60 protein-coding genes and 1 tRNA gene (1 of these 61 cut by a window edge) are annotated in these 56,479 nt (G+C 55.5%); 30 read left to right on the top strand and 31 right to left on the bottom strand.

Translation table 11 applies throughout. The annotated features are described in order from the left end of the window. Positions 1-355: hypothetical protein (locus WCK51_09635; protein MEI7577144.1), on the bottom strand; the 355-nt coding region annotated here is incomplete at its 3' end. Between WCK51_09635 and WCK51_09640 the strand changes: the two genes are divergently transcribed. Both WCK51_09640 and WCK51_09645 read left to right on the top strand, forming a co-directional pair. Continuing rightward, complete coding sequence (locus WCK51_09640; GenBank protein ID MEI7577145.1) at positions 324-1,076, top strand: YHYH protein; 753 nt, start codon at positions 324-326, stop codon at positions 1,074-1,076. The genes WCK51_09635 and WCK51_09640 overlap by 32 nt on opposite strands. A gap of 3 nt (positions 1,077-1,079) precedes the next feature. Next, positions 1,080-2,144 carry a HupE/UreJ family protein gene (locus WCK51_09645; protein ID MEI7577146.1) on the top strand — a complete coding sequence of 355 codons (1,065 nt, stop codon included), beginning with the start codon at positions 1,080-1,082 and terminating at the stop codon, positions 2,142-2,144. Positions 2,145-2,156: 12 nt separating this feature from the next. Here the strand turns inward: WCK51_09645 and WCK51_09650 are convergent, their stop codons facing one another. The 7 genes from WCK51_09650 to WCK51_09680 all read right to left on the bottom strand — a co-directional run bounded on the left by WCK51_09650 (position 2,157) and on the right by WCK51_09680 (position 5,122). Then, the gene (locus tag WCK51_09650; GenBank protein ID MEI7577147.1) at positions 2,157-2,534 is read right to left on the bottom strand and encodes a hypothetical protein; all 378 of its coding nucleotides are present in this window, start codon (positions 2,532-2,534) and stop codon (positions 2,157-2,159) included. A 54-nt stretch (positions 2,535-2,588) separates the two neighbouring features. Continuing rightward, a complete protein-coding gene (locus WCK51_09655; GenBank protein MEI7577148.1) occupies positions 2,589-3,113 on the bottom strand; it encodes a hypothetical protein in 525 nt (174 codons plus the stop codon). 339 nt (positions 3,114-3,452) lie between these two features. Beyond that, positions 3,453-3,746 carry a hypothetical protein gene (locus WCK51_09660; GenBank protein ID MEI7577149.1) on the bottom strand — a complete coding sequence of 98 codons (294 nt, stop codon included), beginning with the start codon at positions 3,744-3,746 and terminating at the stop codon, positions 3,453-3,455. Between the two features lie 289 nt (positions 3,747-4,035). Next, on the bottom strand, positions 4,036-4,239 hold the full coding sequence (locus WCK51_09665; GenBank protein MEI7577150.1) for a hypothetical protein: 204 nt from the start codon (positions 4,237-4,239) through the stop codon (positions 4,036-4,038). Between the two features lie 121 nt (positions 4,240-4,360). Next, positions 4,361-4,660, bottom strand: coding sequence for a hypothetical protein (locus tag WCK51_09670; GenBank protein MEI7577151.1), 300 nt, complete (start codon positions 4,658-4,660; stop codon positions 4,361-4,363). A 7-nt stretch (positions 4,661-4,667) separates the two neighbouring features. Next, entirely contained in the window at positions 4,668-5,015 is a 348-nt protein-coding gene (locus tag WCK51_09675) for a zinc ribbon domain-containing protein (protein ID MEI7577152.1), read from the bottom strand. Further along, positions 4,964-5,122: a hypothetical protein gene (locus WCK51_09680; GenBank protein MEI7577153.1), complete on the bottom strand. Its 159-nt coding sequence runs from the start codon at positions 5,120-5,122 to the stop codon at positions 4,964-4,966. The genes WCK51_09675 and WCK51_09680 overlap by 52 nt, the downstream gene beginning before the upstream one ends. 323 nt (positions 5,123-5,445) lie before the next feature. Here WCK51_09680 and WCK51_09685 point away from each other — a divergent pair, with 323 nt between their 5' ends. Continuing rightward, complete coding sequence (locus WCK51_09685) at positions 5,446-7,053, top strand: acyl-CoA dehydrogenase family protein (GenBank protein MEI7577154.1); 1,608 nt, start codon at positions 5,446-5,448, stop codon at positions 7,051-7,053. 3 nt (positions 7,054-7,056) lie between these two features. Here WCK51_09685 and WCK51_09690 read toward each other — a convergent pair whose 3' ends face one another. Further along, positions 7,057-7,827 (bottom strand): PEP-CTERM sorting domain-containing protein, encoded by a 771-nt coding sequence (locus WCK51_09690; GenBank protein ID MEI7577155.1) that lies wholly within the window; start codon positions 7,825-7,827, stop codon positions 7,057-7,059. Between the two features lie 261 nt (positions 7,828-8,088). Between WCK51_09690 and WCK51_09695 the strand changes: the two genes are divergently transcribed. Continuing rightward, entirely contained in the window at positions 8,089-8,547 is a 459-nt protein-coding gene (locus WCK51_09695) for a hypothetical protein (GenBank protein ID MEI7577156.1), read from the top strand. Here WCK51_09695 and WCK51_09700 read toward each other — a convergent pair. Continuing rightward, complete coding sequence (locus tag WCK51_09700) at positions 8,544-9,455, bottom strand: glycosyl hydrolase (protein ID MEI7577157.1); 912 nt, start codon at positions 9,453-9,455, stop codon at positions 8,544-8,546. The genes WCK51_09695 and WCK51_09700 overlap by 4 nt on opposite strands. A 113-nt stretch (positions 9,456-9,568) precedes the next feature. Here WCK51_09700 and WCK51_09705 point away from each other — a divergent pair, with 113 nt between their 5' ends. From WCK51_09705 to WCK51_09720, 4 genes are read left to right on the top strand one after another with little or no spacing between them, the layout of a single operon-like run. After that, positions 9,569-9,988, top strand: coding sequence for a hypothetical protein (locus WCK51_09705; protein MEI7577158.1), 420 nt, complete (start codon positions 9,569-9,571; stop codon positions 9,986-9,988). A gap of 40 nt (positions 9,989-10,028) precedes the next feature. Further along, positions 10,029-11,282 (top strand): hypothetical protein, encoded by a 1,254-nt coding sequence (locus WCK51_09710; GenBank protein ID MEI7577159.1) that lies wholly within the window; start codon positions 10,029-10,031, stop codon positions 11,280-11,282. Continuing rightward, complete coding sequence (locus tag WCK51_09715; protein MEI7577160.1) at positions 11,282-12,838, top strand: tetratricopeptide repeat protein; 1,557 nt, start codon at positions 11,282-11,284, stop codon at positions 12,836-12,838. Before WCK51_09710 ends, WCK51_09715 begins: the two co-directional genes overlap by 1 nt. After that, complete coding sequence (locus WCK51_09720) at positions 12,765-13,382, top strand: flagellar brake protein (GenBank protein ID MEI7577161.1); 618 nt, start codon at positions 12,765-12,767, stop codon at positions 13,380-13,382. Before WCK51_09715 ends, WCK51_09720 begins: the two co-directional genes overlap by 74 nt. A gap of 322 nt (positions 13,383-13,704) precedes the next feature. On the opposite strand, the gene WCK51_09725 is transcribed toward WCK51_09720, so the two are convergent. After that, positions 13,705-13,947 carry a DUF433 domain-containing protein gene (locus tag WCK51_09725; GenBank protein ID MEI7577162.1) on the bottom strand — a complete coding sequence of 81 codons (243 nt, stop codon included), beginning with the start codon at positions 13,945-13,947 and terminating at the stop codon, positions 13,705-13,707. A 110-nt stretch (positions 13,948-14,057) separates the two neighbouring features. On the opposite strand from WCK51_09725, the gene nuoG reads away from it, so the two are divergent. From nuoG to WCK51_09745, 4 genes are all read left to right on the top strand, one after another. Next, a complete protein-coding gene (gene nuoG, locus WCK51_09730; protein ID MEI7577163.1) occupies positions 14,058-15,992 on the top strand; it encodes an NADH-quinone oxidoreductase subunit NuoG in 1,935 nt (644 codons plus the stop codon). Continuing rightward, entirely contained in the window at positions 15,992-16,462 is a 471-nt protein-coding gene (locus WCK51_09735) for a hypothetical protein (GenBank protein ID MEI7577164.1), read from the top strand. Before nuoG ends, WCK51_09735 begins: the two co-directional genes overlap by 1 nt. 278 nt (positions 16,463-16,740) lie before the next feature. Next, positions 16,741-19,266, top strand: a complete 2,526-nt coding sequence (locus WCK51_09740; GenBank protein ID MEI7577165.1) for a hypothetical protein — start codon at positions 16,741-16,743, stop codon at positions 19,264-19,266. A 19-nt stretch (positions 19,267-19,285) separates the two neighbouring features. Continuing rightward, positions 19,286-19,501: a DUF1289 domain-containing protein gene (locus tag WCK51_09745; protein ID MEI7577166.1), complete on the top strand. Its 216-nt coding sequence runs from the start codon at positions 19,286-19,288 to the stop codon at positions 19,499-19,501. Here the strand turns inward: WCK51_09745 and WCK51_09750 are convergent. Beyond that, a complete protein-coding gene (locus WCK51_09750) occupies positions 19,488-20,525 on the bottom strand; it encodes a copper amine oxidase N-terminal domain-containing protein (protein MEI7577167.1) in 1,038 nt (345 codons plus the stop codon). The two genes, WCK51_09745 and WCK51_09750, sit on opposite strands and share 14 nt — an antisense overlap. 117 nt (positions 20,526-20,642) lie before the next feature. Here WCK51_09750 and WCK51_09755 point away from each other — a divergent pair, with 117 nt between their 5' ends. Continuing rightward, positions 20,643-20,792: a lmo0937 family membrane protein gene (locus WCK51_09755; GenBank protein MEI7577168.1), complete on the top strand. Its 150-nt coding sequence runs from the start codon at positions 20,643-20,645 to the stop codon at positions 20,790-20,792. A 68-nt stretch (positions 20,793-20,860) separates the two neighbouring features. Here the strand turns inward: WCK51_09755 and WCK51_09760 are convergent, their stop codons facing one another. Beyond that, positions 20,861-21,274 carry a hypothetical protein gene (locus WCK51_09760; protein MEI7577169.1) on the bottom strand — a complete coding sequence of 138 codons (414 nt, stop codon included), beginning with the start codon at positions 21,272-21,274 and terminating at the stop codon, positions 20,861-20,863. Between the two features lie 451 nt (positions 21,275-21,725). Continuing rightward, on the bottom strand, positions 21,726-22,136 hold the full coding sequence (locus tag WCK51_09765; GenBank protein ID MEI7577170.1) for a BON domain-containing protein: 411 nt from the start codon (positions 22,134-22,136) through the stop codon (positions 21,726-21,728). A gap of 379 nt (positions 22,137-22,515) precedes the next feature. On the opposite strand from WCK51_09765, the gene WCK51_09770 reads away from it, so the two are divergent. Together WCK51_09770 and WCK51_09775 are read left to right on the top strand one after the other, a co-directional pair. After that, positions 22,516-23,148: a hypothetical protein gene (locus tag WCK51_09770; GenBank protein MEI7577171.1), complete on the top strand. Its 633-nt coding sequence runs from the start codon at positions 22,516-22,518 to the stop codon at positions 23,146-23,148. Between the two features lie 84 nt (positions 23,149-23,232). Continuing rightward, positions 23,233-23,976 carry a nitrilase-related carbon-nitrogen hydrolase gene (locus tag WCK51_09775; GenBank protein ID MEI7577172.1) on the top strand — a complete coding sequence of 248 codons (744 nt, stop codon included), beginning with the start codon at positions 23,233-23,235 and terminating at the stop codon, positions 23,974-23,976. On the opposite strand, the gene WCK51_09780 is transcribed toward WCK51_09775, so the two are convergent. Further along, positions 23,966-25,591: a hypothetical protein gene (locus WCK51_09780; GenBank protein MEI7577173.1), complete on the bottom strand. Its 1,626-nt coding sequence runs from the start codon at positions 25,589-25,591 to the stop codon at positions 23,966-23,968. The two genes, WCK51_09775 and WCK51_09780, sit on opposite strands and share 11 nt — an antisense overlap. Before the next feature lie 183 nt (positions 25,592-25,774). Here WCK51_09780 and rplS point away from each other — a divergent pair, with 183 nt between their 5' ends. Both rplS and lepB read left to right on the top strand, forming a co-directional pair. Continuing rightward, complete coding sequence (rplS, locus tag WCK51_09785; protein MEI7577174.1) at positions 25,775-26,125, top strand: 50S ribosomal protein L19; 351 nt, start codon at positions 25,775-25,777, stop codon at positions 26,123-26,125. A 3-nt stretch (positions 26,126-26,128) separates the two neighbouring features. After that, positions 26,129-27,109, top strand: a complete 981-nt coding sequence (gene lepB, locus WCK51_09790; protein MEI7577175.1) for a signal peptidase I — start codon at positions 26,129-26,131, stop codon at positions 27,107-27,109. A 59-nt stretch (positions 27,110-27,168) separates the two neighbouring features. Here lepB and WCK51_09795 read toward each other — a convergent pair. From WCK51_09795 to WCK51_09810, 4 genes are all read right to left on the bottom strand, one after another. Continuing rightward, positions 27,169-27,244: transfer RNA gene (locus WCK51_09795), tRNA-Ile, on the bottom strand. Between the two features lie 59 nt (positions 27,245-27,303). Next, the gene (locus WCK51_09800) at positions 27,304-28,035 is read right to left on the bottom strand and encodes an ABC transporter ATP-binding protein (protein MEI7577176.1); all 732 of its coding nucleotides are present in this window, start codon (positions 28,033-28,035) and stop codon (positions 27,304-27,306) included. After that, positions 28,032-28,889, bottom strand: coding sequence for an ABC transporter permease (locus WCK51_09805; protein MEI7577177.1), 858 nt, complete (start codon positions 28,887-28,889; stop codon positions 28,032-28,034). Before WCK51_09805 ends, WCK51_09800 begins: the two co-directional genes overlap by 4 nt. Then, positions 28,886-29,212 (bottom strand): hypothetical protein, encoded by a 327-nt coding sequence (locus WCK51_09810; GenBank protein ID MEI7577178.1) that lies wholly within the window; start codon positions 29,210-29,212, stop codon positions 28,886-28,888. The genes WCK51_09805 and WCK51_09810 overlap by 4 nt, the downstream gene beginning before the upstream one ends. Positions 29,213-29,231: 19 nt before the next feature. On the opposite strand from WCK51_09810, the gene rbsK reads away from it, so the two are divergent. Further along, entirely contained in the window at positions 29,232-30,152 is a 921-nt protein-coding gene (gene rbsK, locus WCK51_09815; protein MEI7577179.1) for a ribokinase, read from the top strand. Beyond that, positions 30,149-30,670: a hypothetical protein gene (locus WCK51_09820; GenBank protein ID MEI7577180.1), complete on the top strand. Its 522-nt coding sequence runs from the start codon at positions 30,149-30,151 to the stop codon at positions 30,668-30,670. The genes rbsK and WCK51_09820 overlap by 4 nt, the downstream gene beginning before the upstream one ends. Here WCK51_09820 and WCK51_09825 read toward each other — a convergent pair. The 8 genes from WCK51_09825 to WCK51_09860 are packed head-to-tail and all read right to left on the bottom strand — an operon-like array spanning position 30,649 to position 39,215. Continuing rightward, positions 30,649-31,437 carry a sugar phosphate isomerase/epimerase family protein gene (locus tag WCK51_09825; protein MEI7577181.1) on the bottom strand — a complete coding sequence of 263 codons (789 nt, stop codon included), beginning with the start codon at positions 31,435-31,437 and terminating at the stop codon, positions 30,649-30,651. The genes WCK51_09820 and WCK51_09825 overlap by 22 nt on opposite strands. A gap of 55 nt (positions 31,438-31,492) precedes the next feature. Beyond that, complete coding sequence (locus tag WCK51_09830; GenBank protein MEI7577182.1) at positions 31,493-32,932, bottom strand: NADH-quinone oxidoreductase subunit N; 1,440 nt, start codon at positions 32,930-32,932, stop codon at positions 31,493-31,495. Beyond that, complete coding sequence (locus WCK51_09835; protein MEI7577183.1) at positions 32,932-33,435, bottom strand: hypothetical protein; 504 nt, start codon at positions 33,433-33,435, stop codon at positions 32,932-32,934. The genes WCK51_09830 and WCK51_09835 overlap by 1 nt, the downstream gene beginning before the upstream one ends. Before the next feature lie 2 nt (positions 33,436-33,437). Then, entirely contained in the window at positions 33,438-35,012 is a 1,575-nt protein-coding gene (locus WCK51_09840; protein MEI7577184.1) for an NADH-quinone oxidoreductase subunit M, read from the bottom strand. After that, positions 35,012-37,030 carry an NADH-quinone oxidoreductase subunit L gene (nuoL, locus tag WCK51_09845; protein ID MEI7577185.1) on the bottom strand — a complete coding sequence of 673 codons (2,019 nt, stop codon included), beginning with the start codon at positions 37,028-37,030 and terminating at the stop codon, positions 35,012-35,014. The genes WCK51_09840 and nuoL overlap by 1 nt, the downstream gene beginning before the upstream one ends. Positions 37,031-37,048: 18 nt before the next feature. Continuing rightward, positions 37,049-37,381: an NADH-quinone oxidoreductase subunit NuoK gene (nuoK, locus tag WCK51_09850; protein ID MEI7577186.1), complete on the bottom strand. Its 333-nt coding sequence runs from the start codon at positions 37,379-37,381 to the stop codon at positions 37,049-37,051. After that, positions 37,378-37,890, bottom strand: a complete 513-nt coding sequence (locus tag WCK51_09855) for an NADH-quinone oxidoreductase subunit J (protein ID MEI7577187.1) — start codon at positions 37,888-37,890, stop codon at positions 37,378-37,380. Before WCK51_09855 ends, nuoK begins: the two co-directional genes overlap by 4 nt. After that, entirely contained in the window at positions 37,887-39,215 is a 1,329-nt protein-coding gene (locus tag WCK51_09860) for a complex I subunit 1 family protein (GenBank protein ID MEI7577188.1), read from the bottom strand. The genes WCK51_09855 and WCK51_09860 overlap by 4 nt, the downstream gene beginning before the upstream one ends. An 89-nt stretch (positions 39,216-39,304) precedes the next feature. Here WCK51_09860 and WCK51_09865 point away from each other — a divergent pair, with 89 nt between their 5' ends. From WCK51_09865 to WCK51_09890, 6 genes are all read left to right on the top strand, one after another. Then, positions 39,305-39,784, top strand: coding sequence for a hypothetical protein (locus WCK51_09865; protein MEI7577189.1), 480 nt, complete (start codon positions 39,305-39,307; stop codon positions 39,782-39,784). Then, complete coding sequence (locus tag WCK51_09870) at positions 39,784-40,917, top strand: glutathionylspermidine synthase family protein (GenBank protein MEI7577190.1); 1,134 nt, start codon at positions 39,784-39,786, stop codon at positions 40,915-40,917. Before WCK51_09865 ends, WCK51_09870 begins: the two co-directional genes overlap by 1 nt. 85 nt (positions 40,918-41,002) lie before the next feature. After that, the gene (locus WCK51_09875) at positions 41,003-41,827 is read left to right on the top strand and encodes a PEP-CTERM sorting domain-containing protein (GenBank protein MEI7577191.1); all 825 of its coding nucleotides are present in this window, start codon (positions 41,003-41,005) and stop codon (positions 41,825-41,827) included. A 35-nt stretch (positions 41,828-41,862) separates the two neighbouring features. Further along, positions 41,863-42,747 (top strand): ChaN family lipoprotein, encoded by an 885-nt coding sequence (locus WCK51_09880; protein MEI7577192.1) that lies wholly within the window; start codon positions 41,863-41,865, stop codon positions 42,745-42,747. A 22-nt stretch (positions 42,748-42,769) separates the two neighbouring features. After that, the gene (gene leuS, locus WCK51_09885) at positions 42,770-45,463 is read left to right on the top strand and encodes a leucine--tRNA ligase (protein MEI7577193.1); all 2,694 of its coding nucleotides are present in this window, start codon (positions 42,770-42,772) and stop codon (positions 45,461-45,463) included. Then, positions 45,460-46,197, top strand: coding sequence for a hypothetical protein (locus tag WCK51_09890; protein MEI7577194.1), 738 nt, complete (start codon positions 45,460-45,462; stop codon positions 46,195-46,197). Before leuS ends, WCK51_09890 begins: the two co-directional genes overlap by 4 nt. 84 nt (positions 46,198-46,281) lie before the next feature. Here WCK51_09890 and WCK51_09895 read toward each other — a convergent pair whose 3' ends face one another. After that, positions 46,282-48,561: a hypothetical protein gene (locus tag WCK51_09895; GenBank protein ID MEI7577195.1), complete on the bottom strand. Its 2,280-nt coding sequence runs from the start codon at positions 48,559-48,561 to the stop codon at positions 46,282-46,284. 64 nt (positions 48,562-48,625) lie between these two features. On the opposite strand from WCK51_09895, the gene WCK51_09900 reads away from it, so the two are divergent. From WCK51_09900 to mscL, 5 genes are all read left to right on the top strand, one after another. Further along, positions 48,626-49,528: an RluA family pseudouridine synthase gene (locus tag WCK51_09900; GenBank protein MEI7577196.1), complete on the top strand. Its 903-nt coding sequence runs from the start codon at positions 48,626-48,628 to the stop codon at positions 49,526-49,528. 7 nt (positions 49,529-49,535) lie between these two features. Next, positions 49,536-50,897, top strand: coding sequence for an apolipoprotein N-acyltransferase (lnt, locus tag WCK51_09905; GenBank protein MEI7577197.1), 1,362 nt, complete (start codon positions 49,536-49,538; stop codon positions 50,895-50,897). Positions 50,898-50,981: 84 nt separating this feature from the next. Next, the gene (locus WCK51_09910) at positions 50,982-51,464 is read left to right on the top strand and encodes a hypothetical protein (GenBank protein MEI7577198.1); all 483 of its coding nucleotides are present in this window, start codon (positions 50,982-50,984) and stop codon (positions 51,462-51,464) included. Between the two features lie 83 nt (positions 51,465-51,547). Continuing rightward, entirely contained in the window at positions 51,548-53,092 is a 1,545-nt protein-coding gene (locus WCK51_09915) for a carboxyl transferase domain-containing protein (protein MEI7577199.1), read from the top strand. Positions 53,093-53,158: 66 nt separating this feature from the next. Further along, a complete protein-coding gene (gene mscL, locus WCK51_09920) occupies positions 53,159-53,575 on the top strand; it encodes a large conductance mechanosensitive channel protein MscL (protein ID MEI7577200.1) in 417 nt (138 codons plus the stop codon). Positions 53,576-53,645: 70 nt separating this feature from the next. Here the strand turns inward: mscL and WCK51_09925 are convergent, their stop codons facing one another. From WCK51_09925 to WCK51_09935, 3 genes are all read right to left on the bottom strand, one after another. Next, the gene (locus WCK51_09925; protein ID MEI7577201.1) at positions 53,646-54,632 is read right to left on the bottom strand and encodes an acetyl-CoA carboxylase carboxyltransferase subunit alpha; all 987 of its coding nucleotides are present in this window, start codon (positions 54,630-54,632) and stop codon (positions 53,646-53,648) included. Further along, on the bottom strand, positions 54,632-55,471 hold the full coding sequence (gene accD / locus WCK51_09930; GenBank protein ID MEI7577202.1) for an acetyl-CoA carboxylase, carboxyltransferase subunit beta: 840 nt from the start codon (positions 55,469-55,471) through the stop codon (positions 54,632-54,634). The genes WCK51_09925 and accD overlap by 1 nt, the downstream gene beginning before the upstream one ends. A 92-nt stretch (positions 55,472-55,563) precedes the next feature. Then, positions 55,564-56,479, bottom strand: the 3' portion of a protein-coding gene (locus WCK51_09935; GenBank protein ID MEI7577203.1) for a DUF935 family protein. Its footprint extends 137 nt past the window's final position; only the last 916 of its 1,053 coding nucleotides appear in the window; its start codon lies beyond the right edge, outside the window; the stop codon is at positions 55,564-55,566.

A 56,479-nucleotide genomic window follows, 5' to 3' on the forward strand; every position in this document is an offset into this window, starting at 1 on the left:
GGACAACCGGTTCAACAACGACTGGCACAACAGGAGCAACCGGGTCTACGACGGGCACGACTGGCACAACGGGGACAACCGGTTCAACAACGACTGGCACAACAGGAGCAACCGGGTCTACGACGGGGACGACCGGGACAACCGGCACGACCGGAACGACAGGTACAACCGGAACAACGACAACCGGAGCAACCGGAACTACGACCGGTACCACCGGCACCACCGGTACGACGGGAACGACAGGCACAACCGGAACCACTGGAACTACCGGGACAACAGGCACTTCAGGAACGACCGGATCGACAACGACAACCGGAGGAGCGATGACAGGATCGACCGGGAACACGACTACCATCACCACCGACTCGCTTTATCGCTACATCACGGGCAACGGAATTCCGGGGCACGTCACCGGGGCCTTCCCAAACCCGAACAACCCAAACTCAATCTCGGCGCAGAGCTACAACTGGCGATGCTTCAAATCCCCATCAGCGGCGGGTAGCTACACGGCTGGTGGCCTCGGAAAGAAGGCTGGAACTGCTCGAAACAGCGTGCCGTTTGACCCTTACGCCAACGAGTGGTACCAGAATAACCCGGCGACAGGCTGGCAATACGAACCTAAAGGTGGAGGCGTCAATCTGGGCATCGACTCGAGCAATGCGCACGTCCAGCCTAATGGGGCATACCATTACCATGGGCTGCCCATGGGGCTGCTCAACCTGTTGAGCTACACGACTCAGATGGCGATCGTCGGTTGGGCAGCAGACGGATTTCCGATCTACGGACCTTACTGTTACAGCGTTGCAAACAACTCGTCGAGCGGACTGCGGCAGATGACCTCCAGCTTCCGGCTTAAATCCGGGACCCGGTCGGGCGGCCCGGGAGGAGTCTACGACGGCACATTCGAGCAAGACTGGGAGTACGTAGCGGGACTTGGTGACCTCGACCAGGCAAACGGGCGCACCGGCGTGACACCCGAATTTCCCGGCAGCACCTACTACTATGTTCTCACCAATGCCTATCCCTATATTCCTCGCTACATGCGCGGTACGCCTGACCGTTCGTTTGGATACTGAGACATGCGCTGGATTCTCATCGTCGCAAGCTTGCTCCTCAGTACCCTCTCGCTTGGGCATGACTTGCTCGTCGATACCGTTCGGATTCTCGATTCCGGATCTGAACGGTTCATTTCAGTCGGATTGCATAAATCTGATCCACTAGCGGGGAGAGCAGATTCCGAACTTCGCAAGCGCCTCAAGTTGACCCAAGCCGGAGTCCGGGTCGAAGTAGGCAAGATGGTCACGGTCAACCAAGTTAAGGGCGACATGCTGTACTGGCAAGCACGCTTGGTCGGGACCGGTTCCGGCGAGTACGCGCTGGGTGGTCAACTCCGACCCGAGCTACCAACAATTCTGCTCGTGTTTCGCAATGGACTTCTTGACAAGCAGACCGTCTACCAGCAGCCAACCGCCTCGAAGAAGCCGAGAGAAGAGAGTGGCTTTCTCAGCTTCTTCCGGCTTGGCGTCGACCACCTCTTGGCGGGACCAGACCATATCTTGTTCGTCCTTTCGCTTGTCTTAGTCGCTCGGAGGTTCAAGCAGATTGCCAAGGTTGTGACTGCGTTCACCGTCGCTCACTGTTGCACGCTCGCGTTGGTGGTTCTCAAAGGAGTCACACTCCCTTCCCGCATCGTCGAACCGCTTATCGCTCTAAGCATCGCGGTTGTGGCAATCCAGGCATTTCAGAAAGTGACCTTACGGAAAGGTGGAGGCGATGAGTTTCCTTCGAACCCGCCGGGAAGCTCTGACGAAGAAAAACCTAAAGACTCGCAGGAAGCTGTTTTAAGTCGGACCGAGCGAAACGAGGCTGTTCTCGTGGCTTTTGGCTTCGGTCTGGTTCACGGCTTTGGCTTTGCTGGTGGACTGATGGATCGAGGGTTTGACCAGTCGAACATCTGGTCAGCGCTTCTCAGTTTCAATCTCGGCCTTGAGCTAGCTCAGCTTTCAATCGCGTTACTCAGCTGTGGCGCGATCTGGATATTGTCGAAACGGCCGTCGTTGCAATCCCGCGTCATCCAAATCGCGAGCGGGAGTTTTGCTTTGATCGCCGCCTTCTGGTTTGTCCAACGACTCCTTGGTTCTTAACCCGCTCGGGCGTCAGGGACGGGGCCAAAATGCGTCGGTCCAACGAGCTTCGTCGCCCTTTCGGTAGACCATCGCGCATCCGACCAAAAGTGCGATGAAGCCGAAAGCAGCAAGCAAAGCGCCTAGCGCCATAATCATTCTTCCAACCGATTCCGCAGTGTGCGCCGTGTCGAATTGCTGCCTTGCGGCCAAGAGGCTCGCTGGTTGTTTTGGCTTGACCAATGAGGCTGCACCAATCATCTTTGCCGACGAGATGATAGCTAGCACCAACCCTGCGCCAGACATCAGCATTCCCAGAAGGAACGCCCAGAGACCCCATTTTCGGGTTCGATACCCATCCCGCCACCGTTTCGCAAGTTCGCAAATACAGATCGGCTCATCGGGGTTCACAAACGCCCCAATCTGCCCTCTGCATTGCGGACACCTCGGATTCAACGCTTCACCCTACCCCTTCCGAATGCTGCCCAACAGTATAAGTACGAGCGCCATAATCATCCCGTTACAACCCATGACGGCTCCGCCCAGCCACCAGAGATGCGCCGGATGAAAGCCCTCCGCGCAACTGCCAAAGCTCACAAGCGTCGCACCTATTAGCAGCGCTGTGCCGATCAACATTTGCCGAATTCCGTGCTGAGTTCGGCTCACGACTTCACCGCAGTGAGAGCAGTGGCGTCGACGACGTTCCACTCTTGCCCCACAATTGTCACACACAGAATAGTCCCCGTCGGCCCCTGGGAGAAACGCGTTCTTCGCGTCACTCTGCTCAGCCCGGACCAGGGCAATCAGGCAACCAAACAGTCCCACCGCCCCTAGTGCCATAGACCAACCGGGCCAAGCTGACTTGCCGAATGCGTCAATGAACTCCCAAAACTGACCTCGCCGGGAAGGACTCCAAAGAAGAAACGACAGAAATGTTCCGATCCCGATAAACGAGGAAATGACCATTCCCGCCCAAAGCCATTTCCTCACTTCCTATCGCCCCCGTCCCGTAAGAACGCCCAGTAGACAGCCCACAGCATCAAGCACGTGACGGCGATCCACAGCCAAAGTGACGCCAAGTACGGTGAGACGAAACGCCCAAGCGGATACCAAAGCACGCAGTATCCAAAACACATAAGAGGAGTGACCGACACGAGAAGGACGAGCCCGATAGTGTTCCGGGTGATCTTCCCCGGCTCCCAGCCGCACATTGGGCAGAATCTCGCACCAAGTTTCCAATCCGCACCGCACTTCCCGCACTGTTTAGGTTTATCTGGGCTCACATCACACGACCACTTTTTGCGACGCTGACACTTGCTTGCACAAGCATCAGTCGCGCTTTTCTCCCGACGGCTGCATTACTTTCCAAACTACCCAAGCAAGCCACACCGCTAGGAGAATCCAGGGAAGCGGCTCGATAAAGATCGGAGACACATAGGCCAGAGGACCGCCGATGCAGCAGTAACCAATCGCCATAAACGGAAACACCGCCATCACGGCAAGGAACACCCCAAGTCCAGAGACTTGGTTGGCGACATCCCAGCCGCAGAATTCGCAGATCGTCCGTCCGGGATGCCAGCTTGCCCCGCACTTGGGGCATTCTGATGGTCGTGCCGAACTCATGACCTCGACTTCCTTCGCCAATACTCTAACCCACCGATGATGCCGAGAAACACGAGAGCTCCGGGCCAGAACCACCACTGGGTGAATACCCAGTGCGCCGACCACGCAGAGAACCCTGTTAACCAGCAAGGTGCAAAGCACGCCAACGGACAGACTGCCAGCGCTCCGAGCAGGAAGAAGATAGGAGCAACCGGGTCTTTTGAACTCCAGCCACAAACTGGGCAACAATTCGCCCTCATCTCGAGTCGAGCGTCGCACTTGGGGCAGGGCTTGAACTCAACCTCAATGCTCATGGGTGATTTTTGAGGTCTAGGAACGCCGCGATAAAAACGAAGAACTGGAAAAGAATGAACAAGCCAACACCGGACCAAACCGCAATGAGAAACTCTTCGAGGTGTGCTGGTTGCTGACCGTAGCCCCACAGCATTCCAACTGGAGCGAAGCCGAACAGAAAGGCCCCCGCGTAAACAGCTCGAGTAATGCTAACCCTCATACGTACCTTCTGCTTTGCTTGGCGTGTGAGCGGGAGCTTGCACCGAGAGCAGACACCTTCCTCCTCGGGCAAAGCTATTTGACACCTCGGGCAGACGACCAGCGGATCAAAAATGCTCGACTCACTTCCCATCATCAAACCCCAATCCGATCCACCACTTGACCGCGCCAACGATGCTGAGTGCGACGCCTGCCAACAGAAAGAGTGCGAATGTGTCTCCGGGGATCAACGAAGCCCCCATCGCCGTGCATCCGCCTCCGCAGGCCAGAAAAGCGGTGATCATCATCAAACACCCCTCCAGCCGCATCTTCTTCCCCTTCGCGATCATCTCGGGATTCCGCCAGCCGCAGTGAGCGCAGAACTCCAAACCGTCACCGAGCGTTCGGCGACACTTTGGGCACGATCCACTTGTGTCCAGCATCTTTGATTCAAGACCCCACAAAATAGCTGACTCCCTTGAGCCACTTGACAACTCCAATAAGCCCGAATCCGAACGCGCCACCAACCAGTGGATACCATGCCCAGTAGGCAAGCGGACCGCCTTCAAATGAGTAGCAACTCCCTCCGCAGCTGAGACAAGCAACCAACATCAAGACCAGTCCCTCCAGCCGCAACTTCTTCCCCTTAGCGATCATCTCAGGATTTCGCCAGCCGCAATGTGCGCAGAACTCTGCTCCCTCGGGAAGAGTCCGACGGCATTTCGGGCAAAATCCAAGTTCCAAGCTCACTCGTCCCTCCGAAACCCTCCGCCGCGAGACTCCCACAAGCGGATGCACCCAAGCGCAACAAACACAATGACTAGCCACCAAGCGGTCGGTAAACCCTTTGCGAACAGAATGATGGCCGCTGTGATCGCGGCTACGAGAAAGTTGATTGCAGCCATGGCAAGGCTTGTGTTTCGTTCATGCGTAACCACTCGGTATCCACACTGGAGGCAACTCTTGTCTTGCCGCAAAAGTTCCTTGCCGCAGTTTTCGCACCACCGCTGGTCTTTCCCCACACCCCCATTCTAAACCAAAACTCCCGTCCGCGCGGCGGCGCGGGTCCCGATGGGTGTTGGGTCGGGGAGCGAAGCGAGTCGATCCGGCACCCATCGGGTGGGGTCTGGCATCGGGGCCGCGGCGGGATGTGAACTCTCAACTCCTCACTCCTCACTCCTCACTCCCAACTCCCCACCCAATCCGCCATAATATGAGAGGTACAACGATGTCCGAAACCCTCATCCCCGGCGCCTCTTTTCTCTGCGGAACCCCTGCTCGGTCCTTCACGCCTGAAGACTTTAGCAGCGATGAGAAAATGATGATCGACACCGCCGAGCAGTTCTGCCGCGCGGAAATCATGCCTCATCTGGAGGCGATTGATCATCAAGAGGAGGGTCTGATGCCCAAGCTGATCGCAAAAGCCGGCGAGCTAGGTTTGTGCGGAATCGACTCACCCGAAGCATACGGTGGACTCGGGCTAGGCAAAAACGTCGCCGCGCGAATCCTCGAATTCATGAGCCTCAACGGCTCTATGTCCGTCACCTACGGCATCACCAGCGGAATCAGCCAGGTCGGGCTGTCGCTCTTTGGAACTGAGGAGCAGAAGGCGAAGTTTCTGCCTGCTTTGACGAGTGGCGAGTCCATCGGCGCCTACGCCCTCAGCGAGCCGAATGCTGGCTCTGATGCTCTTTCCGCAACCACAACCGCCGTCCAAAAAGGCGACAAGTGGGTGCTGAACGGCACCAAAATGTGGATCAGTAACGCCAAGTGGGCCGACCAGTTCTTGGTCATGGCGAAGATCAACGGGACCGACTTCTCCGCTTTCATCGTTCCGCGCGATACCCCCGGGCTGACCATCGCCCGCGAAGAACACAAGATGGGGCTCAAGGGGTCATCGACGGCGCGGATCGTGCTTGAGGACGCTGAGATCCCCCTGGATCACCTCCTCTACGAACCGGGCAAAGGACACCATGTCGCCTTCAACGCCCTCAACATCGGTCGCTTCAAACTCTCGTCGATGTCCATCGGCCCTGCCCGAAACGCCATCGAACTCGCCGCTGGCTACGCCCGAGATCGGAAGCAGTTCGGCAAGTCTCTTTCGGAGTTCGGCCTGATCCAGAAGAAGCTCGGCCAAATGGCCGCGCTCTTCTTCGTCGCCGAGTCCATGATCTACCGCACCGGAGCCCTCATCGACGAGGCGTTCGATCTGTACGGCGGAACCATTGACGGCAACCGAAAAGCCGCCGAGGAGTACGCCATCGAGTGCTCGGCCTGCAAGGTCTTCAGCACCGAGGCCGAAGCGTGGATTATCGACGAAGCCCTCCAAATCTTCGGCGGCTACGGCTTCACCGAGGAGTTCCCGATGGCGCGCCACTACCGCGACGCCCGCGTCAGCCGAATCTACGAAGGCACAAACGAGATCAACCGCGTCTTCCTCGCCGACCGCTTCCAGCGCAAGCTCAAGTCCGGCTCCCTGGCTCCGCTCGTCGCGGACTCCTGGATCGCCGACCTCGCGATCAAGGCCCTCCACATGCAGCTCGACGGTCAGATCCAGATTGGCGCGGCTTCCGATCTGATTCTGCTTGCCTTTGCGGAGCAATCCGCAAGACTGCGCGCCCACGGTACCCCCGGCGTCTCGCCGGGCTCCGAAACCCGGCGAGACGCCGGGGATACCCTCTACACCGCCGCCCTCCCGTACCTCAACCTCAAAGCCGCCGAAGCCTGGCAACTCCTCAGCGAGGAGCCGCTGACTTTGCCGAAGGTCGAGAAAATCGACTACGCAACTTTGGCGGACTTGGTCCACCACCACAACGGCCCGGTTCGGTTCAACTAGTTCTTACGCAGTTCGCTTGCGACGGCGCATCAGACCGGCAATTCCTAGGCCGATTGCCGCCATCGAAGCTGGCTCTGGAACAATTTGCATCGCAGGGAATGCTGCACCTAAGTTAGAAGCCGTCGTCGCATTGTACGACGTTGCACTAAGGGCTTGGTACTTCGTACCGTAGCCGGCCGCATTCGGCGGTGAGAACGAATCAAGCACGATACTACTCGTCGAAGTCGAAGGAGTATGACTGAGCATTATGACCAGATCTCCGCCTTTGTAAATGTAAGGAGTCGTAAATTTGATCTCGAATCCCCACGGATTCACAGCTGGAGCGACCGCATTGCCAGGGTAAGCATTTGCCGGAAGCGACAATCCGCCCGTCCTGACAACAACCGGATCCAACATGTTATTCGCAAATGTCGCACTCATAGAACCGACTGCGTTTCTCGCCTGAGCAAATGTCAAAGTCCAATCCGCAAACGAGTCTGCCTGAAACAACGGTGTCGCCTGTGAGGTTGCTCGAAAGTTGATCGCCTTTAGCGGAGTGTTCACCGTGAAATAGCTGAGCTCACTGGCGGCAATCTGAAACTGTACGGTTCGATTTGCCGAAGAGAAAACGTTTGCTGTAGACGATCCACCAGCGGCGGCGAGCGGAGATGAGGTTGCGAATGCTGTCGGAACGGCGGTTTGACCTTGAACTCCAAGAACAAGCCCGACCCCGAGGGTTACGGAGATTGCCACTCGAACACGAGTGATGACATTGATTGATTGATTTCGTTTCATTTTGTCCCAAGCCTACAGAGGCCGCGTCGGCCCCGAAATGATCTCAAACTATTACATCTTGTAATAGTCTCAATTGTAATATATCCCACTTTCTGGAAATCTGGGCTCTCTACTCGTTTTTTTGGCAGAAATTTGGTCGGCTGATTCGAGCATGCTGGATTTGGCACGAGGGAACGCTGTCGAAGAACCGCTGTCTGCTCAAAGTGGGTACCAATCACAAGGGGAAAGCCGGGATCAAAGACGCTTTTTCGTTGCGAAACATTGGAACGAATCGCAGCCAAGCGCGATAGGAACTTCATGAACCGCGACGTTCCCTTCCGCCTTGCTAAACTCCTCCTCGGAGCTGCGTTTGTCGTTTTCGGCCTCAACGGATTCCTCAATTTTCTCCCAGTTCCGCCCATCGAAGGCGAGAATGCCAAGGCGTTCCTTGGCGCCTTGGGCGCAAGCCGATTTATGTCGTTGGTCAAAGGACTCGAAATCATCGGCGGAATCCTGCTCCTCTCTGGTCGCCTCGCCCCGCTCGGACTGCTGATTCTTGGGCCGATCATCGTCGTCATCGCCCTTTTCGACGCGACGATGGACCCCAAAGGGCTCCCCGTTATCGTGGTGCTCGGACTCCTATCGCTCTACATCGCCAGCCGGCACAAAGAGCATTTCGCGCCGTTCTTCAAGCCAAGAGGCGAACATTGCACATTCCACCCCGAGGAACCCAAAGGCTAATCTTGCCACTTCGGCAGATCAGATAGGGTCAGAACCCGCGAGTCTCGATAGACCCGCCGAATCCACTCCTTCGTGTTCCCTTTCTTCTCGTCCTCGATCATATACGCCCAGGTGAGAAAGTACAGCCAAGGCCGCTTTCCAAGCGAGACAGGGTCCGGCAGCTTCCCTTCCTCGCCTAACCCGAGCATCTTTCGGCCCCCAAACCGCGAATTCAGATTCCCCCAAGAAGCCGGATTCTCGTAGTCACAAACCACAAGGTCAACCATCTCATCGCCGGGGTACCAATCCTCCTTCTCTCCGGCATAGCTCGTCCAGGTCCAGACCAGGTTGTGAGCGTCATGAACTTTGGTAATTCGCTCAAACATCAGCCGGTAGAGCTTCTTGCAAGCGTCTCCACCCGATTTGCCCCACCAGAACCACTTCCCTTCTGCCTCGTGTAGCGGCCGCCAGATCACTGGAACTCCGGCCTTATCGAGTCGCTTCAAAGCGACTCCAACCAAGTCGATGTCCCTCACCAAGTTCTTGTAAGAAGCCGAACCAGGTGCCGCCAAAGCCTTCGCAAGATTGAACTTGTCCGTATAAAAATCTCCATCGGCATCGGGCGAAATCCAGTGCCACTGAAACGTCACCAGCCCGCCCCGTTTGTGCCAGGCAATCGCTTTCTCAACATCAAAGTTCCCCTTCTGCGAAGGACAGATCCCGTTAAAGTCGTAACCCATCATCGCGGGCTCTAACCCACCCGTAGCTTCCTTGATGAAGGGTAGGTACTTGTCGTCGCACTGCCCGCTGATAATCCGCCTGCCGTACACCTGATCCAGTAGCCGTTTGAGGCGAAGCGCCGACGGCGACGCCTTCGGATCGCAGAGCGATGTGGTCAGCATTCCAAGACAAGCTATCGCCGTGATCATTTCCTGAATCCTAACAAAAACTGTCGAAAAAGTGGTTGACAAATCGCCTCTGAGATCGCTTATATAGTAAACACTTGTCTACTACTAATTAGTTACCAATTGGGAACTCTACAATGAACAATCACAACGAACCACAATCTCAATCCAGCGGCTATCTCGGGGTTCCGTCCGACGAAGAGCACCCTTTCTTTAGCGATGCAGGTCTTGAGCGCAGAATTGCTTACAGCCGACGTCAAGCACTTCTGCATGCGAACATCATCAACCAAGATCAGAGCAATCCATTCAAAAACGGAGAGCTCCGAAACATCTTGAAAGAGGCAAAGCTCACTCGTCGGCAATACGAGGTCATCAAGCTCCGGGCAAGGGGCCTAACGTTCGAGGAAATTGGAAAGTACTGGAACCGAACGAAGCAAGGTGCCCAGCGGGTTTACCAGCAGGCGGTTAGGAAACTGCAGCGAGCCAGGCGCGTCTATCCGTTCACGGGGCTCAACGAAGTGTATCGCCAGGAGATTCACCGGGGCGGAATCCGATAATCCTGCTGTACAATGGAAGTACAAGCCCTTGGAGTGAACTATGGTTGCCTGCCCAAAATGTGCCCTTAACAACACCATCGACAGCGCGTTCTGCCGAAAGTGCGGCTACGCTCTGCCCCAGGACCTCGTCGCCGAGTCACAACAGAAATTGAAGGAGTTGGTCAATAAGGGAATGACTTCCTTCAATGAAGGCAATACCGAAGAAGCGATGGGAATCGCCGAGCACGCCGTTATGGCAAACCCCGCCTACCCGGAGGGACACGCTTTGAAGGGAATGGTTCACGAACGACGATCCGAGTACGCTCAGGCGCTTGACTGCTTCGAGACCGTCGTTTCGCTCAACCCAGATTCGACAATTGACAAGATCAAGCTCAACCAGCTTCGCAATGCGTTTGCTCAGCGAACTGCCGAGCCAAAGGTTGACCGAAAAGGCGCGCTGATGGCGGCGATGGCGGCTGTTCTGCTCGTTTCTTCGGTTGGCGCAATCACATATCGCGTCGTCAGCAGCTCTAAGGAGACGTCAGGTACTTCAGCTCCGCCTTCTGCGACGCCTCAAGGGAACTTGGTGTCGAATCAGAGCCCAGTGAATCCTGTCAATCCGGGCAACACGATTTCAAACCCTGCACCAAGTACTCCGGGTAACCAGTTGACCGATGATGGTGTGAAACCGCTTGGCGGGGATGAGAGTACAGACAACTCATCAAATCGCGGCGGTCTGCCAAAGCCACGAGATAACGGCTGGCGAACAAATCAGATTGATCCAGTGACTCCTAATGGCCCCATCGGTTCCCGCCCTTCGCGTAACCCGAACAATGGTGGCGGAGCAGGAACTGGGCTGCCTCCGGTCACTGGCAATGGTAACAACGGGGGTGGCAGCGTGCCTTCACCATCAAATCCGCCAAACAAAGGCACCGAAGACACTCCTCCGCCCACGAAGCCGATTACGGATGGAGACAAAGACCCGGGCCAAATCGACATCAAAATTACGAATGCGAAGGGCGCAAGCGGTACTGAGGCGGTCCGCCGTAGCGCAAACGAAATGCTAAAAGGCGGCGACAACGAAAGCGCGGCAAAAGCATTTGAGAGCGCGGCCAAGGCGGGAAGCGGCGGTAAATCTCACCAACGACAAGCCCAAGCTCTGAACGCTTCCGGGAAACGCGCCGAAGCAATTGCGGCATACGAGCGAGCAATCAGTGCTTACGAGAGCGATCTCAAGGCAGGGAAGGGCAACGCGGATGCAAACCAAGCGGGCCTCAACTCATCCAAAGCCGCGCTTCGTGCCCTGAAAAACTAATGCGCCCCCTCGTTGGTCTCCTGATTCTTGTTACCTGCTCGCTTGCAAAGGCACAGGCAGCAACCTGCCTGGTCGCTCAACCGATGCCGCTCGGCGATCAGACGCTTGATTACATCAACACGATGGCGACCGAGCTCGATAGAGTCGGTCAAGTCTCTGCTGTCACCTACTCTCTGAGCGATCCTGTCATCAGGGGGTTGGTAAACGACTCAAAACTCCCTGCTCCATCCACAAAACCCATCCGGGCTGAAGCTCTTGAGGCAGCCAAGGTCATCGGAGCCGTCTACACGCTCTGGCTTGAACCTGCCGAGAACAAGGCTAATCGCAAAACAAGAGGAGTCCACTTAGTCGCAACGCTGTTTAGGAACGGGAAACAGATTTGGACCGACGAGCAAAACCTTGATATTCAAGTTGGTAGCTCAAATGGTGCGCAAGCTTCCGTCCAAGGGATTTGTGTTTCGTTCGTTGAAACCCTCTCTAAAACGACCTTCAAAGACCTTCCCAAGTCAACCAGAATCCGGAGCGACGAACCGAGCAAGGGTCAGGCTCCTATCGTTCCTGATACCTCGGACGATGATGGCGAACTGAACGATTTCGCGGCCGTTCTGGAACGAGTCAAACAGCTTCTCGCGTCTGGGCGCTTGTCAGCCGCCGAGATGTTGCTGCGTGATGCGGTCGACGCCGCTCCTCAGGATGGAAAAAGGCGCCGCGAACTCATCGACTTTCTCCGCTCTAACGGACGCACTGACGAGGCCATCGCCGCCACCGTCGCCAGCGGCAAAGCACTGGGTGACCCCAACCTGACACCACTCGCCGCCCGAATCTTGATTGACGCTGGTCGAACTGGGGATGCCCAGGCGATTTGTAACGAGGCACTGGTTGGGAATCCAAATAGTTCAGGGCTTAGGCTGATTCTCGCCGAGCTTCGACTCCGCGCATCTGCACCCGATCAAGCTCTGAAACATCTGGAGACAGCAATTAAAACCGAGCCTTCGAGCGAAGCCTTCGCACTGCGCTCACTTTGCAGAGCGCTACTGGGTGCCGAAGACGGTTCTCGACTCGATATGGAGAGGGTCCGAAAAGACTCGCCTTCGCTACCGGAAACTCACTACTGGCTTTGGGCGGCGATTTTGGATAGCGCGACGACCGTCGAGGGTCCTGATGTTCGCGCACTATTCCAGAAAGCCGTATTGAACCGTAAGTCTGATGAAGTCGCCGACGAGATTGATGCCCAGGAAAGACTCGCAAAAGCGTGCGTGGCGTTCCTTGGAGATAATCCGGCAAATTTGCGGTATGAGAAGTCCCATGCGAACCGACTATTGGCAATGAACTTGCTCATTCAGTCCATGAGCGAACTCCGCGCATACTGCGCCAAGGGTGATGAGGATAGCCTCTCCGAAGCAAGAATTGACTTCGGCGAGATGCTAAAAGCCCTCGAAAACGCAAAGCTGGAGTTCGCAAAGGAGAGCAAGGATGCAAGAAATGCTGGCACTGATCGGATCGCTAACAATCGTTTTCTTGGTGGGCTACTTGCTCGCCAAGGCATTCGGCCGTAAGTCCGTTCTGGATGCTCGTCAGCGCCGGACTCCCGTCGATAACGCCCGAGTTCGCTTCAAGACTAGCAGTGCCGTTTACCGTTCGCGATTGATCTCTCATGACGACAAGCAGTGGGTCTTCGCAGCTCCCATGCAACGCGACAGCTACATCCCCGTGCCGGTCGGTGAAGAGTGTGTGTGCGAAGTCGTAGCTCGTGGCGGCGTCTTGCTCTTCACATCCAAGGTGATCGCCCGCCAGAGCCAAGAAGGCAGAATCGTCATCGAAGCCCCTGTGAATCCAAAACTCAGGAATCGCCGCGACGACGCCCGACGAATTGACATCCCCATGACGCTGCTCGTCGGAAACCACGGCGGCGAGGTCCTCGATTTATCCACTAACGGAGCCAAAGTCAAACTCTCCGGATTCCAGAAGGAAGGCCAAACTGTAAGAGTCGACCTTCCCGACGGCGAGAGCCGAGCGGGAACCGTCATCGAATCAACCCACGACAGCATCGGTAGCACGGTCCGAATTTCGTTCGATCGCCCAATTCATTTGCCGGATTGAGTTCGCTACTCGATTTCAATTAGCCGACTTGTTTCGAGATTCTCCAGCACGAGTCGTAGCTTTGGGACAAGGGGAATCAAGCAGTCTAGGCGAGTGTCTGGCACCGAAAGCAAGACGACAGAGATGCGGCGGCCAGCAAAGTTTTGCTGAGATTTGAAGCCCTTGTCAACGGTGATCAGAGCCGAGTAGCCTGCATCTTAGCTGGCGGTAAGCAGCTTTCCGTTGGCGAGCTGTGCCCATCCTAGCTTGCCGGCAAAATCGATATCAAATTCCGGGAGATGAGCCAGCAACGGCCGTGAAACACAGTGATCAAGGACAAACTTCATGCCGACTTAGCAAAGCCGTAGTCGGCTGAGATTCGGCTCCGTTCCCAGTCAAGAACCTTCAGAGCTTGTTCTTTCGAGACGTCAGGAAAATGATCAAGAAACACTTCAAGTTTCTCGCCGGCCAAAACGTAGTCAAAAAGACTTTGAGCAAACACTCTAGTTCCGGCGAACCTTACCGCACCGTGTAACGTGTCTGGAGTACTCACAAGCACACCTTCGAGTTCAACCGGGATTTTCATTTCAGTCCTTCGCCGCCTAGCTTACTTATTGTATCGCGTTGCCGCGCCACCACCACTCCTCTAGGTACAATTCAAGCCAACGAAGCCACTAGAGGCTCGTAGAAAACACCATGGCAGCGGCGACCGACATCCAGACCGTCAATATCATCGTCAACGGAATCGAACTTGCGGTTCCGAAAGGCGAACTGGTCGTCGAAGCGGTCAAGCGTCTCGGTCTCGAAATTCCCATCTTCTGCTACCACCCTCGCCTCAAGCCGGTTGGGATGTGCCGAATGTGCTTGGTCGAAACCGGCATGAAGAACCCAGCGGACGGCACCATCCGAATGATGCCCAAGCCCGCCGCCGCCTGCACCCTGCCCGTCAGTGAAGGTCTGGTCATCAACACCGAATCCGACGCCCTCCACAAAGACCGCAAAGGCGTCCTCGAATTCCTCCTTATCAACCACCCGCTCGACTGCCCAATCTGCGACCGTGGGGGCGAGTGCCCACTCCAAAACAACACCCTTTTCTATGGTCCCGCCACCAGCCGATTTATCGAGCAAAAGCGTCACGCCGTCAAAGCCTTCCCTCTCAGCGACTACGTCACCCTCGACCTCGAGCGATGCATCCAGTGCGCCCGCTGCATCCGCTTCACCGAGGAAATCTCCGGCGACAGCCAACTCGCATTCCGATTCCGAGGCAACAAGACACAGCCAATCACCTTCGATGAGACCAAGTTCACCTCAAAGTTCAGCGGAAACGTCATCGAAATCTGCCCGGTCGGAGCCCTAACCAACCGCAAGTACCGCTTCCGAGCTCGCCCGTGGGACCTACAAACTTCTGAGGCCGTCTGCCTCAACTGCAGCAACGGTTGCAACATCTGGTTCGACCATCGCGCTGGTAAAGTCGTCCGAATCAACGCCCGCACCAACGAGTCAATCAACGAAGAGTGGACCTGCGACAAGGGCAAGTTTGGTCACGACTTCTACAACGACGAAAAGCGACTCGAAACCCCGTTCGCCAGAACGAACGACGAGCTACAGAAGGCTGAGTACGCGACCGTCTACGCAAAACTCCTCGAAGCCTTCCAAGGCAACAACGTAGGCATGATCGTTGGCGAAGGCCTCAGCAACGAAACCTACATCACCGCCCAAAGCTTCTTCACTGGCCAGGTCGGAAGCGCGAATATTGACTATCGCCTCTCCGCCAATCAGCACTCCGGGCCGAGCCGAGTCGATAACTCCATCGAGTCACTTGAGCATGCCAAGAACACCCTTGTCTTCGGTACCCACCTTGCCGATGACCTCCCTATAGTCTTCCTCCGCGTCCGCAAGGGATGGTTCAACCGAGGCAACAACGTCATCGTCGCCGTCGACCGACCCGACGAAGTCTCCGACTTCGCCACCCAAACCCTCGTCTACAAGCCCGGCACCGAGGCGATCCTCGCCCAAGCATTTGCAGGAAAAGTCTCGATCGAAGACGCGTCAAACAAAACCGGAATCCCTGCGGCCGAACTCGAGCAAGCCATCACCAAGGCCGCCGGAGCAACCGTCATCACCACGACCCGCCTCATTTCCGAAGCCGCCGAAGCCTTGAAGTCTCTCGAAGGAACCTTCAACGCGTACCCACTCGGCTCCAACGAGCGCGGCGCCCAGCTCGCCCTCGCCACCAACGGACTTACCGCCCTCGATCAACTCAAACGAGCTGCCAACGGCGAGCTCAAAGCCCTTTGGGTCGTCGGGGTTGATCTGTTCTCCGTTGGTCTGCCCCGCGAAGAAGTCATCAAAGCCCTTGAAAATGTCGACTTCCTCGCCGTCCAAGACAGCCGCCGCTCCGAAACCTTCTACTACGCAAGCGTCGCGCTTCCGATGACCCTGCCCGCCGAGCAAGACGGAAGCTACACCAACTGCGAAGGCACCACCCAGTTCATGAAGGCGATCATCCCACCCGTCGGCGAAGCCAAGCCCGCCTGGCGAGTCTTCGAAGAGCTCAGTATCCGCCTCAATCCCCGAATGCCGTTCAGCCAAGCCAGCGAAATCCTCGCCACTGCTCCGGCATTCGCCTAATGAAAACCCCGGAAGAAATCTTCGCAGCTCTCTTTGCAGTCCAACCCCTGCAAGAGAGCTTTCGAGACCTCATCCAGCCCAAATCGGTCAACCCGGCCCTCCACCACGCGGTCAATAGCGCCATCGCCCAAGTCACGGGCGACCCCTGCCTCACCGCCGCGATCTACCTTTACGCCGACGACCTCGACTCCGCCCACATCGAAGCCCAACGTGACGAAGCCGACCCCGAATCGGCCTACTGGCACGGCATCATGCACCGCCGCGAAGGCGATTTCAGCAATGCCAACTATTGGTTCCGCCGCACCAGCACTCTGCGCGCCCAAGTCGGCTCCGACCCCGTCTCCCTCACCGAGCGCGCCGAAATCGCCCACCGCTCGGGCACCATGCCCGAAGACCTCCTCCAAGACATCCGCGAAGAATTCCGAAATCTTGCCCAGATTGGTATTGATCGGCTTTTTGCAGTGCGGTAACTCGTTACCGCTTTAGATTCCAGCCATTCATCGCGGCCGGGAGTTTGAACCTAACTCCACGCCGAGCAAGGCTCGCGCTGTTCAAAAGCGGTAACTCGTTACCGCACTCCAAACCAACCCACTGGGACCGCAGGCGTCTCGCCTGCTACGCGAGCGAAGCGAGGCGTGACTACGACCAAAAGACGACTGAAAGCGAAAGCGCGGCTTGCCCCTCGCACTCCAAAAAAACAACCCCCTTAACCCCAAATCCCCACAGAACCGACTAAAATACCGATACCGTGCTCGCAAAGCCGCAACATCTGCCTCCGTCGGAAACCGTCGAGTACGAACACCCGGCCGAGCCGCGCATGAGCGCGTACGACCCCGAAAAGGCTGCAAGCACCTTCAGCATGAAGCCCGCCCGGTGGATATGGCTCCCAAGCAACCGAACCCTCGCCAACACTCTCGTCTACTTCCGCAAAGAGTTCGACCTGGACGAGATTCCCAAGGAGTCCAAAGGCTGGATCTGCGCCGATAGCCGGTACGTCCTTTACATCAACGGTCAGCGCGTCCAGTTCGGCCCCGCCCCCTTTGACCCCCGCCACCCCGAAGCCGACCCCATCGACCTCGCGCCCTACCTCGTCAAGGGCCGAAACTGCATCGGCGTCCACGTCCTCTTCTACGGCCACGGCGACGGAACCTGGCCCACCGGTAAACCCGGCCTCATCCTCCGCGCCCAAGCCGGACGCGAGGTGATCGCCACCGACCAAACCTGGTCCTGCTCGGTTGACCGCGCCATCAAGCCCGGCGGCCACAAACGCTGGTTCCTCCGCGCCCTCCAAGAAACCGACGACGCCCGCCTCTGGCCCCAAGGCTGGTGCTTCGCGGACTACAAAGAGGACCTCTACTGGTACAAAGCCATGGAGCTCGACGCCTCCCCCGAGCAGTCCCCCGCCATGGCCGGCTACAGCAACTACCTCGAAGACACCTACTTCGAGGACACCTGGCGCTCTAGCCTGACACCGCGCTCGATCCCGATGATGAGCGAGGTTTACGTTCAAGCACGGAAAGTCTACGAGGGCCGGGTCCATTGGAAAGGCAACCCGAACGACTACTGGGACTTCGGTGCCGATGTCATCCACAGAATCACGTCCGTGGAACAAGCCGACCTGACTAAGCCCTATTCTGTCGTGATGCGCTTCGAACTCCCGGAGTGCATGGTCGGCTGGCCGTCGGTCGAGCTGGAAGCCGACGCGGGAGTTATCGTAGAAGTCAGCGTCCAAGAATCCGTTCCCGAAACGGCCACCTGGCAAAACCCCAAGTTCCACGGCTACTGCCGGCACATCAGCTTGAAGGGCGACTACGGCTTCACATCCTACGACTACGAAACCGGTCGGTACATCCAACTCCACATCGATGTCCCGCGAGGGGCAAAATTCGTCATCAAGCGAGTCGGAATGCGCCGACGACGGCTGATTACTGACTACGAGAACAGCACCGTCACGTCCGACGGCGCGCTCAACTTGGTCCTCACCGCCGCCCACAACACCCTCGTCAACTCCTGCCAAGACATCGCCGTAGACGGCATGGCCCGCGAGCGCCAGCAATACAGCGGCGACGGGGGGCACCAGCTCCACGCCGCCCGCCAGGCCCACGGCCTCGCCTCCATCTCCAGCCGCTTCCTTCGCACTTTCGCGCACGGGCAAACCCTGAGCGGAGTCTGGTTCGACTCCTGGCCCGGATACGACCGCTACGCCAGGGTCGGCCAACGCCAAATCGGTGCCACTAACTGGGGTCCGCTTGTTGACCACAGCATCGGCTTCGTTTGCGACCACGTCCACCACTGGCTCCAAACTGGCGACCGCAAGCCGTACGAGGAGAACAAACCGAAGATCCTCAAATTCCTCGGCTACCTCGACACCATCCGCGACGACCACGGCATGCTCCGCGTCCAAGCCCTCGGCAACGAAGCCGTCTGGATCGACCACGAAGCCTACAAAACTCAAGAGCAAAAGCAGCTCGCCTACAACCTGTACGAGGCGTACATGCACTGCCTCCTCGCCATGATCGACGGCCTCGAACCTCGCATCGACCCGTTTCTGGACGCCAACGTCGGTCGCTACTGCCGCGAAGGCAACCTCGTTAACAATCCCCTCGCCAAAACCGGCTACCAAATCGACGACCGCGCCCTCGCCCATTTCATCTGGCTGAACGCGCACACGAACTGGAACCACGTCCACCTTCAAGCCGCCATCAACGCCCTCGTCAACCAGAAATGCACCCACAGCTACCCCGCCAACTCCGTCTGGCGGCACTGGGCGTACGCCCAAGTCGGCCGAGTCGACCTCATCCTCGACGAGCTCCGCACCAAGTGGCGCAAGATGAACAGCATCGACGAATGCAACACCCTCTCCGAGTTCTGGACCGCCCGGCCCAACACCGACGACCTCTACAGCCACTGCGCCGTCTCGCCGACCATCATGATGCACCAGGCCGTCCTCGGCCTTGGCAACTTCCGCAACGGCCAGCTCCGACTCCGACCCCAACTCGCCGACCTCCCCAAGTTCGCCATCAAGAGCGACACACCGAAAGGCGTCATCGAGTTCGGAGCCGAACGAGCTGGCGATACGCATCTGTGCCATCTCAACAAACCCAAAGGGTTGGAGCTCATCCTTTGCTCCCCCATCCCAATCGATCATCCAGAGCTCGATTTTGACTTCGAGTCAGACTTCAAAACTGAGTTCCGCTACGACCTCACCGGAATCGACACCCTCGAAAACTTCCAGATCGATCCGTACCCGCAAAGCCAACTCATTCTCGACTGACTATCCCATAATAGAGGTCATGGACGCGCAGCCCCAACTTCCCTGCCCGTCTCCATGCGTGCGCCATTGCGGGATTGACGAATCTTTGCACTGCTCCGGTTGCATGCGAACTGGGCGAGAGGTTGGAGCTTGGCTCACGATGAGCGACGCGGAAAAGTGGAATTTGCTCGAAGAGCTTGGGAAAAGAAAATTGCCCTCCGGAGAGGGCAATAAGGGCAAGCTTAGTTCGCGCTAACGCTCGACTTTACGCGGAACATGAAGTCCCGATTCAGCTTGACACCAAACTTCATTTGTGATGTGGTCAGAACATCCGTCGGCTTCTTCTCGTTCGGGTTCAGTTGTCCGAGCAAGTAGCCAAGGGCACCACCAAGAAGGGCGTTATTCACGACGTTTCCCCTAGAGACCAGTGAGACCAATATCCCGCCAGCGACGCCATAACCTACCAGTTTCAGATCGTCTTCTTTCGACGATGACCTTGCAACAATTCGGCCCGTGGCAGGATCAATATCCACCTTTTCCAATCCTGAGAGGGAGCCGTATATTCGATACGACTGACCGTCAGGGAGGCGGACCCAATCAAAACTCAGTCCAAGCACACCAGGGTTAGAGCCTTCCTTTGGCTTAGCTAAATCAACATGCCCTTCGATGACTGTGCCCATGGGAAGGCCCTGATAGCTTTCCTCTCCTTGGGTATCCAATGTAGCTTTGAATGGATCGCCGACTCGCGAAGCTTGGGATCCCAGAATCTGATCAAGACGAAACGGAACGACTGTGCCTGTGGTCAAAGTAATCGTCTTGAAACCAGGAATGTCCATTAGAGAGCCGAGCTTGGTTTTTGTTAGAATCTCAACGCTTTGAGTCGCCTCAACCCAATCGACTTCGGCCTTCATGGCTTCGCTAATGAATCTGAGCGGAACCATCGTGCTTCCGTCTTTTGTGTAAGGAGCGACTTCGATCGCTAAGTCTGAGCCATTGATCGCCGCAACCTTTGACCCAAGAGTCAAGCGAATGTTGTCGCCACCGCTTTGGGCCGTAACAGTATGCGAAATCGCATCGTACTCGACGCTGGCATTCATCTTTTCGAAAACACCTCGCAGGGGCACCATCACTCGATTGTTAATCATCATGGGCTGGGCATCTGGAAAGTTTACTGCGGCACCGTCTACTCTAGCTCGGATACCTCCTTGCCCAAAGGAGGCTAGGCCAGAAGCCACTAAGGTGACTAAAAGGGTTGGGGTTGTGTATCGCAAAGTCTTCACTTTTCTAGACTACTTGACGTCCTACCAAGTAGAACAGTCTGCTCTTTCTTGTCGTTTATAACACGGACAGATAAGAAGCTACTTCGCTCTGAAAGCAAATTTCGGGAAACTACTGGAGTGCGAACAATCATTCTGATATTGCTACTTTTATGGGTCATAGGAGCCGTCAGCTCAAATACCGTTGGTGGCGCTCTGCACCTACTTCTGCTGATTGCCCTCGTGCTCTTGATCTTTGATTTACTCGGCCGTCGAAGGACATCGATTTGATTCAAAACAAATAGCTTAGTATCTTATGGATACTAAGCTATTAGCGACTTTGTAATGATCTTCCTCGACTACTGAGAAGCCATGGGAGAATCCATCATTGGGCAGCTCATACGTCCGCTCTTGCTATGCATCATCATGTGCATGTGCATTTTTCTGTCCATTCGCATCTGCATGCCACGGTTAGATGTTCGCTGGGCGACTAGCTCAGTGATAACGGCGGCAGTTGCGTTCGCCTTGGCTTCACCTGTGGATTCATTCATTGTGGTGACCAAAAGATCCACCTTGCGATCCATCGCCAACTGTGTATCTGCCATCCCTGCCATATCCGACATCATTTGTCGGCACGACTCTGGCGACATATTTGATTTCTCTTGAACAAGAGAATCGGGGAAGTAATTCGAAGGGATTTTTTCTTGGGCGAAAGCCATGTAGGCGCCGCCAACTGTGAGAGCGGCAAATGCCGCAAGGGTTAGTTTTTTCATTAGTCTCTTTACTTCGGTTGAACCGAAGACAACTTGGAAGCATTGCTACATGCCGCGCTGGCAGTGCGGCATGCGTCCGCGCACTTCATACGGATCGTGGACATCGGGCCACCATGCTCGCACTCGGCGAGGCACGCGTCGCAGGCTGCTTTGAATCGGTTGGAGTTGGCCCGTGGATTCTTAACGAGCTGTTGGCGCAGTTCCCGGCTCTCACCGGCGCATTCGGTAGCTCTCTTTGCGACCTTCTCCTGACCGCTAGCTGCCGCGCTTTCAGTTGCGCATGCGATGCATGCTGCCTCGCAAGCAGCTGCAGCGGAAAGTAGAGTTGTTATTTCCTTTGGTTGTGTCATGTTGTTCCTTTGTGTAAAGCATCGGAATGCTTGTTCTTGTCGTGTCAGAATTCTGTTAGAAGTCGTTTGGATCAGTCATCGCTGCGTCCAATCTCGTTCTCTTACTTCGATTGAACTTCTAACCGATTGTCGATCGTTTGCTTTGCGTCGTTTTCCTTTAAGATGCGCGCAGTAATTTCTGAGGCTAATAGTTTCATCTCCTCAGATGTCACATGTCCAACAAGAGTGACGTTCGAAGACGTCGTATCAACGTTTATCGAGTTGCCATCTGCGTTGAGACGCTTGTCACCTGAAATGGCGAGTTTAATCTTTGGAGTTAGTACGGCTGCAATTCCCATTTGCTGCCCAGAGTTACTGGCATCGTTAGCCATGTTGCTCGCTCCGCTCGCTATATCTTGCCTAGCTTTCTCGTTGTCTTTCTTGATTCCCTCGGCGGTGTTCCCACATCCGATCAGTGATCCCAACAAGATGCTTGTCAAAAGGAGCGTCGTTTTCTTAATGAAGTTTTTCAATAGGTTCCTGTTGGATCACTGCAATCCATCGACTCGGCCAATGCGGAATCCAGCTTCGTGTCAACTCTGCTCCTTTCCACATTTCTAGCAACAGTATTTCGATAGATATTTGCAATAACGACCGCTATCATCACTAAGGAAATTCCTACCGCAAATTGAATAGCTCCAATTCTTGGATCAAATGATGAGTCCGGCTGTTCGCTTTCCACTACTCAATATGGCTTTTATCTAACTGTGACGCAAGCCTGCTCTAGTACTGTCAGTAATCTCACTGACACTCACCTGCCGGTCAGTGCAAGCGGCGACTGGTCTCCCAGAGAACACAACCTCAATACTATTTCTAGTTCGGCTCAACTAGGGTCGGAAAGGATTGGAGAAAATGACTACACACTTTTCATCTCGAACAACACTTGTATTTGGGCTAGCACTGCTTGCTGGAATCGCTTCTGCTGGCGAAGTCACCCTTGTGGGATCAACGCTAGGAAGCTTTAACGGCAATCCGTTCACCCCAACTGGATCGCTCTTGGGTCTAAGCTACTCAAACTCAACCTTCAACAACACAACCACCGGAAACATGCTGGATCTCGGCGGAAACCCGAGTCCAGGCTCCAACTTCAACAACTTAGGTTCTTTTGCACTGGACAATGTGGATCACAACTACAATGGGAATACGTTCCAGGTTAAAGTCACCTTCACAGCGCCGTTCACCATATCTGGTGGAAGTACGACCACGTTCAATGACATCATCACGGGCACGGTGACAAACGGCAACGGGGGCGTTTTTATCGACTTTGATAACACTCCACAAACCTTCAACTATCTAAATGGATCAGAGAGTGGTTCGTTCACAATGGCTATAAATGACTTGTCAATTGCTCCGAACCAGTTAGGTTCGGTCACTGCCCACGTCACCGGATTTTCTCAGCCAGTTCCAGAGCCAGTATCGATTACGGGAATCCTATGCGGTGCGATTGGTCTGATCAGACGTAAGCGAATGACGAAAGTCGCCTAACCGGTTTAGCCTGGTCAAGGGGTCACCGAGCTTTCCTTCGGACCCCAACCGCCAGGCTATTTAGTTGGTCATAATCATTCTTGAATGACCATCGCGCTTTGCCAGATACCGATGGATCTGACCATAAGCGGAAATACCCGCCACATCACCGAAGCGATAGCTACCTCCGGTGCCGACTTGGCAATATTCCCCGAGTGCGCGCTGACGGGCTACAACTACGTAATGGGCGGAGACATTTCGCGGCCGAACCTCACCACAGCGTTCTCCGCGATCAAAGATGCCTGCCAGCAATCCAGCACCGCCGCTATTCTCGGCGCGCCATGGTTCGCTCGCGACGACCATGAAAAGCCCTGGAACGCCGCCGTCGTGATCGACCGGCAAGGAGAAATCGTCTCCGTTCAGCCCAAGATCGTCTTCACGGACGACGAGATTCGTAACGACATCTTCCTGCCCGCCGACGTCGAAACCCGGACCGCATTTCGCCTTAACGGCAAAACCTGCGCGATTCTGATCTGTTCCGAGTTCGCCGGAGTCGTTGGAAGCTACACCAGCAGCCACTGCTACCGACTTCTCGAAGGACTGAATACCAAACTCGACATCGTATTCGTGATCGGAGTCATGGATATGAGCCCGAATTCAAAGGGCAGCCCGCTCTCGCAAGAAGCGGCTCGGTACTTTGATGCCGACTTCGTGATCGTCAACACTGCCGAATGGGGCTTTGGAACCCCGAGCGGCAACCTCGGGGGAAGCAAGGTTGTTTCAAGGAGTGGCGAATTGCTTGTTCAAGCCCCATTTGATCAGACGGCAATTACGCTGATCACTCTTTAGGCTTCTTGGTCGTGTACCAATCGGACCTATCCGCCAAGTTTGTCCAACTCATGGGGAGGTCTAACCGGTCTTTTAGAATGATGATCTTGACTCCGTCCGAGAAGCTAGTGGAGCTACCGACCCGATACTTCTTCTCCTTCAGCTTGTACGAGTCAACCATCCCGTTTCGGAACTGCTCGAACTTCGTGTAATTCAAGGTCAAGATATCTTCCTGGATCGTCCACGTTCCGCTTCCCTTCTGCCCACCAAACTGGGCGGCACTTCCGTAGCTACTCGAGGCACCTCCGTAAGTGAACGTAAACGTGCCGTCCGCTTTCAAGTTGAGGGTTCCGCCGTAGGACGTGTAACTCGTTGAGCTTGCTCCAGAATAAACGTTGACGTAGTCCATACTTGCATACGAGCCGTAGCCGAACTCGCCCACGAGAGAAGACTTGTCGAACAGAGGCTTGCCCTTGGTCGCGTCGCACTTGATCGTCGCCAAATACTCCTCAAGATAGGCCACGGTCGTGTTCAAGGAAAATCGAGCGGACATTTCCACTCCAACCCGAAAGTCGCCCGTTTCCTCGTATGTCTGTGCCATCACGATTGGCTGCCAATGAGATTCGCAATCCACAAGCATGAGAGTGAAGATTGAATCTGCTTCGCGCCCTTTTTCGCGCCCTGCTCCAACAATGAAATATGCAGGAACTCCGGACCCGACATACCGCCGGTAAATAATCCCGCCATTCTTTCCGGCGAGCTCTTGGGGAACGTACTTGGCCCACAGGTCACTAAGGATTTGGCCAACGCTGACTCCGGGCGTCACCGCAGGCAGCAAACGGGCGAGCCCGGAAGTGAGCCGGGTTCCATCAGCCACCGTCTTGACCATCCAAACATCCTTTTGGGTCCAACCAGTCGGTAAGCCAGAACCGAAGTTGGAAGCAATCCCGGTTGCCGTTTTGATGGGAGCGGCTTCAGCTGGCGTCTTTTGAACAGGAAGTTTAACGGCTTTCACCTCAAAGCTCTTGGCTGAATAGTTCACTGAATCGACCGAGGCACCCGTTACCAGAGTGAACAACAGTCCGGCGACTTGCCTGAACTGCGCTTTCTGCTCGTCATCTTTCACAGCCGCAAGTAGCGATCCCGAAATCGCGTAGAGAGCAACCACCTTTTCTCCCGCAAGTTCCTTGTCTGCGTCGGACATATCTCTAACAGAAGTGCTATCGAGCAACCTTTGGATTCCGCCGATCGTGGCGATGAAGGCATCGTCGGCAAGCTCGACATTCTTCGCCGTTGTATACAGTCCGAGCAAACCGAGGGCAATATTTGCCGAGGCATCGCCCTCGAACGGAGTCGCAACAAATCCCTTTTCCAGGCCCTCAACAACTGCCAGGGCCGATTCTCGAAAGGCTTTCCGCTCTTCGTCGGTCGATGCTAGTTCGGTAACCGCCGCCTCAACCCCTTTGCGGTTCCTCGTTGGCTTGTACTTTGTTGGGCTTGACGAAACGACGCCACCAGACTTGAAACCGCTCGTGTTTAGACCTCTAAGTGCATCCAGGATCGGATTCCCTGCCAATGCTGTCGAACCGAATGCAAGCATCACAAGGCACCCTAGGAGAGAGATTTTGCCCTTCATCAAATCCAGAATAGCCGATTCGCTTCCCGATTCTGACGGCGGCGAATTCAATGTGCCATAATATAGTTTCCGTCTAAGCGTGGAACTTCTGTCGCGCCTCTTGACGTTAACACTGCCAGGTTCACTGAACTTGGCATCGTCCCGAGTCTTCGGGACAAAACGGATACAGAAGTAAAACAGAACATGTCAAAACAAGCAATTTTGGAGAGCGTGGTCGCGCCTAACATCAAGACCGACGTTCCAGACATCTGGCCTGGTGACACCGTTAAGGTTCACGTTAAGGTCCGCGAAGGAAACAAAGAGCGAATCCAGCTTTTTGAAGGAACCTGCATCGCCGTCAAGCACGGTGGAATCGCTAAGACCATCACACTCCGCAAGATCACCAGCGGCGTCGGAGTCGAGCGAACCTTTCCCATCCACTCGCCAAACGTCGCCCGATTTGAAGTCACTCGTCGCGGTAAGGTTCGCCGAGCCAAGCTTTACTACCTTCGAGGCAAGGTCGGTAAGGAAGCCCGAATCAAAGAGCGACGATAATCGATGCCGTCGTCAACGCTTGAATATGTGGACATGGTTGCGCGGACTCCGCTCAGCCAAATCCTTGTCTTCTCAGTGTCTCTGACGGCAATTCGAATCGTATCCCACTTCGTATCCGCTAAAACCCCAAAGCATAAACAGGGCTTCGGGGTTAAGTTCTTAAGTGGCATCAGCGATCTGTTCGATTCGTTGATCTACGCAGCCGTGTTCATCTTCATGGTGATCCGGCCCTACTTCTTCCAGACCTTCCAGATTCCGACCGGATCTTTGAACCCGACATTGAAAGTGGGAGACTTTATCGGCCTGAACAAGGCCATCTACCGATATTCCGAGCCAAAACGCGGGGACATCGTCGTTTTTCACCCCCCGGCCTACGCCTGCTCGCCCGAGCAGCTTCGACCGAACGGGGACCCGAAGGTCGACTTCGTGAAGCGCCTCATCGGTCTGCCCGGAGACGTGATCGAGATGAAGAACGGCGTGATCTACGTCAATGGCAAACTGCTTTGGGAACCCTATTGGCACTTTGCCGAACAGACCAGCCAGGGCGATTTCCGGCTGTTTTCCCAAGCCGAGACGGCGGCTTTTCAAAAGCAGAGTTGGAAACTTGTCAACTACAAAGGCAAGCTGATCCCGCTGAACTACACCCAGTATGATGCCAACGCGGCCTCGCCGCGGTCGGAGAATTTTGGTCGGCAACCCTACTACGCCGCCGAGCCGTTCATCATCCGTGATCCCGCCGAGGCAAGCTCGCCGGAAGTGCGAAATCTTCCCGCGCAAAAGATTCCCGAAGGCAAGTTCCTATTCATGGGCGACAACCGCAACAACTCGTTCGACGGACGCGGATGGGGTCTCATTGACCGAGACAACATCATCGGCCGCGCCGAGTTCGTCTGGCTTCCCATGAACCGCTTTGGCGGCATCCGGTACGTCGACAATGGTTCGCCAAAGGCTCCAGACGCGATTGTTGCCGAAGGGATGCGATAGGCGCACCCTAAATCCGAAGTCGCTTCCAACTCCCTCCTTCCAACCTCCAACTGTACGATTGGTGGGCCCGGCGGGGATCGAACCCGCGACCAAACGGTTATGAGCCGTCCGCTCTAACCCCTGAGCTACAGGCCCTCGGAGGTAACTCCTAAAGGTTACCTCCCTGAGCTACTTCACACTCTTCTGACCTCAGTTCAACCCCGCTGAACATATTCAGCAATTACCGCTGAAGGTTCGCCCTGCATTTCTACAACCCCGTCCTTCAGCCAGACCACCCGGTCGGCGAACTTCTCGACTGTCGGCAACTGGTGCGAGACCAGCAATATCGCCCCGCCGTCGCGGCGGAACTGTTCGACTCTCTCCAGGCACTTCTGCTCAAACCGCTGGTCACCAACCGCCAATACTTCGTCGACGATCAAGACCTCGGCATCGACATGAATCGCTATAGCGAACCCCAGCCGCGCCATCATTCCGCTAGAATATGTCCGCACAGGAGCCTGAATCGCTTCTCCGAGTTCCGAGAACTCAACGATTGAATCCAATCGCTCCTTGACCTGCTCGCGAGTCAACCCAAGAATCACCGCATTGAAATAGATGTTCTCTAGACCAGAAAGGTCGTTGTGAAAGCCTGCGCCCAGTTCCAGCAACGGGGCGACTCGGCCCTTGACTTCAAGCGATCCTGAAGTTGGCAGATAGATTCGAGCCAGCAAGGAAAGCAACGTTGACTTACCTGCCCCATTCTTACCGATGACCGCCACGCATTCACCGCCTCTGACCTCCAGAGAAACGCCTTTTAGAACTTCAAGATGGACATAAGACCGCTTGCGCCAGAAGAGCAGCAAGGACTTGATGGAAGCAATTCCTGAATGCGAAACCACGAACTGCTTCCGCAAATCCTTGATAGCTACTTTGACTTCGCCCGTCATGGCCGCTCCACAAACTTCCACTTGAGCCGGTTGAACAGCCAATAGCCGAACAAGAAAACGAAGAACGAACCAACACTATGAACCGCCAAGTATTTCCAAGGCATACCGGTTGGCATCCCCATCCCAGTGGCGGACATTGTAGGAACAGGCGCGACGAGGGCCTTGCGATATGCCACGCACTGAACCGCGACGGGGTTCAACATGTACAGCTTGAATAGAAGCCAGCCCGAATCGTAGTTCTTCTTCGAGTTCGCTACTTGCTCAACAAAGTAAACAATGGGGCACAGATACATGAGCAAGTACAGCCCGATTTGGACGATGTACTTCACATCCTCATAGAATGTATTCAGCGCGGAAACAACGAACGAGATTCCGGTGGCAAACAGAGTCGAAACAATCAGCAGGAACGGCAAGTAAACCGTTGTGGCTTGGAATGGGAAGACTCGAGGATCACGCAGATAGCCCAGAAACATGAGTCCAAACATGATCAAAAATCCAATGGCGAGGTGGATCATGTTGGCGATCACTGCCGCTAACGGCAAGATTTCGCGCGGGAAATAAATCTTCTTGATCAGACCATACTGGTTCAAAATCGACTGTGCGGAGTCCAGGACACTTGACTGAAAGAAGATGAACGGCAGATAAGCCGCGAGCATGTAAACGGTGAAACTGGGGACATCTTGCCGCAAGAAGTTGCTGAAGACAAAGCTCATCACCGCAACCTGTGCGAGCGGATTCAAGAACGACCACAGGACGCCGAGAGCGGAGTTTTTGTACCGAATTCTCAGTTCCCGTTGGACCATCACATAAAGGAGCTCGCGGTACCGCCACAGCTCGGCAAACTCTCTTCTCAACCTTCCACCTTCTTGATGTTCACAACGCGAACCCAGGCAAACTGGCCACTTTCCGGATCAGAGACGACCCGCTTTCCACCTGCACCGAGTCCATTCACTGCAAACTCTAACAACGAAGTCGGCGTCGATGTCATCAAAACTTTCATCGGCAGCCCGCGTTTTTTGGTGTCTAACAAAACAAGTGCCTTTCTCCCGATCATTCGAACCTCACAAACTGATACGTAAGTTCCGGGCGCCTTCGGGAGGGTTCCTGGCTCCTCCTCATCAACGAGAAAAAACGTCGGCGGAGTTTGGAGGGCGATGGCGAAAATTGCGGCGAGCATCAGCTAAGATAAGCCTCGAATGGAGAGCGTCCGGATTCTAGTCGTGGGAAGCATTGTACTCGACAGGGTGCTCCGAGTCGCCGAATTCCCCCGTCCTGGCGAGAGCATCCGGGGAGAAGTCGTCGGAGTGTTTCCTGGCGGAAAGGGTGCCAATCAAGCGGTTTGTACGGCCCGACTCGGGGCGATCACCTCCTTCTGCGGAGCGATTGGCCCAGACCCCGATGGCGCGGAGATGATTCTCAAGCTCCGATCAGAGCAGATTGATTGCACACTGGTTCACTCGATTGAGCACTCTGCGACTGGCACAGCGGGGATCACACTCAACGACTTGGGGCAAAACACAATCGTTGTAGCCCTTGGCGCGAACATGCTGTTCGAACCCGAGCAAGCACTTAAAGCTGCCCATCAGCAGTTGCACCATATTCTCCTTTTGCAAGGCGAGATCCCTTTGGAGGCCTCCCGCGCGGCGGCTGAGGCGTCGCAGGGGCATGTGATCTTCAACCCTGCGCCGGCGATTGCACCACCGCTCTCGATGTATCCGATGATCGACGTTCTCACCCCCAACGAGGTCGAAGCCGAGTATTTAGTGGGCTACCCAATTTACGACGAGAAAACCGCCGAGAAGGCGGCCAAAGAGCTTTTGGTAAGGGGTTGCAGGTCGGTTGTCATCACCTTGGGAGCTAAGGGAGCATACTTCCGCTCTGAGGACGACGAGGGCTTGATCCGGGCACCACTGGTTCCCGCGGTGGACACCGTCGGAGCTGGAGACTGTTTTAACGGTGCGCTAGCCTTCGCTCTGGCCCAAAAGCTTGAACTCCGCCAGGCAACCCGCTTCGCCGTCCACTGCGCCTCTCACAGCGTCCAGCACGTTGGCGCCCAAACCGGAATGCCCTACTTTGACGAACTCGACAAAGAAGTTCGGGAGCTGATTCCGGCATGAACCTTCTAGTCACCGGATTTGGCCCATTTCGGGACATCACGGATAACCCTTCTTCGAAGCTCGCAGAGGCGCTGCATGGCAACACCGAGTTGCTCCCCGTGCAATATGGCAAAGTAGAATCGTTTGCGATTTCGCTACGCTCGCGATCTGAAGATACGATTCTTTGCCTCGGACTCAACGCACGGGCGACTGATTTGAGATTTGAACTATACGCTCACAACCAAATTGGAGCCGAGCGTGGATTCGGCAGCCGCAGACACACTCGGACGGTCATCAAGCCGTCCGGCCCTCGAACTCTCGGACAAACCCTGTTGACGCCAAAACACCTCGGTGAGCTTGCTCTGGCGACCAGCTTTACACCTGGCGACTATTTGTGCAACTTCTTGCTCTATTCACTGCTGGTTCGGTATCCCGAGCGGAGAATCGGTTTCGTCCATGTCCCGTTGTTTGAAAAGGTGACGATGAGCGATCAGCTCGAACAGCTTAAGGGGCTGATTCAACTGGTCGGGTCGAGCTGAGCCAAGAGCGATCTCAACCAACTGACTCCCTCCCGAGTTGCCTCGACCCCTTGATCGCCACATTCCAGCTCCAGATCGATTGGCACGGGTCTTCGGTCAGGGCGGCTGAACAATGCCCGGAGAGTCTCCTGAATCGGTACGACTCCTTCTCCAAGAAACGCGCCTTGCAGCTTCTCACCCTCCGGGGTTTGGTAGCTGCCGCTGGGATCAGTGGCAAAATCTTTGACGTGAACCAGATCAGGAAACGGTAGTTCACACGCCGCGCGAACTGGATCGACCCCAGCAAGGAGCCAGTTTCCGATATCGAAGCAAATCCCCGTACCCGCACCTCGAGAGATCGTGAGGACTTCGGAAGGTGTGCCGAAGTGCACACCATGGTTCTCCAACGCAAGCACCCTGCCTTGTGGGTCGACTCCGCTGAGACCATTGATCGCGCGAAGGCGGCTCAATTCTTTCGTTTCTTCATCTGGATGAGCGGAGAACACCCGGACGATTCCCGATCCGAACTCGACCGCCAGGGCGACCCCTAGTTCAACCTTTTCTTTCTCCAGCTCCAGACGAGCAGCACCTTCATGGGAGAAATCATTAGTCACCGCCACGGCATGCAGATGCAACTCGCCGAGAGATTCCCGAAGCTTGTCTCGAAAAGACTCTATCTCCGGCAAGTGATCTCGCGAAACGCCTGGCGCATACAAGAACGCGTCGAGGATCTCAATACCGTCAGCCCCGCAGGAGCGAGCGAGATCGCAGAAACTCCCAATCGACATTTCTCCACCTCTCCAAGCAGACAGCACGGAGTACCAGGAGATGCCGATCGGAAGGCTAGCGCAGTCCAAGATGATTCATGAGCGGCGTGAAGCCCACGACGGAGCCGACGACGCCGAGGACGCACAATCCTAATGCTGCGATTTGAGCTCCCGAAAGCGAGATCGCCCTCGAGTCGCCTTCCGCCGGTGAGAAGATCGCTTTTAGGATTCCGAAGTAGTAAAAAGCTCCGAAGATGCTGTTGAGCACCATGACGACTGCAAGCCAGGTCATGTTCACTGAAACTGCATCGCGTAGGATGAGAACTTTGCCCAGGAAACCTGAAACTGGTCCAAGGCCGATCAGAGACAGGACAAACACAACCATCGAGTAGGCGAGAACTGGCGAGCGGCCAGACAACCCCCTCAAATCGTCAATTGTTTCGGCCTCGGACCCGTTCTTTGCCGATGCAAGAAGAACCACGAAGAAGCCTGCACTCGTAAGCACGTATCCGACCAAGAAGTAGAGTAAGGTGACGTGGGTGAGCTTATAGGAAGCCGCGACACTTGCCGCCGTCACCGCGACATATCCTGCGTTAGCAATCGACGAGTAAGCAAGAAGCCGTTTGATGTTCTTCTGCCTCATAGCCAGAACGTTGCCAACGATCATCGAAGCGACTGAGAGCGCCGCGAAAGTTGTCGCGACAAACTTTCCGGCAGTTCCAAACCCGTCAGCAAAGTTCCAGAGTGCGACGAAAGCGGCGACTTTACCTCCGGTTGCCATGAACGCGACAACGTTCGTTGGCGCACCTTCATACACATCTGGGGTCCATTGGTGGAACGGCACAAGACTACATTTGAACCCAAGACCTACGGTTATCAGGGCGAAGGACATCGCCAAAAGGACCCGATTTTCTGGATTACCGTGGCTCCAATAGGCGACCAACGTGGACGAGTCTAGTGACCCCGTTGCTCCGTAAAACATGGCGATGCCATAAAGAAGGAAGCCCGTAGCGAAGGCTCCCAGTAAGAAGTATTTCATTGCCGACTCCTCCGACTTTCGGGAAGTGCGGTGAAGTCCGGCAAGAACGTAGAGGCTTATTGAAAGGATCTCGATGCCCACGAACATGTTGAGAAGATGACGAGTGCCACAGACCAGCATTCCACCCGCAGTTGCCCAGGCAAGCAGCGGATAGAACTCCCCAAGCTTGATCCGCTTTTCTGAGAAGTATTGTGGGCTAACTAATGTGACAATCAGCGCCGCGAGAACCGTAAGAAGTTGGCCAATTGAACCTAGTCGATCCAAAACAAGAGTCTGATCAAATGTCGATCTGTCTGATCCACCAGCACCCAGGAGTACGGTCGCCGCGACGAGCAGACCTAGGGCAGTGACTTTTTGAGTCCATTGACGCTCGGAATTCCCAGTGAGCATATGAACGATCAACGCGATCATTCCTGTCACAGCGACAATTCCCAATGGAGCAACGACGGTCCAATCAATTACCGGTACGTAACCCATTAGTTCACACTTCCTGCGTTGAGGTACGGAAAGAAGTTCACACTTGTAATCGGAGTTGCTGTGGTCATTCGGGAAACTTCATGGGGGTCGACCGGATTCGTCTCCGGATTCCAGATCAAATAGCTTTTGGCGATATCGGAGACAACATCGATGTAGGTTTCCGGCCCTCCGATCAGAGTTATCGCTGGCGAAGACGTTCCAATCAGCTCGCGGTCGAGCTCAAGAAAATGGCCGCCATACTGCATCGGTGAAGTCACGTCTGGCTCAGCCCCAGCGACGATGTAGTTTAGCGGTCCGCTGACCTGGCGCATTTCATGGGAGCACTGGCTTACCAGTTCGGCAAGAACTCGGTCACCCTCGGCAGGATTTTCTTCTAACAGACCCACAACATCAATACCTTGCGAGATCGCTCGGCTCAACGGAGAGAGAATGCCTTGGTGGCGCGTTCCAGAAATGACGCAGGAATAGCCATCAAATTCGGCTGTAAGCAACTCGGGCGCCATGGTCATTTAGCACCTCCCGAAGCTTGACCATAGATACGCGCTGGATCAGGTTCGCGCCCACCGGCTGCCCAAGTCGTTCCGTAGTTTGGAGTCGTCATGCTTCCCGTCACGGCCACGGCGCGATCCATTCGGGAGAGCACGTAGGTTGGAAGGATTCCGCCGATGAGAATCGCAGCAGCAAAAACTCCGCCTAGGAGAAGTTCATTCATGCTAAGGTCCTTCGTCTCCTTCGGGTTTGCGGCTCCGTAGAACATTCGCTGGTAGGCGTACAGCATGTAGGAGGCAGAGAGAATCGCGCCGATTCCAGCAGCGACTGCGTAGCCCACGTTGAGGCCGAGCACGTTTGCGTAGCCCGACTCGAACGATCCCATAAGCGCCAGGATTTCGCCGACGAATCCGCTTGTGAGCGGAAGTCCCAGGTTCGCGAGCATCGCGATCATAAACATACTTGCAAACACGGGCATCGACCGCTTCAGACCGCCCAGCTCTTTGAACTCTCCACTAAAACCGCGTTCCATCAAAAACGACATCAGGACAAAAACCGCAGCCGAGGCGAGGCCATGATTGAACTGTTGGAAAGCCGCACCGACCATTCCGACGTGACTGAAGGAGAACAGCCCGATGAGAATGAAGCCAACGTGGCTGATTGTCGAAAATGCCATCACCCGGAAGACATTGCTCTGATTGATCGCGAGAATGCCACCGTAGATGATTCCGACGACACCAATGAACGTCACGATTGGCGCATTTGCTGCGGCCGCGTGGGGGAACAAGGGAAGACAGAATCGGAAGAGACCGTAGGTGCCAACCTTTAGCACAACACCGGCAACCGTCGCTCCAATCGGAGCAGACTCATAAGTCGAAGCCAACCAGCTGTGCCCAGGGACCGCCGGCGACTTGACCAGGAAGGCAATCAAGAATCCCCAAAATGCTAAGTTCTCAAGTCCTTCCTTCCCTGCCCAAAGTTTGCCTGAAGCCGCGAGTTTCTGAATTTCGATGATCGACATCGAACCGGTACTGGTGACTCTGGTGTACTCAAGGCCGATCACGATGATCGAAAGCAACATCAAGAGTGAGCCTCCGAACAACATGGCGAGGTACCTGGTGGCCGCCTTCGACCGATCTCCACGTCCCCAACCGAGAATCAGCATGGCCACGGGGACCAGGCTGAGTTCGAAGAAGATGTAGAAGAGGACCAAGTCCAATGCTGCGAAGACGCCAAGAAGCACTCCGCTCAGGATCAGAATCTGGCCAAAAAACTGCGAAACTCTCTCCTTAGGCTTTGAGATCAGAACTGCAACCAAGCCGAGGAACGCAGTGAGGACAAACATCCAGATCGAGATTCCGTCGAGGCCCAGCGAATAGTTAATGCCAAGTGAACGAATCCAAGGAGCATTCTCAGCAAACTGAAAACCGGTGGCGTCGCTTTTGAACTGAGCGAGCAAACCGACGCTCACTCCCAGAGTGAACAGCATCACGATGACGCTGGCAAACTTTGCGAACAAAGAAGTTGAATTTCCGCCGAGCAGAAGGACAACACCAACGATGATTGGCACCCAAATTTCTAGGCTGAGCATCACTTCACACCCCCGAAGCTCACGATCACGTAGAGGACGAGCGCAACGACTCCAATCAGCATCACCGAGGCATACATTCGCACCAGACCAGTCTGTACAGAATTGAAAATGCCTCCGAGCGACTTTGTTAGGTTGCCAGCACCCTCACCAATTCCTTCGATCACTCCGTGATCGAACCCAGAGTTAGCGGCCGCGGAGAACGCGGCGGAGTCAGTGGTTACACTGTTCACCATCAGCCGGTCGTATCCGAACTGATCGCGAGCACGAAGCCTAAACTTAGCCCAGAGCGATTCATCCCAGCCTTCTTTGGCGGGAAGCCCCTTGAAGTAGACCGCAAGTCCGGCAAGGATTCCAAGAGCGGCTGCGCCAATCGAGAGAGCCATCAGCGGAATTCCCTCGGGATGCGTAGGAGGCGGAACCTTTGCTCCAATCTGCGAGGCCATGATCCAGTGCTCAAACCGATCTCCTTGGGCAAGATAGAATCCACCAACTGCGCTGAGGAAAGCCAAGACAACCAAGGGAACCCACATTGAAACCGGAACCTCGTGTGGCTTGTGATCGGCGTTAAGATGATGGTGCCCGTCGTCCTCGCCATGATGAGGCTCGAGTTTGCGCCACTGTTCTGTGTTGCCAAAGAATGTCAGCCACATCATCCGGGTCATGTACATCGCTGTGAGCGCGGCGACGATTAAGCAAATCCAACCCGACCACTTCCCGACTTCAAGTGCACCCGTGAGCGCAAGATCGCCGGCGAGTGCCGATCCGATCACTTCTTCCTTGGAATAAAACCCTGATAGCCCCGGTACACCCGAGATCGCCAAGTAACCAACCATCATCGTCCCGAATGTGATCGGCAGGTACTTCGCCAGCTTCCCGTAGTTTCGCATATCCTGCTCGTGCGACATTGCGTGGATGACCGCTCCCGAACCGAGGAACAACAGAGCTTTGAAAAAGGCGTGAGTCGTCACGTGGAACATTCCAACCCAGTAGGCACCCGCTCCGCAGGCCACAAACATGAAGCCGAGCTGAGAGACCGTCGAGTAAGCCAAAACCTTTTTGATGTCAGTTTGACCGATGGCAATGATTGCCGCGAAAAGCGCAGTGAATGCTCCGACTGCGCAAACAACCGCCGAGGCGACGGGTGACGTCTCGAAAAGCATCGACATTCGGTTCATCAGAACAACACCCGACGTGACCATCGTCGCAGCGTGAATCAGAGCCGATACAGGCGTGGGACCCGCCATGGCGTCGGGAAGCCAAAGGTAAAGCGGGAACTGCGCAGACTTACCGCAAGCTCCGACAAACAGCAACAACGCCGCCACCGTCCCCATCGCTGGGTTCAAAGCCAGGATCTTTGGCAAGTGCTGGAAGATCACATCGTAGCTGAAAAGCCGCGTCTCACCCTGCATTGCTGGTGACGTAGCAACAAGCGTAGCAATGAGAAGCAGTCCGAGAGTGAGCCCCCAGTCGCCGATACGGTTGACGATAAACGCCTTGTTGGCCGCCTTGGCGTTCGCGATGTCCTCGTACCAAAACCCGATCAGCAGGTAAGAACAAAGGCCAACTCCTTCCCATCCGATGAACAGCATCAGAAGGTTGTTGCCAAGAACCAGGATCAGCATCGCCGCGATGAAGAGGTTCAAGTATGCGAAAAACCGAGCGAAATCCTTTTCCTCAGACATGTAGCCCGTGGCGTACAGATGGATCAAGGCGCCGATGCCTGTGATGATGAGCACCATCGTCATCGACAAGGTGTCTATCCGAAGCTCGAACGGAACCGAGAGGCCCTTGAGTTCTATCCAAGGAATGCTGGAAACAACCACGGCCTTGCTGGGATTGAGTGACTTGGTCACCATCACTCCGATCAAAAACGCTATCGCAACCGGAGCAACCGCGAGCAACCCAACAAGCTTCTTGCCAGCGACAGTTTTATCCAAGAAACGACCGCACAAGCCCTGGAACAAGAAGCCGAGAATCGGCAGCCCAAGAGTTAACCAAATAAGTGAGTTTCCTTCCAAATTCTTATCCCCTGTGCGTCATCCTTTGAGCAAGTTCAGTTCGTCAACGTCAATGTTCTCTTTCAGCCTGTAGATCGCCATGATGATGCCCAGCCCAACCGCGACTTCCGCCGCAGCAACCGCCATGATGAACACAACCATCATCTGTCCCGCAGCCCCTTGCGACTCGTTTCCGATTCCGGAGAAGCGGTAGCGGGCAAAGGCGATAAAAGCGAGATTGACTGCATTGAGCATCAGCTCAATGCACATAAAAATGACGATTGGGTTTCGTCGCAAAATGACTCCGACAACCCCTGTGGAAAACATAAAAAGACTCAGGCCGATAAAAGCCGCGAGAGGCACTCCGTTCATGACATTCTCCTTTTGGCTAGCAAGACCGAGCCGACCACGCCCAGCAAAAGCAGCACACTGACTGCTTCAAACGGCAAGACATAATCCGTAAACAGAACCTTTCCAATCACTTGGGGCGAACCAAATTCCTTCGTCGGGATCGGTGCCTTGAATTTCAGTAGCAGGGGAACTACTTGGCTTGCTAGTAGCGCTGCAAGACTAACACCGAAGGCAATTCCAACCGCTTTCTTCGGATCGCTCTTTTCCTCAAGGACATGCGAGGCTCCAAGGTTCAGCAACATGATTACGAACAGGAACAGCACCATGATCGCTCCGGTATAGACCACGATCTGGGTGATTCCAAGCATCTCAGCATTCAACGCGAAGTAGAGGAATCCAAGGATGAAGAACGTGAAGACCAGACACAGTGCTGATCGCACGGCATTCTTGAATGCCACGACTCCAACGGCGGATAGCGCCGCCATTCCGGCGAGCATTCCAAAAACAATCAATTCTGGGGTGATCGTCATGCTATCACCTCTTCAGGCTTCGACTCGACCAGATCAACCGTGCGCCGAGCGGGCTGATTGATCATATCCACCGATCGAGTGTCAAGATACTGAGTCGACTTCTTTGAACGAAGCAAAACGTAGACCGCAGCAGCAACAGCATACAGACCGAGAGTGAACATCCAGCCGGGCGCCGCACCGTAGATCTTGGTGATCATAATCCAAGCCGCCGTCACAATCAGGTTCCCGGTTGCGACCGGCAAAAGGAACTTCCAACCAAGATTCATAAGCTGGTCATAGCGGAACCGCGGATAGGTCGCGCGAACCCAAATGTAAAGCGTCAAACCGACGACTCCCTTTAGCATCATGATACTGAGACCGCCGAGGTAGGAATTCTCAATGCTGGTCATGAAGTCCATCCCAATCGCCTCCCAGCGAATTGGAAGGTGATAACCACCGAGGAAGACGGTCGAGAACACCATGGAGAACGTGAACATCGCCATATACTCCGCCATCATAAACAGCCCCCAGCGTTTGGTGCTGTACTCCGTATGGTATCCGGCGACGAGTTCATTTTCCGCTTCCGCAAGGTCAAACGGAGGTCGGTTCGTCTCTGCGAAGATACAAATGAGGAAGATGAATGCAGACACCAAGCCGAATGGGGTGAAGATGTTCCAGTTCGGCAAGAAGCCGATGAACCCGAGCAACGGGCCTTCCTGAGCGGCGACGATTTCGGTCATCTTGAGCGAGCCAGTGACCATCACCATCGAAGCGAGAGAGACTCCCATCGCAAGCTCGTAAGAAATCAGCTGAGCTGATGCTCGCAGGGCACCCAAAAGAGAATACTTGTTATTGGACGAGTATCCAGCCAGAACCAATCCGTAGGCTCCAAGCGAGGAGATCGCCATCACGTAGAGCAGACCAACATTGATGTCCGCAACTGGCGTGAAGCGCCGGTCGCCCGCCCAGGGAATCGTTCCGCCAAGAGTGAGAGCGACAAACAGAGCAATGAGCGGGCCAAGGATGAACAAAAACTTGTCCGTCTTGGTCGGCATGATGTCTTCTTTGGTGAACAGCTTGATACCGTCGGCAATCGACTGCGCTAGGCCAAACAGTTTGAATTTCTTCCCTTTCAGGAACGAAGGAATCAATTTGCTTGTTCTAGAAAAGGTGATGTTGCCAGTTCGATTTGGCCCGATGCGGTCTTGCATCCAGCTCAGCAACCGTCGCTCATACCAAATGATGAATGGAACCGGAGCGAAAACCGGAATAATGGCAAGGATGGCGCGCCCTAGTGCCGCTAGCACGTCTTGAAGGGTGGGGTCGAGGCTCCGTAACCAATCCATAAAGGCCAGTAGAAAATTTACCTGACTTCACCTTGCAGGTTTCTGGTTCTTCGCAACCAAACTCGCAGATTCCCAGTAAGATACTAATTGTGAAGAAATCGAGTGCCGTACCTGCGGCTCTCTGCGCTGCTGTCGGAGTCGCTATCCTTGAGGGATGCTCCGGTCCATCGTCGGTTCGCCGCTGTGTGGACCCCAAAACGGGTCAGATCCTGCCGGATTCGATGTGCTCCTCCCCCATCGCCGCGACTCCCTATCGAGGAGGACGATATGCACTTGTTCCTGATTCCAAGGGCGTCGACATCTGTTTCGACACGACGACAAACTTAGCTGTTGACCGGTCGTTCTGCCGATCCGGACACCGATATACTCCAGGATTCGTGTACATGGGTCTTGGCCATGCTCTCAGCCGACCGGGTTGGGGCTATGATGGTCAGGTGAGCAACGGCCGGTTGCGTGGCTACTCCTCCTCGCCACCATCAGGAGCTTCGGTTAGAACACCCAGCGGAACCACGATCACTCGCGGCGGATTCGGAAGTTCCGGTCGATCGTCGGGCAGCTTCTCAAGCTAATGAGAAGAGTTCAAATTCAGCCGCGTGAGAACTGGCAGGCCACGGTCGAAGCGCAAGGTCTGATATTCCATACCGAGGCAGACCGCCCCTACTGGTTCGAATCGGCTTGCTACGAGTTCACGGAGAGCGAAACCGACGGCTTAGAAATCGCCACCAACGAATTGCACAAGATGTGCATTCAGGCTGTCGAGCATGTCATTTCGCATCGTCGGTACGCTGAGTTTGGAATCCCCGCTCACGCGGTTCCCGCAATCGAGACGACCTGGGAAACCGATCCGCCCTCTCTCTACGGTAGATTCGACTTGGTTTATGACGGCAACTGGCCGCCAAAGATGCTCGAGTACAACGCGGACACGCCCACTTCCCTACTCGAGGCGGCGGTGATCCAGTGGAAGTGGCTCGAGGAAGTCTCCCCGAGTTCCGATCAGTTCAATTCGATTTGGGAAGGGCTCGTCGATGAATGGGCATGGATGAAGGAGAATCGCAAGCTCAACGGAGTCCTGGTTCACTTCGGCCATTGCGGCACGATTGAAGACGAGATGACGGTCGCCGTTCTGCGCGATACCGCGCAAGAAGCTGGAATCCCTGGCAAAGCCCTTTTGATGGAAGAACTCGGCTTCGATAACCGCCGAGGACGGTTCATCGACCTCGAAAACATCGACATCCATACCATCTTCAAGCTCTACCCCTGGGAGTGGATGATGAACGAGAGTTTCGCCCAGCAGTGCCTACAAACGATGGATCGAACCCAATGGATCGAGCCCATCTGGAAGATGATCTTATCGAACAAGGCGCTCCTTGCGATTCTTTGGGAGCTTTATCCGGGTTCGCCGTATCTCGTTCCAGCGTTTTTGGATTCGCCCCGGTCTCTGTCGCAGTGGGTGAAGAAGCCGCTGTTGGGCCGCGAAGGGGCGAACGTGACGATCAGCGGATTGGAGTCATCTGAGGGCGAATACGGAACTGGCGGCTTCGTGTATCAGGAGTACGTTCCCTTGCCCACGTTCGATGGCGCGCACCCGGTGATAGGGAGTTGGGTGGTTGGGACCGAGTCGCGGGGCATCGGCATTCGCGAGACGGACAATCTGATCACTGACAATCTTGCTAGGTTTGTGCCTCATCGAATTGCTAGCTAGCATTCTTAACGTCATTTTCACTGAAAATCGCGAAAAAGCTGATAGATTAAATTAGGTTTAGCAGATTGCAAACCTGGGACTTCTTATGAAATTTCGATCGCTTGCCGCTTCGGCACTTATTGGCTTGCCATTCATCGTGAACGCTCAGGCGTTCTCCGACGACTTCTCTTCGGCTGCCCAGCTGAGTTACTACGGCCCGGACCGATCTGCCCCGCAATCGGCAGTCACGGGTACGTTCTTCGGAAAAACTGCGCTCAAGATGACGATCTGGGATAACCCCGGAGTAACCGACCCCTTCTACAATTTCCAGGGTCTACAGCGCTATGCTGACGTCGCGCACACCCAAGGGTTCGGAATCACCGCCCAGAACAGCAACTTAAGCATGGATGTTTACATTCCATCGTCTTGGAATGCGACAACTGGTGGCACCGCGGATCGACGCGGTGGTGACCTTTGGGCGCGTTTCGACGATGTAACTCAAACCGTTGGGAATGACGCGTACCCAACTCTTGGCTTCTACAACGAAGGCAACGGTAATGGCGTTGGACTGGAAGTTTTCCGACCTTACACCGGAAACATCGAGGTCTTCAGCCTGTCGGCTCTGACAACACTCGGCGCAGCGCCGCAGTTGAACGGCTGGAACAACCTCCGCATGCGGTTTGTGAACAACACCGTTGAACACTACCTGAACAACGTGTTGGTCTACACCGACTCGGACGCTGGCTGGAACAACGTGGCTTCACTCGAGGGTGCGTTTGTGCAAGGTTGGCGGTCCTCTGCGATGATCGGCAGCGGGTCGACTTACGATGTAGTCGCGACGAACCTCACCGCCGTTCCTGAGCCAGCGACGATGACAGCTCTCGCTCTTGGCGGACTCGCCCTTCTGCGACGCCGCAAGACCTCGGTCTAACGCACCCATGATCTGCGGCGGTGCATAATTCAGTTATGCCCGCCGCAGTTGCGCTCGCCGTCGCCCTCCAACTTGACCCGAACAATCTTCCCATAGGTCCGAAAGGCACTTTGCTTGTTCAGCCAGGCCAGATTGTTGAGACCAAGACGGGTCGGGTGATGACCGCTTTTGAGGTTGCCGAGGCTTGTAAGGGCCAGAAATTCCTGTTCATCGGAGAGAATCACGCGACGTCGTTGCACCAGCAGATGGAAGCCAAGCTCGTGGAAAGCCTCGCCTTCGCCGGACGAACCCCCGCCGTCGGCGTCGAGTTCTTCCACCGCACCAAGCAAGACGTTTTGGACCAGTGGACAAAGGGGGCTCTCAATGAAGCCGACTTCCTCATCCAAAGCGAATGGAAGACTCAATGGGGCTACGACTATAACTTCTACCGCCCCTTGTTCGAGGTGATCAAAGCCAAGTCGATGCCCGTGGTCGGCCTCAACGTTCCCCGCGACTGGGTTCGCACCGTTTCCAAGGGTGGATTCGATTCTCTGCCTCTTTCGGCGCGGATGCAGCTTCCCGCGACGCTGGATTTGAACAACAAGAACCACAAGATGGTATTTGAATCGCTGATGGGTGGCCACGACATGGGCCCTGCGATGGCTAACATCTACCAAAGCCAAATGCTCTGGGACCATGGCATGGCCGACACCGCCGCCAAGTATATCGCCGTCCGTAAACCGACCTCAAAGGACATTTTCGTTGTCATCGCAGGAAGTGGACACATCATGTATAGTCAAGGAATCAACTACCGCCTTGCCCAGCGTGGCGCCGGCAGGGGGTTGAACTTTGTGATGATCCAGTCGGAAAAGACAGTCGAGGTCGCCAAGGGGCTTGGCGACTTCGTCTACTGCACCACTCCTGAGCCGATCAAGAAGTAGCGTACAGGTAACCTAAGGGTTCATGTACGACCGTTATTCTCCGGGTGATTTCGAAGCAAAGTGGCGAGAGCGATGGCTCAAGGCTGACCTCTTTCGAACCCGCGAGGAGGCTGGTCGACCCAAGTTTTATACGCTCGACTTCTTCCCCTACCCCTCGGGCGCGGGGCTGAGCGTTGGGCACTGCCGGAACTACGTTCCAACCGACGTTCTTAGCCGGATGAAGTACATGCAGGGTTTCAATGTCCTGCACCCGATGGGCTTTGACGCCTTCGGACTCCCCGCCGAAAACGAGGCGATCAAACGCAAGAGCCATCCGGCGCCGATGATCGAGAAGTACGCGGCAAACTACAAACGGCAGATGGATCTGATCGGGTGCGGCTTCGACTGGCACCGTTCGTTTAAGTCGTCTGATCCGAGCTATTACAAATGGACGCAGTGGATATTTGGGTTGCTTTACGAGCGCGGCCTGGCGGTTCGGAAGCTGGCAGCGGTCAACTGGGATCCGGTTGACAAAACTGTTCTTGCCGACGAAGAAGTCATCGCGGGTCGAGCCGAGCGGTCCGGCGCACTGGTCGAAAAGAAGTGGATTCCGCAGTGGTATTTCCGCATCACCGAATACGCGCAGGAGCTCATTGACGACCTCGAAACGATCGACTGGCCGGAAGGAATCAAGGCAATGCAGCGCAACTGGATCGGGCGATCTGAGGGCTGTCAGTTCACGTTTCAGGTGGTTGGCACTGCGAACGAAGCTCGAATTGATCTAGACTCTGCGGTGGAGACCGGTAAAGCTCGTCCTCAGTCGGGCGGACTGCACTTTGATGTCTTCACAACGCGTATCGACACCATTTATGGTGTCACCTTCTGCGTCCTGGCTCCTGAACACGGGATTGTCGATCAGTTGCCAATCACGGACGAAGATCGAGCACGTATCCGCCAGTACCAGGAGGCGGCGAAGAGCCTGAGCGAGACGGATCGCACAGCTGAGAACCGGGAGAAGACCGGAGTCTTCACCGGAGCGTATGCGCACCACCCATTTACCGGAGAACGAATCCCAATCTGGTTGGCCGACTACGTACTTGCTACCTACGGAACCGGGGCAATCATGGCGGTTCCAGGTCACGACCAGCGTGACTTCGACTTTGCTACCAAATTCCGAATCCCCATCGAGCCAGTCATCATCGGTCCTGGAGGAATTGACGAGATCAGAGCTCTAAGGGCTCAAGGAAAGGCTTTTGAACCGAAAGATGGCACGCTCATTAACTCGTCGCATTACGACGGACTATCAGTGCTGGAAGCCCAAGAAAAGCTCGGCCTCCGGCTGGAGGCGGAAGGGATTGGCGAGCGAAAGATTCAATACAAACTACGTGACTGGCTGATTTCGCGCCAGCGCTACTGGGGCTGTCCCATCCCGGTGATTCACACCAAAGACGGCGAGGAACAACTTGTTCCGCTGAGCCAGCTCCCGGTCGAGCTGCCGATGGTGGACTCATACGAGCCTGCTGGAGATGGTTCGTCTCCGCTTGCCCATATCGATGAGTTTGTGAACTGCACCGACCTCGACGGCTCTCTCGCCCGCCGAGAGACGGACACGATGGGCGGCTTTGCATGCTCGTCGTGGTACTTCCTCCGCTTCTGCGATCCGGAAAATTTTGAAGCTGCGTTTGACTCCGAAAAGCTCAAATACTGGATGCCGGTCGACTGCTACGTCGGCGGAGCCGAGCACGCTGTCATGCACCTCCTCTATGCACGGTTCTGGACGAAGGTTCTTTACGACGCCGGAGTGGTTCCAGTCAAAGAGCCGTTCCAGACGCTGCGCAATCAGGGCCAGGTACTGGCGATGTCGCCTTACCGCAAGCCTCGCGAAAACGAGACGCTCGGCGTTGGTGAAGACGGAATTCTCGTCAGCTTCGAGGAAGCAAAGCTGATGCCCGAAGACGAACTGACCTGGAAATGGGTGAGGATGTCGAAGTCGAAGGGAAATGTCGTTACCCCCGACGAGGCCGTCGAACAGTACGGAGCGGACGCGCTTCGGATGTATTTGTTGTTCGTCGCGCCGTTCCACGCCGACGTTCAGTGGAGCAACGAGGGCATGCAGGGCATCTCGCGGTTCTTGGGGCGAATCTTCAAGTTCGCAGGCGAGGTTCAGCCTCACTTCGCAGAAAACTGGATGGACATCTTGCCTTTTGAAGAGCTGGACGATCTGAGCAAGCGAATCCGCAGAGCAACCCACCAGGCAATCCGGAACTGCACCAAGGACCTGGAGAACTTCGGGTTCAACACTTATGTTTCGTGGCTGATGAAGTTCATGAACGAGATCACGGATTGTCTCGACTTGGCTCGGACCCGAATTGCCAATGAGCGTCCTTTGCAACTCGCGATGAGCGAGGCGCTGGAAACTCTCGTGCTGCTGATCGCCCCGAGTGCGCCGCACTCGGCAGACCAGATTTGGGAGGATCTTGGAAAGACCGGATTCACCTACCACGCTCAGTGGCCCCTACACGATGACGAGTTGGCCGCTGAAGATAGCTTGACCATCGCCGTCCAGGTGAACGGAAAACTTCGGGATACAATCACGGTTCCGGCGAATACGCCTAAAGAGCAGATTGAGGCGGAAGCCCAGGCGAGCGTCAAGGTAAAGATCTACACCGATGGCAAAGAAGTCAAAAAGATAATCACCGTCCCTGGTCGGCTTGTTAATATTGTGGTGGCAGGATGAAGGTGAACAAAACGGCGATTGGGGCGGGAGCGGCGGTTGCGGCGCTAGTCGCGGTCATCATGCTGTCAGACCGTCCGGTCGAGACTCGCGACGGCGTCGTTTTACCGCGAACTCGAACCGAGTACGAGAAGTTGAACAAGGAGTCTGCCGACCTAGTGCTCGAGATTTTTGGCCGGGCGGATAGTGGCCAATCGATCACGGAAGCGGATCGCGTCAAACTCCGTGAGGCTATTACAAAGTTTGAGGCAATGAAGGCTTTCGAGCCGCGTCAGGTAGCCGCACTGTTTGGTTCCGGAAAATGCTACTTACTGCTCGGCGAGGCACAGCTCGCGGCGGACCGCTTGTCTCAGTCATGGGAGAACCGCATGGTGGATCCAATGAAGGAAATGGAGGCCGTCCGCTTGACCGCAATCGAAGCCGCAGCCTTGGCGAGTGAGGCCACTCTGGAGCTGGCAGCGCTGGAGGTTTCAACGATGAATACTAACGCGGCTTCGGGCCAGAAAGCAGAGGCCGAAGAAGCTCGAAAACGAGCGCAGATTCTTTATCAACGAGCGTTCTCGCTGGCTGATGAGGCGGTGAAGCTTGTTCCAAATGCTCCGAGGTATCTCGCCGCGCGTGGTCAGGCAGCATTGGCGGCTGGGCGGAAGGATGAAGCGAAGGCCGACCTTGCCCGTGCGGTCAGGCTAGACCCGAACAGTCCTAAGGTGAAAGAGCTGGCGAAGTTGTTGCCCTAGGGTCCCAAGGCATTCGACTCTCCCGGTTCGCTGCGCTTACCGACCTCCCTTATCCAAAGGAGGTGCTTTCCAAACAATTCCGCCCTAAAGCAATGGCGGGACGGGAGGAGGTGATGCAGGTGCCCCGAAGTTCGGCGGAGCCAGTCGCTCTTGCATCTTCTTCGGAAGCTCATCTTTGCGATAGGTTCGAGAGTTGTCAACCGTCACATCGTAGAGCGACGTGAAGTAGGACGCTTTCTTCGCGAAGTCAAACGTAAACATGAGAGTCGACTGCTGGGCGAGCTTGTACATGTTGTAGCTACGCTTCATGCCAGAGAACACCGGAGCCTGGGGATTGTCGCCTTCAAACATCGCCATCATCTCCGGAACGCCAATGGTATTCACGCCGGTGTCGGTGTTCATCGCCATCAGGCTCTTCATGTTGAACCGTTTGAGCTTCATGGTTCCAAACGAGGGAATCCCGACGGGGAGGAGGTTGGTACGCTCGTTCATCACGGTGACGCCGCCCATCCCGAACATCGACATCATTGGGGCCGCCATCGCCATTCCCATTCCCGCCATTGCACCCATTCCCGAATCGTCATCGTCGCCACCGACTGAGTCAGTTTTGATCGTGACCTGGCCATCTGGCGAAGTGGTCGAGGTGGACGCTCCTTCCATCATTCCGGCGAGCGGGTTATCCGCTCCCATGGGGGGAACCATGCCGTTGTAGACCATTCTGCCGAGAATTTCTCGTTGACCCGGGAAGAGGCTTGCGAGGGCGATTGGCTTGCCCGCTTCGAGGGTGGCCCGTTGGGTTTGGTCGAACGTTCCGTAAAACTTGAGTGCATCGAAACCGAGGCCGGTCAACGCTGTCGCGGCTCCCATGTCGGAAGTGCGGAACAACGCTTGCGTGTAAGGGATCGCCAGAGTTTCAGAGCCTCGGGCCAGCGTCTGTTGGGATGCAAACTTCAGGCAGTCTTCGAGGTTGATATAGCCGCGAGTCCCAGCACCGGTGATCAAATTCTTCAGAGCGGTGCGGTTGCAGAACGCCGATCTCAGCTCCAACGGTGACGAAGCGCGGATGATCGTCCAGGTCCCGTCGGTGTCTACTTCTTGGGTGATGGCGCGGTCTATGGCGTCGAGAACGCCTTCCACCGTCGGGTTCTTGCCATTGATCGCAGTGACCAGAGAACCAAGGATATCATCTGACGGAGACGCGATGACGTTTTGTCCCTTCGCTGCCTGGGAATCCAGCACTTCGCCGAGTGTCATCGCGAATGGCTCATTGGTGACCGGATCAAGTAGCTTGGCGCGTAGACCGGGGGAAATCGGTTTCGTAATCGGTGCTACGGGCTGCCCCATTCCCTCGGCCCCGCCGAGCACCATTCCCATCACGGAGCTGATGTTGCCATTGAAGTTAACGATCATGCTCGTGAAGGGGTCGAGCGTGCTGTTCTCTCCTAGAGCCTTGACGTACTCTTGGGTTGCGGCCGAAAGACTGATCGGCGTTCCGGTCGTCACCAGCGGACGGCTCGCTTCGGGATTAACCATCGGAAGCGACACCTGTTTGGTGTAGATGGCGGCGCCGTCCGGCGTGTAGGCGTTGATCGTCACGTTAAGCGTGTTGCGCTTCTGAATCTGGAAAGCTGCCTGGATCAGGCTGACCTTGTTCACAAGCTCTGGCTTGCTGAGTCCGCCCCCAAACATAGCACCGAACATCGCCATCGGATCCTCCGCTTTGGTATCGGACTTCGGAGCTTTGGCGGCGAGTTTCCGCATCTCAGCCATGATCAGATTGACCGAGTTTGCGTTGAGCAACCCCTGCATCTGGTTTGGATTGCTGCTCAAAACTACTCGGCGACCTTCGATGATGGTGCTAAGATCCTTCGCACCGATTGCCTGAATCAGCTTCATGCTCGCCTCGTCCGGGTTGTACATGTTAGCGAAGATCTTGCCGACCATCTCCATCGCAACTTTTTGATCCTTTTCAGCACTCCTCTCGACCTTCTTGAAGTCGTCTTCGGTCATCGGCGGTTTGATCGGTGTGTTGATTGTGGCTTCAAGGGCCTTTACGATCTCCGGATCGCCTTCTCGATCCTGACGAGTTCTGACGTCAGATTCGAGGCTGAGATACAGATTTCCGTCTCGCTTCGACCACTCGCCACCAACCGTCTTTCCGATACGGGTGAGCAAATCGTTGAGGGGAACGTTCTTGACATTGATGTACAGAGGAAAGTTTTTCAGCTCACCGGTCGCCAGCATCGGCTGCCCGGTTTGTGCCGCAATCTGCTGGATCACCGTTTCTACAGGAAGAAAATTCGCCCGAAGGGTCACGGTTTGAGTCTGAGTGGCAAGAACACAAGCAAGCGCGGCAGTAAACATTTCACACTGTTATACGCGGTTTCTGTTCTTGGGCTACAGCCTGGGACTAAAAGCCGAAACAAAAATGCGATTACAAGTCGAAACCCCCGAACGCTTGGACAAGTTCCTCAGCGCGGCCCTTCCCGAGCATTCTCGCTCGAAACTCGCCAAGATGGCGGACGAGGGCACGGTTCTGGTGAACGGCGAGGCGGCCAAACCGTCGCACAAGTTGCGAGCTGGTGACGTGGTTGAGCTTGACGCGCCCGAGGAAGCCGCGCCGCACGATTTGACTCCCGCATCGATTCCTCTTGAGATCCTGTATGAAGACGAAGTGATGCTGATCGTGAACAAGCCTCGCGGGCTTGCGTCGCACCCGGCGGCTTCTCTCAAGGAGCCTTCTTTGGTCAATGCGCTGCTTGGGCGCGGCGGACCGCTCTCGGAGATTGGGGGCGAATTTCGACCGGGGATTGTTCACCGTTTAGACCGCGAGACGACGGGATTGATGGTGGTTGCAAAGACCGACGCGGCGCACGTTTCGCTCGCGGCTCAGATTGAGAAGAAATCCGCCGAGCGTCGCTACTTTGCCGTCGTGGCGGGGGATGTTGATCGAGAGAAGTTTACGATTGACGCTCCGATGGCTCGAAACCAGGCGAACCGCCAGCAGATGACGGTGGACATGCACGGCAAGCCCGCTGTCACGCATGTGAAGAACGTTGCCAACCTTGCCCACGGGACGTTGGTGGCTTGCCGGTTGGAGACCGGACGCACTCACCAGATTCGAGTTCATCTTCGAGCGATGGGGCATCCTGTTTTGGGAGACAATCTTTACGCTCCGAAGGAGTTTCGCGAGGGCCCGATGCAGCTTCATGCAGCTTTTCTGGCGTTGGTGCATCCCGTTTCGGGGGAGCCAGTAGTTGCTTTCTGCGCTGCTCCAGATGACTTCCTAGGTGCGGAGTACGCAACCCGAAGATGGGTTGAAGAGTGGTAATCGGGCAGTGAAGAGTCAGCCTCAAGACATCCTCAAGCGCCTCGGCTCCAGCTGGGGCTTGCTTTCGATGGGCTTCGGGCTAACCTTCATCCACCTCTTCTGGTACGGCTCCGTATGGACCGCCTGGCTCGCTCTCGTCTGTTACGCCCCCTTCCTGGCCTGGTTGCGCATCCACTCAAGACGTCCTTTCCTAGCGGGTTGGGTATTCGGCCTCTGGTACGCCGTCCTTAACAACTACTGGCTTGGTCAGTTCATTGGCAAATGGACGCAGAGCGTATTTATTGGGGGGCTCGCGGTTTTCATTGTTGGGGCCGTTTGGGGGCTTTTTGGCGGAGCAGCAGCCAGCACGACGAAGAGACTCATTCCGCTTGATGGATGGGCACGGCTCGCGGTGCCGTTCGTTCTTTGGATTCCTGACGTACTTCGCTCGTACATCCCAGAATTCGCCTACCCCTTCACGCCACTAGGTGAGCCATTGGTGGCGTACCCGTATCTCGCGGGAGCACTGGCGCATTGCTATACGTCAAGTTTTATTGTCGTTTGTGTTAATGCCTTTTGGGGACTGGGAGGGGTGCGTAAGAACCCACTGCATCCTGCGATCACGGTTGGGTTTCCTTTTCTACTTTGCATGGCCCTGAACGCAAAAGCGTCGCAGATTCCGACGCAAACCAAAATCGCCCTTGGCCAGCTCGGCTTCGACCTCGCCTACACGGAAGACGGTCTCAAGCCCTTCAAAATCCGCGAGGCTGCCAACGACCTCATCCGCCAAGCGCGCGCTCAGAAAGCCGACGTCCTCATCCTCCCCGAAGCTGTTGCCGCGTTCTCAACCTTCCCCAACACCGCCTTCGACCTCCCCCCTGACTTGCCCGTCCTCTTCGGAGCCCAGCGCGGAACCTCGCCCCGCTACCAATCCGCCTACCTCTGGGACACAAAGGGCTTCCAATTCACCGACAAAACTCGCCTCGTCGTCTTCGGCGAGTATGTTCCTCTGCGCGGAATCATCCCCTACCCCGCCGGCTTCCAGCTCCCTGCCGGAGACCTCGCCGAAGGCGAAGCCAAGCTCCTCACCCTCCCGAACGGCCTCAAGATCGGCACCATGATCTGCTTCGAATCCCTCTTCCCCGGCGCCGCTCGCAATCTCAAAAACCTCGAACCCGACGTCCTCTCGATCATCTCCCTCGACGACTGGTATATGGGCACCAGCGCGATCCCCCGCCTAGAAATCGCCGCCCGCTGGCGCGCTGTCGAAACTGGCAAGTGGATCTTCCGAGTTGGCTCTCTTGGCAAGACGATGGTGATTGACCCGAAGGGACGCATTCGTGCCGAGCTCGCGACGGGTGAACGGAAGTTGTTGGTCTACGATTTGTGAGTTCCAAAGGTACCCCCGGCGTCTCGCCGGGTTCCAGATCCCGGCGAGACGCCGGGGATACCTTTCAGATAAACTCCATGCGAAATGACTGACTTCGCCATCTCCTGGAATCTCTGCCGCGGACGCTTCGCTGACTCCGTCTCTGGACTCACAAACGAGCAACTCAACTACCGCCTCCACTCCGAAACTCTGACCATTGGTGAAATGGCCCTCCACATCGCCGGAACCGAGCTTTGGTTCGTGAGTCAGCTCACCAAGCGCGAGAATGACGCTTACGAAGCCAAGCTCATTAAAGCCGCCACCGACAGCGTCGTCAACGATCTCCCTTTCCCTTATTCATCTGAAGAAGTGAACGATGCAAGCGTTAAAGAAGCCTTAGAATACGTTGCAAAGATCGTCCAGCCCCATGTTGAAAACCCGTCCGAAGAGTTCTTGACGACCGAAATCCAGTCAGTTCTCGGTCCAATCATCACGGGCCAGGGCGCGCTTGCCCGCTTCGCGTTTCATCCCGGTTACCACCAGGGTCAGGTTCACATCATCAAAACCGCACCCGGCTACCCTGCCTAACCCGGTACCATAATTCCATCTTGGAACCGATTCTCTCGCAGGTAGACCTCAACGACGACGAACACCAGCAGAACCGCGCCGCGATGGACGCGATCATGGCTGACTACCGTACTCGCATGGCTAAAGCCATGGAGGGCGGCGGTCAGAAAGCAGTTGACCGGCACAAATCGCGAGGCAAGCTACTCGCTCGCGAGAGAATCGATGGCTGCCTAGACCCCGGCTCGCCATTCCTTGAATTCAGCACACTTGCCGCCAACGGGATGTACGGCGATGGCGCACCCTCCGCGGGAGTCGTGACTGGGATTGGTCGGGTTCATGGCCGCGAATGTATGTTTGTCGCCAACGATGCCACCGTCAAAGGCGGCAGCTACTTCCCTCTCACCGTAAAGAAGCACCTGCGCGCCCAAGAAGTCGCGCTCGAGAACCACCTACCATGCATCTATCTCGTCGACTCAGGCGGAGCTAACCTTCCCTATCAAGCCGATGTCTTCCCCGATCGCGACCACTTCGGACGAATCTTCTACAACCAAGCCCAGATGAGCGCGAAGGGGATTCCGCAGATCGCGGCTGTCCTTGGCTCCTGTACTGCCGGCGGCGCTTACGTGCCTGCAATGAGCGATGAAAGCATCATCGTCAAGAATCAAGGCACAATTTTTCTGGGCGGTCCTCCCCTGGTCAAAGCCGCGACAGGAGAGGTTGTTACGGACGAAGACCTCGGCGGCGGAGACGTCCATACTCGGGTTTCTGGAGTCGCTGACCACCTTGCCGAAGACGACCAGCACGCCCTCGAACTGATCCGAAACGTCGTCGAAAACCTTGGAACCCCGCGCAAAGCAAACCGAGACCAAGACGAACCGCAAGATCCACTGTTCGATCCAACCGAACTTTACTCTCTGGTGCCGAACGACAGCAAGACGCCGATGGACATGCGCGCCGTCCTTGCCCGCATTCTCGACGGTAGCAAGATGCACGAATTTAAGGCCCGTTACGGCTCCACGCTCATCTGCGGCTTCGCCCGAATCCACGGTCACAAAGTCGGAATCATCGCCAACGACGGCATTCTCTTTTCTGAAAGTGCACTGAAAGGTGCCCACTTTATCGAGCTTTGTTGCCAGCGCGGGATTCCGCTGGTGTTTGTTCAGAACATCACCGGCTTCATGGTCGGGCGAAAGTATGAGAACGAGGGAATCGCACGGAACGGGGCAAAGCTCGTCACCGCCGTCAGCACAGCCAACGTGCCGAAGTTCACTGTCATCGTCGGCGGGAGCTATGGAGCCGGTAACTATGGGATGTGCGGACGAGCCTACGGCCCTCGCCAACTCTGGATGTGGCCCAACGCAAAGATTAGCGTCATGGGCGGCGAGCAGGCGGCCAACGTTTTGCTAACAATTAAGCTCGACCAGCTTGAGCGGGAAGGCAAAACGATGTCTCCTGAAGACCAACAAGCCGAGAAAGATCCGATTCTGACGAAGTACAACGAGGAAGGCTCCTGCTACTATTCCACGGCACGTCTATGGGATGACGGCATTATCGACCCGGTCGATACCCGCCGAGTTTTGGGGCTCGGACTTGAAGCAGCGCTTTATTCTCCAGAGGAACCCGCAGGATTCTCGCTGTTCAGAATGTAAAGAATCGTTTACCGTATTTCGGGCGTCTTTGGCAGTGAGCTGTCTTTACATGACAGCGGGAGACTCATGCTCAAAGAATTTAGGGATTTTGTATCGAGGGGCAATATGCTTGACCTCGCAATCGGTGTCGTCATCGGCGCTGCGTTCGGAAAGGTAACGGAGGGCTTCATGAATTTCATCATCAACCCTCTTGTGGGACTCATCGGTGGGACCGACTTCAGCAATCTCTTCGTGGTGTTGAAAGAAGGTAAGACTCCTGGCCCATACAACTCGCTCAAGGCCGCTACGGATGCTGGAGCATCAGCACTCGGATACGGTGCTTTCATCAGCGCATTTATCAACTTTTTGATTGTCGCCTTTGTGATGTTCATGGTCATCAAGGCCTACAACAAGTTCAAGAAAGGTGAGGCCGAAGCGGTTCTCGCCCCACCCGCCGACGTCGCTCTACTGACCGAGATTCGCGACCTTCTCGCAAAGAACTAGAAAATCATCAAAGAGAAACAAAATCGCCCCCGGGGTATCTCGAGGGCGGTTTCTCTTGTTGGAACCTGGCTTAAGCCGGAACTTCCTCGAAAATCCCCATCGCGCGGAACTTGCTGAATCGCTCAGCTTTCACCTGCTCTGGAGTCATTTTCTGGAGCTCGTCGAGGTGCCGACCAATCCCTTCTTTGACCGTTGCGTACACCTCAATCGGCTTTCGGTGCGCCCCGCCAACTGGTTCCGGCAGAATCTCATCGATAATCCCGTACTCGAGAGCACTCCTCGACGAAATCTTGAGAGCCTCGGCGGCTTGCTTGCCCATCTCTGGCTTGCGCCAAAGTATCGCAGCACACCCCTCGGGGGGAATGACGGAGTAAACCGAGTGCTCCAACATCAAGACCCGTGACGAGGCTGCAATTCCAATTGCACCACCTGATCCGCCTTCGCCGATGACGACGGCAACCGTCGGAACCGTCAGGGCAAACATCTTCATAATCGAAGCCGCAATCGCTTCACTGATCCCTCGTGATTCACTCTCAACTCCCGGGTCTGCCGCCGGGGTGTCCACGAACGAAATCACCGGCATCTTAAACCGCTCCGCCATCTCGAACAGCCGTATCGCCTTTCGGTAGCCCTCTGGCTTCGCCATTCCGAAGTTTCGGAACTGCCGACTCTGGATGTCCCGTCCCTTCTGGTGACCGATGATCATGACCGGGGTGCCTTCAAATGTCGCGGGACCCCCAATAATCGCGTTATCCGCAAAGCCGTTGCGGTCACCTTGCAACTCCGTAAAGTCCTGGCAAAGTGCAGTTACATAGTCCAATGTGTACGGTCGCTTTGGTGCGCGAGCAATGAGAGTTTTCTCCCAGGGACCGAGGTTTTCGGGGTCGTACATCATTTCCAAGTACCGATCCCGAGTCTTCTCAAGATCAATGATCTTGGCTTGCCCGGTTTCGAGGGCGGTCGGATTCGTCTCTTTCCGAGCTTCAAGCTTCATCTTCTCGATGAACTCGTCAATCTCACGAAGCTCTTTCTCGAATTCATTAAAGTTCGAAGGCATTAGGCCATTTTCTCCTTCACGACGCTTCCGAGGGAGAGAAACAAGTGGCCGCCGAGCGTCTTTACTAAAGACGTCAGCGTGGCTCGCATCTCCTTTCGAGGCACAATGGCGTCGATCATGCCGTGTTTGAACACAAACTCGGCGGTCTGAAAATCGTCGGGCACCTTGCCTACTCCGGCCTGCTTCGCAACCCGAGCTCCGGCGAAGCCCACGAGCGACTTCGGCTCGGCAACGATCACATCCGCAATCGAAGCGTAAGAAGCTAAGACGCCCGCCATCGTTGGGTCGGTAAACACACAGATGTAAGGAACCCCAACCTCTCGGCACTGCTGCACCGCCGCCGATGTCTTTGCCATCTGCATCAGGCTCAAAATTCCTTCCTGCATTCTGGCTCCGCCCGAAGCGCAAAAGATGATCGCCGGAATTCGTTGCTGGGCGGCACGCTCCAGCGTTCGGGTGATTTTTTCGCCCGCAACCGAGCCCATTGAGCCTCCCATGAACGAGAAGTCGGCGACCGCAACTGAGACAGGCATGTCATCCAGCTTTGCCCGACCCGACACAATAGAATCGTGCATCCGAGTCTTCTCCTCGGCGGCGACCAACTTCTCGGCGTACTCGGGGAACTTCAGGGTGTCGAGCGAGCGCAGGTCAGTGTCCAGCTCTTCAAAAGAGTCTTCATCAAAAGTCCAACGCATCCTGGTTAGAGCGGGAATTCGGTGATGATGGTTGCAGTATCCGCAGACGTGCAGGTTCTGCTCAAAATCCACTCGAAAGAGGATTTTCTTACAGCCTTGGCATTGTAAGAAGGCATCGCCTTGTTTCAGTGATTTGGCACTCAAGGTGGTTTATCGTACCCCGTTTCCGGGGTTTTGGTTGCAGTAAGTGCACCTTCCAGGCGGTTTGCGGAGACCTCCTGGAAGGCGGTGTTAGCTTACACTTGACCCGTCACAAATACCGACAGCGGCGTCTGCTCGAACTCAAATCTCGGCATCTCAACTCGGCCAAAGTTCAACATGACGAGCGGCTTAATGATCTGCTCGTTCATCACGGTATCGGCAAGGTCTCGGCGAATCGCTTCGAGCTGCAACAGAAGCACTTGCAGGTGAACCCGGCCCATTGCTAATGAGCCGACTCGGGTGCCCTCGCTGGTGGTTAGCGTCTGACCAAGGATCGCGCGGGTGATCTCACGATTGTGAAACTCGATCGCATCCATAAACCCTTGGCTCGCGCCATCCCGGTCACCCAAGGCACGCACCTCGAACTCCTCGGGAAAGACTATCGCAGAGTTCTTCGCAAGAGCCTCTAGCGAGCGGAGCATTGCCGCCTGGTCCTCGCTGGTGGCTCCCTTTCCAAATTTGGCCAGCAGGGTCGGAGAGGCGAATTTTTCCAAATGCACCCTCCATGCCTCCATCAGCCGCTTCTTCTCTCGGAAATGGGGCATTGCCGCTTCGAGGTCACTTTGCCCGTAGGGCTTACCATAGCCGGGACGGTGGCGATAGATTACGAATCGGTCGGGTGAAAAGCTCTGCTCGGGTTCCCCGGGCAGGTTCAGCTTCAGGCTCTTTGTAGTTTCATACTCATCAACTTCAATGGTGAAGTACCGGGAGTCTTTCGGTCGGACGCTTTGGATCCACCACTTCCCTCCGTCTGCGCCGTACACGAGTTCCTGAATGCTCCAGCCGTGGACGAAGGCATCCATGGCGTTCTGCAGCACAGTATGAACCGAGCCCTGCATCCGGCTGAACGCTTCTCGAACAAAGTCCGACTGATCGCTTTCACCCACGACTTTCCACCCGGAGGCGAGCACTCCGAGAGTTTTGATTGTTAGAGAAGTCTGGATCATGGAA

Source organism: Armatimonadota bacterium (assembly GCA_037138755.1).
Classification (GTDB): domain Bacteria; phylum Armatimonadota; class Fimbriimonadia; order Fimbriimonadales; family Fimbriimonadaceae; genus Fimbriimonas.

Bases quoted from the DNA above. Each gene is read 5' to 3' on its own strand.
- WCK51_09640 (MEI7577145.1), top strand. From the start codon at position 324: ATGACAGGATCGACCGGGAACACGACTACCATCACCACCGACTCGCTT.
- WCK51_09645 (MEI7577146.1), top strand. From the start codon at position 1,080: ATGCGCTGGATTCTCATCGTCGCAAGCTTGCTCCTCAGTACCCTCTCG.
- WCK51_09660 (MEI7577149.1), bottom strand. From the start codon at position 3,746: ATGAGTTCGGCACGACCATCAGAATGCCCCAAGTGCGGGGCAAGCTGG.
- WCK51_09665 (MEI7577150.1), bottom strand. From the start codon at position 4,239: ATGAGGGTTAGCATTACTCGAGCTGTTTACGCGGGGGCCTTTCTGTTC.
- WCK51_09670 (MEI7577151.1), bottom strand. From the start codon at position 4,660: ATGCTGGACACAAGTGGATCGTGCCCAAAGTGTCGCCGAACGCTCGGT.
- WCK51_09680 (MEI7577153.1), bottom strand. From the start codon at position 5,122: ATGGCTGCAATCAACTTTCTCGTAGCCGCGATCACAGCGGCCATCATT.
- WCK51_09685 (MEI7577154.1), top strand. From the start codon at position 5,446: ATGTCCGAAACCCTCATCCCCGGCGCCTCTTTTCTCTGCGGAACCCCT.
- WCK51_09690 (MEI7577155.1), bottom strand. From the start codon at position 7,827: ATGAAACGAAATCAATCAATCAATGTCATCACTCGTGTTCGAGTGGCA.
- WCK51_09700 (MEI7577157.1), bottom strand. From the start codon at position 9,455: ATGATCACGGCGATAGCTTGTCTTGGAATGCTGACCACATCGCTCTGC.
- WCK51_09705 (MEI7577158.1), top strand. From the start codon at position 9,569: ATGAACAATCACAACGAACCACAATCTCAATCCAGCGGCTATCTCGGG.
- WCK51_09710 (MEI7577159.1), top strand. From the start codon at position 10,029: ATGGTTGCCTGCCCAAAATGTGCCCTTAACAACACCATCGACAGCGCG.
- WCK51_09715 (MEI7577160.1), top strand. From the start codon at position 11,282: ATGCGCCCCCTCGTTGGTCTCCTGATTCTTGTTACCTGCTCGCTTGCA.
- WCK51_09720 (MEI7577161.1), top strand. From the start codon at position 12,765: ATGCTGGCACTGATCGGATCGCTAACAATCGTTTTCTTGGTGGGCTAC.
- WCK51_09725 (MEI7577162.1), bottom strand. From the start codon at position 13,947: ATGAAAATCCCGGTTGAACTCGAAGGTGTGCTTGTGAGTACTCCAGAC.
- nuoG (MEI7577163.1), top strand. From the start codon at position 14,058: ATGGCAGCGGCGACCGACATCCAGACCGTCAATATCATCGTCAACGGA.
- WCK51_09735 (MEI7577164.1), top strand. From the start codon at position 15,992: ATGAAAACCCCGGAAGAAATCTTCGCAGCTCTCTTTGCAGTCCAACCC.
- WCK51_09745 (MEI7577166.1), top strand. From the start codon at position 19,286: ATGGACGCGCAGCCCCAACTTCCCTGCCCGTCTCCATGCGTGCGCCAT.
- WCK51_09760 (MEI7577169.1), bottom strand. From the start codon at position 21,274: ATGAAAAAACTAACCCTTGCGGCATTTGCCGCTCTCACAGTTGGCGGC.
- WCK51_09770 (MEI7577171.1), top strand. From the start codon at position 22,516: ATGACTACACACTTTTCATCTCGAACAACACTTGTATTTGGGCTAGCA.
- WCK51_09775 (MEI7577172.1), top strand. From the start codon at position 23,233: ATGACCATCGCGCTTTGCCAGATACCGATGGATCTGACCATAAGCGGA.
- WCK51_09780 (MEI7577173.1), bottom strand. From the start codon at position 25,591: ATGAAGGGCAAAATCTCTCTCCTAGGGTGCCTTGTGATGCTTGCATTC.
- rplS (MEI7577174.1), top strand. From the start codon at position 25,775: ATGTCAAAACAAGCAATTTTGGAGAGCGTGGTCGCGCCTAACATCAAG.
- lepB (MEI7577175.1), top strand. From the start codon at position 26,129: ATGCCGTCGTCAACGCTTGAATATGTGGACATGGTTGCGCGGACTCCG.
- WCK51_09800 (MEI7577176.1), bottom strand. From the start codon at position 28,035: ATGACGGGCGAAGTCAAAGTAGCTATCAAGGATTTGCGGAAGCAGTTC.
- WCK51_09810 (MEI7577178.1), bottom strand. From the start codon at position 29,212: ATGCTCGCCGCAATTTTCGCCATCGCCCTCCAAACTCCGCCGACGTTT.
- rbsK (MEI7577179.1), top strand. From the start codon at position 29,232: ATGGAGAGCGTCCGGATTCTAGTCGTGGGAAGCATTGTACTCGACAGG.
- WCK51_09820 (MEI7577180.1), top strand. From the start codon at position 30,149: ATGAACCTTCTAGTCACCGGATTTGGCCCATTTCGGGACATCACGGAT.
- WCK51_09825 (MEI7577181.1), bottom strand. From the start codon at position 31,437: ATGTCGATTGGGAGTTTCTGCGATCTCGCTCGCTCCTGCGGGGCTGAC.
- WCK51_09830 (MEI7577182.1), bottom strand. From the start codon at position 32,932: ATGGGTTACGTACCGGTAATTGATTGGACCGTCGTTGCTCCATTGGGA.
- WCK51_09835 (MEI7577183.1), bottom strand. From the start codon at position 33,435: ATGGCGCCCGAGTTGCTTACAGCCGAATTTGATGGCTATTCCTGCGTC.
- WCK51_09840 (MEI7577184.1), bottom strand. From the start codon at position 35,012: ATGCTCAGCCTAGAAATTTGGGTGCCAATCATCGTTGGTGTTGTCCTT.
- nuoK (MEI7577186.1), bottom strand. From the start codon at position 37,381: ATGAACGGAGTGCCTCTCGCGGCTTTTATCGGCCTGAGTCTTTTTATG.
- WCK51_09855 (MEI7577187.1), bottom strand. From the start codon at position 37,890: ATGACGATCACCCCAGAATTGATTGTTTTTGGAATGCTCGCCGGAATG.
- WCK51_09860 (MEI7577188.1), bottom strand. From the start codon at position 39,215: ATGGATTGGTTACGGAGCCTCGACCCCACCCTTCAAGACGTGCTAGCG.
- WCK51_09870 (MEI7577190.1), top strand. From the start codon at position 39,784: ATGAGAAGAGTTCAAATTCAGCCGCGTGAGAACTGGCAGGCCACGGTC.
- WCK51_09875 (MEI7577191.1), top strand. From the start codon at position 41,003: ATGAAATTTCGATCGCTTGCCGCTTCGGCACTTATTGGCTTGCCATTC.
- WCK51_09880 (MEI7577192.1), top strand. From the start codon at position 41,863: ATGCCCGCCGCAGTTGCGCTCGCCGTCGCCCTCCAACTTGACCCGAAC.
- leuS (MEI7577193.1), top strand. From the start codon at position 42,770: ATGTACGACCGTTATTCTCCGGGTGATTTCGAAGCAAAGTGGCGAGAG.
- WCK51_09890 (MEI7577194.1), top strand. From the start codon at position 45,460: ATGAAGGTGAACAAAACGGCGATTGGGGCGGGAGCGGCGGTTGCGGCG.
- WCK51_09895 (MEI7577195.1), bottom strand. From the start codon at position 48,561: ATGTTTACTGCCGCGCTTGCTTGTGTTCTTGCCACTCAGACTCAAACC.
- WCK51_09900 (MEI7577196.1), top strand. From the start codon at position 48,626: ATGCGATTACAAGTCGAAACCCCCGAACGCTTGGACAAGTTCCTCAGC.
- WCK51_09910 (MEI7577198.1), top strand. From the start codon at position 50,982: ATGACTGACTTCGCCATCTCCTGGAATCTCTGCCGCGGACGCTTCGCT.
- WCK51_09915 (MEI7577199.1), top strand. From the start codon at position 51,548: ATGGACGCGATCATGGCTGACTACCGTACTCGCATGGCTAAAGCCATG.
- mscL (MEI7577200.1), top strand. From the start codon at position 53,159: ATGCTCAAAGAATTTAGGGATTTTGTATCGAGGGGCAATATGCTTGAC.
- WCK51_09925 (MEI7577201.1), bottom strand. From the start codon at position 54,632: ATGCCTTCGAACTTTAATGAATTCGAGAAAGAGCTTCGTGAGATTGAC.